The organism is Enterobacter sp. Taxon_8 (assembly GCF_058354585.1).
Map to the genome: position 1 here is coordinate 4464930 of NZ_CM177989.1, position 57671 is coordinate 4522600.

56 protein-coding genes (2 of these 56 cut by a window edge) are annotated in these 57671 nt (G+C 54.1%); 28 read left to right on the forward strand and 28 right to left on the reverse strand.

What is annotated here, in order from left to right; all coding sequences use genetic code 11:
• The 3 genes from hslU to rraA form a co-directional block, all read left to right on the forward strand.
• Positions 1–86, forward strand: partial view of an ATP-dependent protease ATPase subunit HslU gene (gene hslU / locus AC4IBF_RS21245; protein ID WP_143345666.1) — the 3' portion only. The gene continues 1249 nt to the left of window position 1, outside the view; the window shows 86 of its 1335 coding nt (coding positions 1250–1335); the start codon falls outside the window, past its left edge; the stop codon is at positions 84–86.
• Positions 87–154: 68 nt separating this feature from the next.
• A complete protein-coding gene (gene menA / locus AC4IBF_RS21250) occupies positions 155–1075 on the forward strand; it encodes a 1,4-dihydroxy-2-naphthoate polyprenyltransferase (protein ID WP_033146936.1) in 921 nt (306 codons plus the stop codon).
• 92 nt (positions 1076–1167) lie between these two features.
• Complete coding sequence (gene rraA, locus AC4IBF_RS21255; protein ID WP_023309687.1) at positions 1168–1653, forward strand: ribonuclease E activity regulator RraA; 486 nt, start codon at positions 1168–1170, stop codon at positions 1651–1653.
• 583 nt (positions 1654–2236) lie between these two features.
• Here the strand turns inward: rraA and zapB are convergent.
• Positions 2237–2476: a septal ring assembly protein ZapB gene (zapB, locus tag AC4IBF_RS21260; RefSeq protein ID WP_010436935.1), complete on the reverse strand. Its 240-nt coding sequence runs from the start codon at positions 2474–2476 to the stop codon at positions 2237–2239.
• A 410-nt stretch (positions 2477–2886) separates the two neighbouring features.
• Between zapB and AC4IBF_RS21265 the strand changes: the two genes are divergently transcribed.
• From AC4IBF_RS21265 to fpr, 4 genes are all read left to right on the forward strand, one after another.
• Positions 2887–3732: an MIP/aquaporin family protein gene (locus AC4IBF_RS21265; RefSeq protein WP_014885705.1), complete on the forward strand. Its 846-nt coding sequence runs from the start codon at positions 2887–2889 to the stop codon at positions 3730–3732.
• A 21-nt stretch (positions 3733–3753) separates the two neighbouring features.
• Complete coding sequence (gene glpK / locus AC4IBF_RS21270; protein ID WP_023309688.1) at positions 3754–5262, forward strand: glycerol kinase GlpK; 1509 nt, start codon at positions 3754–3756, stop codon at positions 5260–5262.
• 114 nt (positions 5263–5376) lie between these two features.
• Positions 5377–6387 carry a class II fructose-bisphosphatase gene (gene glpX, locus AC4IBF_RS21275; protein WP_325814523.1) on the forward strand — a complete coding sequence of 337 codons (1011 nt, stop codon included), beginning with the start codon at positions 5377–5379 and terminating at the stop codon, positions 6385–6387.
• A gap of 96 nt (positions 6388–6483) precedes the next feature.
• Complete coding sequence (fpr, locus tag AC4IBF_RS21280; RefSeq protein ID WP_136196037.1) at positions 6484–7230, forward strand: ferredoxin--NADP(+) reductase; 747 nt, start codon at positions 6484–6486, stop codon at positions 7228–7230.
• On the opposite strand, the gene AC4IBF_RS21285 is transcribed toward fpr, so the two are convergent.
• Positions 7231–7650: a DUF805 domain-containing protein gene (locus tag AC4IBF_RS21285; RefSeq protein WP_023293600.1), complete on the reverse strand. Its 420-nt coding sequence runs from the start codon at positions 7648–7650 to the stop codon at positions 7231–7233.
• Positions 7651–7762: 112 nt separating this feature from the next.
• Between AC4IBF_RS21285 and AC4IBF_RS21290 the strand changes: the two genes are divergently transcribed.
• Positions 7763–8359 (forward strand): DUF1454 family protein, encoded by a 597-nt coding sequence (locus AC4IBF_RS21290; RefSeq protein WP_133295353.1) that lies wholly within the window; start codon positions 7763–7765, stop codon positions 8357–8359.
• 111 nt (positions 8360–8470) lie between these two features.
• On the forward strand, positions 8471–9238 hold the full coding sequence (gene tpiA, locus AC4IBF_RS21295) for a triose-phosphate isomerase (RefSeq protein ID WP_014172206.1): 768 nt from the start codon (positions 8471–8473) through the stop codon (positions 9236–9238).
• A gap of 81 nt (positions 9239–9319) precedes the next feature.
• Here tpiA and AC4IBF_RS21300 read toward each other — a convergent pair whose 3' ends face one another.
• From AC4IBF_RS21300 to cpxP, 7 genes are all read right to left on the reverse strand, one after another.
• Positions 9320–10624, reverse strand: a complete 1305-nt coding sequence (locus AC4IBF_RS21300) for an SLC13 family permease (protein ID WP_491463081.1) — start codon at positions 10622–10624, stop codon at positions 9320–9322.
• A 73-nt stretch (positions 10625–10697) separates the two neighbouring features.
• A complete protein-coding gene (locus tag AC4IBF_RS21305; protein ID WP_491463082.1) occupies positions 10698–11441 on the reverse strand; it encodes a CDP-diacylglycerol diphosphatase in 744 nt (247 codons plus the stop codon).
• Positions 11442–11548: 107 nt separating this feature from the next.
• Entirely contained in the window at positions 11549–12538 is a 990-nt protein-coding gene (locus tag AC4IBF_RS21310) for a sulfate ABC transporter substrate-binding protein (RefSeq protein WP_029741703.1), read from the reverse strand.
• 135 nt (positions 12539–12673) lie between these two features.
• Positions 12674–13636 carry a 6-phosphofructokinase gene (gene pfkA, locus AC4IBF_RS21315; protein WP_023309696.1) on the reverse strand — a complete coding sequence of 321 codons (963 nt, stop codon included), beginning with the start codon at positions 13634–13636 and terminating at the stop codon, positions 12674–12676.
• 174 nt (positions 13637–13810) lie between these two features.
• Positions 13811–14704 carry a CDF family cation-efflux transporter FieF gene (gene fieF, locus AC4IBF_RS21320; protein WP_023309697.1) on the reverse strand — a complete coding sequence of 298 codons (894 nt, stop codon included), beginning with the start codon at positions 14702–14704 and terminating at the stop codon, positions 13811–13813.
• 255 nt (positions 14705–14959) lie between these two features.
• Positions 14960–15256 carry a TM2 domain-containing protein gene (locus AC4IBF_RS21325; RefSeq protein WP_115876978.1) on the reverse strand — a complete coding sequence of 99 codons (297 nt, stop codon included), beginning with the start codon at positions 15254–15256 and terminating at the stop codon, positions 14960–14962.
• Between the two features lie 197 nt (positions 15257–15453).
• Positions 15454–15960, reverse strand: a complete 507-nt coding sequence (cpxP, locus tag AC4IBF_RS21330) for a cell-envelope stress modulator CpxP (RefSeq protein WP_111963954.1) — start codon at positions 15958–15960, stop codon at positions 15454–15456.
• 151 nt (positions 15961–16111) lie between these two features.
• On the opposite strand from cpxP, the gene cpxR reads away from it, so the two are divergent.
• Both cpxR and cpxA read left to right on the forward strand, forming a co-directional pair.
• Positions 16112–16810: an envelope stress response regulator transcription factor CpxR gene (cpxR, locus tag AC4IBF_RS21335; RefSeq protein ID WP_006179159.1), complete on the forward strand. Its 699-nt coding sequence runs from the start codon at positions 16112–16114 to the stop codon at positions 16808–16810.
• Positions 16807–18180, forward strand: coding sequence for an envelope stress sensor histidine kinase CpxA (gene cpxA, locus AC4IBF_RS21340; RefSeq protein ID WP_288461870.1), 1374 nt, complete (start codon positions 16807–16809; stop codon positions 18178–18180). Before cpxR ends, cpxA begins: the two co-directional genes overlap by 4 nt.
• Positions 18181–18232: 52 nt before the next feature.
• Here the strand turns inward: cpxA and yiiM are convergent, their stop codons facing one another.
• From yiiM to AC4IBF_RS21370, 6 genes are all read right to left on the reverse strand, one after another.
• Positions 18233–18907 (reverse strand): 6-hydroxyaminopurine reductase, encoded by a 675-nt coding sequence (yiiM, locus tag AC4IBF_RS21345; RefSeq protein WP_288461881.1) that lies wholly within the window; start codon positions 18905–18907, stop codon positions 18233–18235.
• A gap of 195 nt (positions 18908–19102) precedes the next feature.
• A complete protein-coding gene (gene sodA / locus AC4IBF_RS21350; protein WP_003861999.1) occupies positions 19103–19723 on the reverse strand; it encodes a superoxide dismutase [Mn] in 621 nt (206 codons plus the stop codon).
• A gap of 162 nt (positions 19724–19885) precedes the next feature.
• A complete protein-coding gene (locus AC4IBF_RS21355) occupies positions 19886–21151 on the reverse strand; it encodes an MFS transporter (RefSeq protein WP_136196042.1) in 1266 nt (421 codons plus the stop codon).
• 44 nt (positions 21152–21195) lie between these two features.
• Complete coding sequence (locus tag AC4IBF_RS21360) at positions 21196–23319, reverse strand: alpha-galactosidase (protein ID WP_136196043.1); 2124 nt, start codon at positions 23317–23319, stop codon at positions 21196–21198.
• A 104-nt stretch (positions 23320–23423) separates the two neighbouring features.
• A complete protein-coding gene (locus AC4IBF_RS21365; RefSeq protein ID WP_127732649.1) occupies positions 23424–24419 on the reverse strand; it encodes a LacI family DNA-binding transcriptional regulator in 996 nt (331 codons plus the stop codon).
• Positions 24420–24436: 17 nt separating this feature from the next.
• Positions 24437–24985, reverse strand: coding sequence for a helix-turn-helix domain-containing protein (locus tag AC4IBF_RS21370; protein ID WP_023309744.1), 549 nt, complete (start codon positions 24983–24985; stop codon positions 24437–24439).
• 102 nt (positions 24986–25087) lie between these two features.
• Between AC4IBF_RS21370 and AC4IBF_RS21375 the strand changes: the two genes are divergently transcribed.
• Positions 25088–25747 (forward strand): AzlC family ABC transporter permease, encoded by a 660-nt coding sequence (locus AC4IBF_RS21375; protein WP_136196044.1) that lies wholly within the window; start codon positions 25088–25090, stop codon positions 25745–25747.
• The gene (locus AC4IBF_RS21380) at positions 25747–26070 is read left to right on the forward strand and encodes an AzlD domain-containing protein (protein ID WP_111963949.1); all 324 of its coding nucleotides are present in this window, start codon (positions 25747–25749) and stop codon (positions 26068–26070) included. Before AC4IBF_RS21375 ends, AC4IBF_RS21380 begins: the two co-directional genes overlap by 1 nt.
• 39 nt (positions 26071–26109) lie before the next feature.
• Here the strand turns inward: AC4IBF_RS21380 and AC4IBF_RS21385 are convergent, their stop codons facing one another.
• Both AC4IBF_RS21385 and fdhD read right to left on the reverse strand, forming a co-directional pair.
• Positions 26110–26322: a YdgH/BhsA/McbA family protein gene (locus AC4IBF_RS21385; RefSeq protein ID WP_023309747.1), complete on the reverse strand. Its 213-nt coding sequence runs from the start codon at positions 26320–26322 to the stop codon at positions 26110–26112.
• A gap of 114 nt (positions 26323–26436) precedes the next feature.
• Positions 26437–27273 carry a formate dehydrogenase accessory sulfurtransferase FdhD gene (gene fdhD / locus AC4IBF_RS21390; RefSeq protein ID WP_136196045.1) on the reverse strand — a complete coding sequence of 279 codons (837 nt, stop codon included), beginning with the start codon at positions 27271–27273 and terminating at the stop codon, positions 26437–26439.
• Between the two features lie 372 nt (positions 27274–27645).
• On the opposite strand from fdhD, the gene fdnG reads away from it, so the two are divergent.
• The 5 genes from fdnG (at position 27646) to AC4IBF_RS21415 (ending at position 34309) form a co-directional block, all read left to right on the forward strand.
• Positions 27646–30696 (forward strand): formate dehydrogenase-N subunit alpha, encoded by a 3051-nt coding sequence (gene fdnG / locus AC4IBF_RS21395; RefSeq protein ID WP_090420837.1) that lies wholly within the window; start codon positions 27646–27648, stop codon positions 30694–30696.
• Between the two features lie 12 nt (positions 30697–30708).
• Positions 30709–31611: a formate dehydrogenase subunit beta gene (fdxH, locus tag AC4IBF_RS21400; protein ID WP_008501831.1), complete on the forward strand. Its 903-nt coding sequence runs from the start codon at positions 30709–30711 to the stop codon at positions 31609–31611.
• The gene (gene fdoI / locus AC4IBF_RS21405; protein WP_008501832.1) at positions 31608–32243 is read left to right on the forward strand and encodes a formate dehydrogenase cytochrome b556 subunit; all 636 of its coding nucleotides are present in this window, start codon (positions 31608–31610) and stop codon (positions 32241–32243) included. The genes fdxH and fdoI overlap by 4 nt, the downstream gene beginning before the upstream one ends.
• The gene (fdhE, locus tag AC4IBF_RS21410; RefSeq protein ID WP_023309751.1) at positions 32240–33169 is read left to right on the forward strand and encodes a formate dehydrogenase accessory protein FdhE; all 930 of its coding nucleotides are present in this window, start codon (positions 32240–32242) and stop codon (positions 33167–33169) included. Before fdoI ends, fdhE begins: the two co-directional genes overlap by 4 nt.
• 219 nt (positions 33170–33388) lie before the next feature.
• Positions 33389–34309 carry an alpha/beta hydrolase gene (locus tag AC4IBF_RS21415; RefSeq protein WP_136196046.1) on the forward strand — a complete coding sequence of 307 codons (921 nt, stop codon included), beginning with the start codon at positions 33389–33391 and terminating at the stop codon, positions 34307–34309.
• An 8-nt stretch (positions 34310–34317) separates the two neighbouring features.
• On the opposite strand, the gene fabY is transcribed toward AC4IBF_RS21415, so the two are convergent.
• Genes fabY through yihX form a run of 4 tightly spaced genes read right to left on the reverse strand, consistent with a single transcriptional unit; the run spans position 34318 to position 37212 of the window.
• Complete coding sequence (fabY, locus tag AC4IBF_RS21420) at positions 34318–35259, reverse strand: fatty acid biosynthesis protein FabY (protein WP_158285469.1); 942 nt, start codon at positions 35257–35259, stop codon at positions 34318–34320.
• A gap of 44 nt (positions 35260–35303) precedes the next feature.
• Positions 35304–35741: a D-aminoacyl-tRNA deacylase gene (gene dtd, locus AC4IBF_RS21425; RefSeq protein ID WP_109846452.1), complete on the reverse strand. Its 438-nt coding sequence runs from the start codon at positions 35739–35741 to the stop codon at positions 35304–35306.
• The gene (locus AC4IBF_RS21430; protein ID WP_115876970.1) at positions 35738–36619 is read right to left on the reverse strand and encodes a virulence factor BrkB family protein; all 882 of its coding nucleotides are present in this window, start codon (positions 36617–36619) and stop codon (positions 35738–35740) included. Before AC4IBF_RS21430 ends, dtd begins: the two co-directional genes overlap by 4 nt.
• Entirely contained in the window at positions 36613–37212 is a 600-nt protein-coding gene (yihX, locus tag AC4IBF_RS21435) for a glucose-1-phosphatase (RefSeq protein WP_491463083.1), read from the reverse strand. Before yihX ends, AC4IBF_RS21430 begins: the two co-directional genes overlap by 7 nt.
• Before the next feature lie 405 nt (positions 37213–37617).
• On the opposite strand from yihX, the gene AC4IBF_RS21440 reads away from it, so the two are divergent.
• The 4 genes from AC4IBF_RS21440 (at position 37618) to AC4IBF_RS21455 (ending at position 42134) form a co-directional block, all read left to right on the forward strand.
• On the forward strand, positions 37618–38394 hold the full coding sequence (locus AC4IBF_RS21440; RefSeq protein ID WP_058841944.1) for a hypothetical protein: 777 nt from the start codon (positions 37618–37620) through the stop codon (positions 38392–38394).
• A 2-nt stretch (positions 38395–38396) separates the two neighbouring features.
• The gene (locus AC4IBF_RS21445) at positions 38397–38681 is read left to right on the forward strand and encodes a hypothetical protein (RefSeq protein ID WP_143345681.1); all 285 of its coding nucleotides are present in this window, start codon (positions 38397–38399) and stop codon (positions 38679–38681) included.
• 68 nt (positions 38682–38749) lie between these two features.
• On the forward strand, positions 38750–40024 hold the full coding sequence (locus AC4IBF_RS21450; RefSeq protein ID WP_143345682.1) for an HlyD family secretion protein: 1275 nt from the start codon (positions 38750–38752) through the stop codon (positions 40022–40024).
• A complete protein-coding gene (locus AC4IBF_RS21455) occupies positions 40017–42134 on the forward strand; it encodes a peptidase domain-containing ABC transporter (protein WP_133295369.1) in 2118 nt (705 codons plus the stop codon). The genes AC4IBF_RS21450 and AC4IBF_RS21455 overlap by 8 nt, the downstream gene beginning before the upstream one ends.
• A 156-nt stretch (positions 42135–42290) precedes the next feature.
• On the opposite strand, the gene typA is transcribed toward AC4IBF_RS21455, so the two are convergent.
• Positions 42291–44114, reverse strand: coding sequence for a ribosome-dependent GTPase TypA (gene typA, locus AC4IBF_RS21460; RefSeq protein ID WP_008501854.1), 1824 nt, complete (start codon positions 44112–44114; stop codon positions 42291–42293).
• 376 nt (positions 44115–44490) lie between these two features.
• Here typA and glnA point away from each other — a divergent pair, with 376 nt between their 5' ends.
• From glnA to AC4IBF_RS21480, 4 genes are all read left to right on the forward strand, one after another.
• Positions 44491–45900 (forward strand): glutamate--ammonia ligase, encoded by a 1410-nt coding sequence (gene glnA, locus AC4IBF_RS21465; protein ID WP_008501856.1) that lies wholly within the window; start codon positions 44491–44493, stop codon positions 45898–45900.
• Positions 45901–46070: 170 nt separating this feature from the next.
• A complete protein-coding gene (gene glnL, locus AC4IBF_RS21470) occupies positions 46071–47120 on the forward strand; it encodes a nitrogen regulation protein NR(II) (protein ID WP_008501857.1) in 1050 nt (349 codons plus the stop codon).
• An 11-nt stretch (positions 47121–47131) separates the two neighbouring features.
• Complete coding sequence (gene glnG / locus AC4IBF_RS21475) at positions 47132–48544, forward strand: nitrogen regulation protein NR(I) (protein WP_008501858.1); 1413 nt, start codon at positions 47132–47134, stop codon at positions 48542–48544.
• Between the two features lie 111 nt (positions 48545–48655).
• Positions 48656–48766, forward strand: coding sequence for a YshB family small membrane protein (locus AC4IBF_RS21480; protein ID WP_136196048.1), 111 nt, complete (start codon positions 48656–48658; stop codon positions 48764–48766).
• Between the two features lie 100 nt (positions 48767–48866).
• Here AC4IBF_RS21480 and hemN read toward each other — a convergent pair whose 3' ends face one another.
• Together hemN and yihI are read right to left on the reverse strand one after the other, a co-directional pair.
• Positions 48867–50240 carry an oxygen-independent coproporphyrinogen III oxidase gene (hemN, locus tag AC4IBF_RS21485; RefSeq protein ID WP_252093684.1) on the reverse strand — a complete coding sequence of 458 codons (1374 nt, stop codon included), beginning with the start codon at positions 50238–50240 and terminating at the stop codon, positions 48867–48869.
• A 188-nt stretch (positions 50241–50428) separates the two neighbouring features.
• Positions 50429–50938, reverse strand: a complete 510-nt coding sequence (yihI, locus tag AC4IBF_RS21490) for a Der GTPase-activating protein YihI (RefSeq protein ID WP_461842280.1) — start codon at positions 50936–50938, stop codon at positions 50429–50431.
• Between the two features lie 577 nt (positions 50939–51515).
• Between yihI and yihA the strand changes: the two genes are divergently transcribed.
• Complete coding sequence (gene yihA, locus AC4IBF_RS21495; RefSeq protein WP_136196050.1) at positions 51516–52145, forward strand: ribosome biogenesis GTP-binding protein YihA/YsxC; 630 nt, start codon at positions 51516–51518, stop codon at positions 52143–52145.
• 97 nt (positions 52146–52242) lie between these two features.
• On the opposite strand, the gene spfP is transcribed toward yihA, so the two are convergent.
• The gene (gene spfP / locus AC4IBF_RS21500) at positions 52243–52290 is read right to left on the reverse strand and encodes a small protein SpfP (RefSeq protein WP_071892919.1); all 48 of its coding nucleotides are present in this window, start codon (positions 52288–52290) and stop codon (positions 52243–52245) included.
• A 166-nt stretch (positions 52291–52456) separates the two neighbouring features.
• Positions 52457–55249 (reverse strand): DNA polymerase I, encoded by a 2793-nt coding sequence (gene polA, locus AC4IBF_RS21505; protein ID WP_491463084.1) that lies wholly within the window; start codon positions 55247–55249, stop codon positions 52457–52459.
• A 440-nt stretch (positions 55250–55689) separates the two neighbouring features.
• Here polA and yihG point away from each other — a divergent pair, with 440 nt between their 5' ends.
• The gene (gene yihG / locus AC4IBF_RS21510; RefSeq protein ID WP_133295371.1) at positions 55690–56598 is read left to right on the forward strand and encodes a 1-acylglycerol-3-phosphate O-acyltransferase, YihG family; all 909 of its coding nucleotides are present in this window, start codon (positions 55690–55692) and stop codon (positions 56596–56598) included.
• Between the two features lie 23 nt (positions 56599–56621).
• Here yihG and dsbA read toward each other — a convergent pair whose 3' ends face one another.
• On the reverse strand, positions 56622–57245 hold the full coding sequence (gene dsbA / locus AC4IBF_RS21515) for a thiol:disulfide interchange protein DsbA (RefSeq protein ID WP_045285687.1): 624 nt from the start codon (positions 57243–57245) through the stop codon (positions 56622–56624).
• Between the two features lie 26 nt (positions 57246–57271).
• Positions 57272–57671: the 3' end of a serine/threonine protein kinase gene (locus AC4IBF_RS21520; protein WP_325814530.1), read on the reverse strand. Its footprint extends 587 nt past the window's final position; 400 of the gene's 987 nt are visible here — the last part of the coding sequence; the start codon falls outside the window, past its right edge; its stop codon occupies positions 57272–57274.

Genomic DNA, 57671 nt, shown 5'->3' on the forward strand with positions numbered 1-57671 from the left:
AAACCGTTACCATTGACTCAGAATATGTGAGTAAACATCTGGATGCGTTAGTGGCAGATGAAGATCTGAGCCGTTTTATCCTATAATCGCGGTTACTGGATTCTCATCACGTTTAATGGGGGCTAATGCCCCCATTTTTATTGGCTAAATACTTATGACTGACATCAGCCGTACGCAGGCGTGGCTCGAAAGTCTGCGCCCAAAAACACTTCCTCTGGCCTTTGCCGCGATTATCGTCGGCACCGCCCTTGCCTGGTGGCAGGGTTATTTTGATCCGCTGGTCGCCGCGCTGGCACTGATTACCGCCGGCCTGCTGCAAATTCTCTCCAATCTCGCCAACGACTACGGCGACGCGGTAAAAGGCAGCGACAAGCCGGACCGCATAGGGCCACTGCGCGGAATGCAGAAAGGGGTGATTACCCAGGCGCAGATGAAACGCGCGCTGATTATCACCGTGGTGCTGATCTGCGTATCCGGCCTGGCGCTGGTGACGGTGGCGTCTAAGACCACCAGCGATTTTATTGGCTTCCTGGTGCTGGGTTTACTGGCTATTATCGCGGCCATCACCTACACCGTCGGCACGCGTCCTTACGGTTATATTGGACTCGGGGATATCTCCGTACTGGTGTTCTTCGGCTGGCTGAGCGTGATGGGAAGCTGGTACCTGCAGGCGCATACGGTGATCCCTGCCCTGTTCCTGCCTGCGACCGCTTGCGGTCTGCTGGCGACAGCTGTGCTCAACATCAACAACCTGCGCGACATCGACAGCGATCGCGAGAACGGCAAAAATACCCTGGCGGTTCGTCTGGGGCCGGTTAATGCCCGCCGCTATCACGCCTGTCTGCTCATTGGCGCGCTGGTTTGCCTGGCGCTGTTTAACCTGATTTCCTTGCAAAGCCTGTGGGGCTGGCTGTTTGTGCTTGCCGCGCCGCTGCTGATTAAGCAGGCCCGCTTTGTGATGCGTGAACTCAGCCCGTCCGCCATGCCGCCGATGCTGGAGCGCACGGTAAAAGGTGCGCTGCTGACTAACCTGTTGTTCGTCATCGGGATTGTGTTAAGCCAGACGCTGCGTTAGCTGACAAATATCAATTAACAATTGATGATTTTGCCAACAACGCATTTCGCACGATATACTGAACACATTCGCAGCAACTGAGCGTTAAACCTATGAAATACGATACCTCCGAGCTTTGTGACATCTACCAGGAAGATGTCAACGTCGTTGAACCGCTGTTCTCCAACTTTGGTGGGCGGTCATCATTTGGCGGTCAAATCGTCACGGTGAAATGTTTCGAGGACAACGGGTTGCTGTACGATCTGCTCGAACAGAACGGCCGCGGCCGCGTTCTTGTGGTCGACGGCGGCGGTTCCGTGCGCCGGGCATTAATTGATGCTGAACTGGCCGGCATTGCCGTCCAGAACGAGTGGGAAGGCCTTGTGGTGTACGGTTCCGTGCGCCAGGTGGACGATCTGGAAGACCTGGATATCGGGATTCAGGCCATCGCGGCCATACCGGTAGGGGCGGCGGGTGACGGCATCGGCGAAAGCGACGTGCGCGTCAATTTCGGGGGCGTGACCTTCTTCTCCGGGGATCATCTCTACGCCGATAATACCGGCATTATCCTTTCCGAAGATCCGCTGGATATCGAGTAATTAAACCGTCAGCGTGAACCATAAAAAAACCGCCAACAGCAATGTGGCGGTTTTTTTGTCCCTCGGGATTCGCGGTCCGTTGGGGAGTTTTGCAACCTTTAACCAGGATTTTTATCTTACCCTGGTTCAAATCTCAGGTAACCCCATCGACCCTTTATAAATTCCTAATTTCCTTTGAAAACCTTAACTACGCTACTGTTGCTCATTATGATGCATCGTCCCTTTCCGCCATCTCGCACATGGGCATCGGTCCAGGGAAAGGTGTATTAACAACCGTAAAGCAACCTTTAACCGGGCTTGTGTCCGCCGACTTATCACCGGTGGTGAACGGTGGAGCGGTTAGCTGCAGGGACCGCATAATGAAACGCTATTTATGTATCGCGTTCATTGTCGCCAGCGTACTCGTTGTAAAGAGTGATGAACCGAATGTGTTCGTTACTTTTGCTATGACAGCGCAGGACAAGTAGCGTTAAGGCCGCCTCTGGCGGCCTTTTTTATGGTTGGATGTCAGTTAGCGAGAACCATAAAAAAGCCGGGTAGCGGCTTCGCCTTACCCGGCCTGTGCAGTTCATCCCAGTGGGAATCAGACTTCTTCCATACGTCCCAGCAGCGCCTGCAGGCGATCCTGCCAGCCGTTCTGCTGTTCGCGCAGCTGGTTGTTTTCGCGCTCCAGTTCTTCGCGGCCGTGCTGCGCGTTCTGAACTTCCTGCGCCAGGCTGTTGTTCTTCTCTTTCAGCTCTTCAATTTCCATCTGCAGCAGGGTGATGGTGTCAATCGCCTGCTGTACTTTCGATTCCAGTTTCTCAAACACTTCTAAAGACATGATGCTACCTCTCCTGAATTGCAAGGCGACGCTTTAACATAAACGCGCACGACATATACCGTCGATTGTATGGAGCGCGGCGCTCTGTGTCCAGCGACACACCGCGCAGATCGCGGTTTGCAACACTTTTAGGTCTGGTCCTGGTGTGTTCGCGTCATATACCCCTAAATTGTTAGCTGATTCGTTAATGAAATGATTCAGCTCACATTCCGGCACTGATCCTGTACTGCTGCAAAGATGTGCTTTATGGCGCGAAAACGCTCATTTTATTGACGCAGACCACACATTTCGATTTCGATATTTCTCGTTTTTGCTCGTTAACGATAAATTAACACTATGTCTACAGGGCATCGTGGCTGTCACGGGCGGTCATGCTAACAATAAACATCAATTTCTTCAGGATTCCGATTATGAGTCAGACATCAACCTTAAAAGGCCAGTGCATTGCCGAGTTCCTTGGTACCGGGTTGTTGATATTCTTCGGAGTGGGCTGTGTCGCTGCACTGAAAGTGGCGGGTGCCAGTTTTGGTCAGTGGGAAATCAGTATCATCTGGGGTCTGGGCGTGGCGATGGCCATCTACCTGACAGCAGGGGTTTCTGGTGCACATCTTAACCCGGCGGTGACAATCGCACTGTGGCTGTTCGCGTGCTTCGACGGACGCAAAGTTGTACCTTTCATTCTTTCTCAGTTTGCCGGCGCGTTTTGCGCAGCGGCGTTAGTTTACGGGCTTTATTACAATCTTTTCATAGACTTCGAACAGACGCATCATATGGTACGCGGCAGCGTCGAAAGTCTGGATCTGGCAGGCATCTTCTCAACCTACCCTAACCCGCACATCAATTTTGTGCAGGCGTTCGCAGTTGAAATGGTGATTACCGCTATTCTGATGGGCGTTATCCTGGCGCTGACCGACGACGGAAACGGCATTCCGCGCGGCCCGCTGGCCCCCCTGCTGATTGGCCTGCTGATTGCGGTAATTGGCGCATCCATGGGCCCGCTGACCGGCTTCGCGATGAACCCGGCACGTGATATCGGACCAAAAGCGTTCGCCTTTATCGCAGGCTGGGGCGACGTCGCCTTCACAGGCGGCAAAGACATTCCTTACTTCCTGGTGCCGCTGTTTGCGCCGGTTGTCGGGGCTGCGCTGGGTGCGTTTAGCTACCGCAAATTAATTGGTCGCCACTTACCGTGCGACACCTGTGTGGAAGAGGAGAAGGAAACGACTTCTACCGCACAACAAAAAGCTTCGCTGTAATCTGACTACGGGACACATACCATGACCGAAAAAAAATATATCGTTGCGCTCGACCAGGGCACTACCAGCTCCCGCGCTGTCGTAATGGATCATGACGCGAACATCGTCAGCGTGTCACAGCGCGAATTTGAGCAAATTTATCCTCGCCCAGGCTGGGTAGAACACGACCCGATGGAGATTTGGGCGTCACAAAGCTCCACGCTGGTCGAAGTGCTGGCGAAAGCCGATATCAGTTCCGACGAGATTGCCGCGATTGGTATCACCAACCAGCGTGAAACAACGATCGTCTGGGAACGCGAAACCGGTAAGCCGATTTACAACGCCATCGTCTGGCAGTGCCGCCGTACCTCTGAAATCTGCGAACAGCTGAAGCGCGACGGTATGGAAGAGTACGTGCGCAGCGCCACCGGCCTGGTGGTTGACCCGTACTTCTCCGGCACCAAAGTGAAATGGATCCTCGACCACGTGGAAGGTTCACGCGAGCGTGCTAAACGCGGCGAGCTGCTGTTCGGTACCGTTGACACCTGGCTTATCTGGAAGATGACCCAGGGACGCGTCCACGTCACCGATTACACCAACGCCTCGCGTACCATGCTGTTCAACATCAACACCCTGGAGTGGGATGACAAGATGCTGGACGCGCTGGATATCCCACGCGCGATGCTGCCTGAAGTGCGCAAGTCTTCTGAGGTTTACGGCCAGACCAACATCGGCGGTAAAGGTGGCACCCGTATTCCTATCGCCGGTATCGCCGGTGACCAGCAGGCGGCGCTGTTCGGCCAGCTGTGCGTCAAGGAAGGGATGGCGAAGAATACCTACGGCACCGGCTGCTTTATGCTGATGAACACCGGTGAGAAAGCGGTGAAATCAGAAAACGGTCTGCTGACCACCATCGCCTGCGGCCCGCGCGGCGAAGTTAACTATGCCCTGGAAGGTGCTGTGTTCATGGCCGGTGCGTCTATCCAGTGGCTGCGTGACGAGATGAAGCTGATCAGCGATGCATTCGACTCCGAGTACTTCGCGACCAAAGTGAAAGACACAAACGGCGTGTACGTGGTGCCTGCGTTCACCGGTCTGGGCGCACCCTACTGGGATCCGTATGCACGCGGCGCGATTTTCGGACTGACGCGTGGCGTGAACTCTAACCACATTATTCGCGCCACTCTGGAATCCATCGCATACCAGACCCGCGACGTGCTGGAAGCGATGCAGGCGGACTCCGGCATTCGTCTGCACGCCCTGCGCGTGGACGGCGGTGCGGTAGCGAATAACTTCCTGATGCAGTTCCAGTCCGACATTCTGGGCACCCGCGTTGAGCGCCCTGAAGTGCGTGAAGTGACGGCGCTGGGTGCGGCGTACCTTGCCGGTCTGGCGGTAGGCTTCTGGCAGAACCTGGACGAGCTGCAGGAAAAAGCGGTTATCGAACGCGAGTTCCGCCCGGGCATCGAAACCACCGAGCGTAACTTCCGCTACAGCGGCTGGAAGAAAGCGGTGAAACGCGCCCTGGCGTGGGAAGAACACGAGGAGTAAGACAAACTTTCTCCTCACCCTAACCCTCTCCCCAAAGGGGAGAGGGGACTTAAAACACCCCTCCCCACTCTGTGATAAACTTCGTGCAATTCCTTTTGATTGCACGAGTACCTCATGAAACGTGAACTTGCTATCGAGTTTTCCCGCGTCACCGAAGCGGCAGCCCTTGCAGGCTATAAGTGGCTGGGTCGTGGCGATAAAAATACCGCAGACGGTGCAGCCGTCCATGCCATGCGCATTGTACTTAATCAGGTCAACATCGACGGCACCATCGTGATCGGCGAAGGCGAGATCGACGAAGCGCCAATGCTCTATATTGGTGAAAAAGTCGGTACCGGCAAAGGCGATACCGTGGATATTGCCGTCGACCCGATCGAAGGTACCCGCATGACCGCAATGGGTCAGGCCAACGCCCTGGCGGTGCTGGCCGTGGGCGATAAAGGCTGCTTCCTTAACGCGCCGGATATGTACATGGAAAAGCTGATTGTCGGTCCTGGCGCGAAAGGCGCAATCGACCTTAGCCTGCCGCTGGAAGAGAACCTGCACAACGTCGCCAAAGCCCTGGGCAAACCCCTTAGCGAACTCACCGTGACGATTCTGGCGAAACCGCGCCACGACGCCACCATCGCGCAGATGCAAAAGCTCGGCGTGCGCGTGTTTGCCATTCCGGACGGTGACGTTGCCGCCTCGATCCTTACCTGCATGCCGGACAGCGAAGTAGACGTGCTGTACGGCATCGGCGGCGCACCGGAAGGTGTGGTCTCTGCGGCAGTGATCCGCGCGCTCGATGGCGATATGCAGGCCCGTCTGCTGCCCCGCCACGAGGTGAAAGGCGACAGCGAAGAGAACCGCCGTATCGGAGAAAACGAGCTGGCGCGCTGCGAAGCGATGGGCATCGAGGCCAATAAAGTGCTCGCGCTGGACGAGATGGCCCGTAGCGATAACGTGGTCTTCTCGGCGACCGGCATCACCAAAGGCGATCTGCTGGACGGCATCACCCGCAAGGGCAATATGGCGACCACCGAAACGCTGCTGATCCGCGGTAAATCACGCACCATTCGTCGCATCCAGTCTATCCACTATCTCGACCGCAAAGACCCGGACGTACAGACGCACATTCTGTAAAACCGTTTGATCGATAGAGCTTTCCGGCCCAAATGGGCTGGAAATCTCCCCGTTAAGTACGGAAGATAGAACAGAGAAACAGCACAGGAGAAGATCATGGCGGACTGGGTAACAGGTAAAGTCACAAAGGTACAGTTCTGGACCGATGCGCTATTTAGTCTCACCGTACATGCTCCCGTTCACCCGTTTAAAGCCGGGCAATTTGCAAAGCTGGGACTGGATGTCGACGGCGAGCGCGTGCAGCGCGCCTACTCTTACGTTAACGCGCCTGATAACCCGGATCTCGAATTCTATCTGGTCACCGTTCCTGACGGTAAGCTCAGCCCGCGCCTTGCCGCCCTTAAGCCCGGCGACGACGTGCAAATTGTGAGTGAAGCGGCAGGCTTCTTTGTACTCGAAGAGATCCCGAATTGTGACACGCTCTGGATGCTGGCAACCGGTACGGCCATCGGCCCTTATCTCTCTATTTTGCAGTACGGCAAAGATCTGGAGCGCTTTAAAAACATCGTGCTGGTGCACGCTGCGCGCTACGCCGCGGACCTGAGCTACCTGCCACAGATGCAGGCGCTGGAGCAGCGGTACGGCGGAAAGTTAAAGATTCAGACGGTGGTCAGCCGCGAAACCGTAGCAGGAACGCTTACCGGTCGCGTGCCGGCGTTAATTGAGAGTGGAGCCCTGGAAGAGGCGGTGGGTTTGCCGCTGAACGCTGAAACCAGCCACGTCATGCTGTGTGGCAACCCGCAGATGGTACGGGACACGCAGCAGCTTCTGAAGGATACCCGGCAGATGACGAAACATCTTCGCCGCCGGCCGGGCCATATGACCGCTGAACACTACTGGTGATCAGCGGTATTTCACCTCAACGGTATCTTTACCGTATTTGTTTTCGCTCTGGGTGCCGATAAACGCACCCAGATCGACAATCATCATCACGAAGATGACCGAAGGCAGCAGCCTGCCCACAACCCACGGCAGGATGGACGGAAGCATCGCCCAGTTCCCCGCCACCAGCATCCACGCCAGAATAATCAGAAATGCCCACGCGCCGGAACGACCGCGATCGTGCAGGCGTTTAACAACAACAGCCGCCGTTGGCCATAGCAGGCAGACCAGCGCGAAGGCCGCCGTTTGCGTGCTCAGCCATGCGTTGTAAGCAACGAAAAACAGAAGCAGCATGGCGACAACCCACGTCACCATCCAGATCCAGAAATCACGGCGTCCAATACGCCCTTTGAATGAAAACAACCACTGCTGTATGGTCATGTAAGGTTCCTTATTATCGTATAGCGCGCATTTTACCCTGGAGTTGTGACCTTTTGACAAGCCGACCAGATATCGTTTTAATCATGAGCACTTACGGCCAGGGACAATGTTGATGAAAAGTTCGGCACATTCTCTTTTCCTGTGTTTAGCGGTGCTCAGCGCGGGTTTTCCCCTGCACGCCGCCGAAACCACTGCCCCGAGCACAGCGCCGTATCTGCTGGCGGGCGCCCCGTCGTTCGATCAGTCCATCAGCCAGTTTCGTGAAGCCTTCAATCAGGCCAACCCCACGCTGCCGCTGGATGAGTTTCGCGCCATTGATGGCTCCCGCGATACCCCCACACTGACCCGTGCGGCAAGCAAGATTAATGAGAATTTGTATGCCTCGACGGCGCTGGAGCGCGGAACGTTAAAAATCAAAAGCATGCAAATCACCTGGCTGCCGATACAGGGGCCAGAGCAGAAAGCCGCGAAGGCGAAAGCGCTGGAGTATATGAGCGCGGTATTGCAGGCCTTTACCCCTGCACTGACGAAAAAGCAAAGCCAGCAAAAGCTGCAAAAACTCCTCACCGCCGGTAAAAACAAGCGTTACTACGCCGATACCGAAGGCGCGATCCGCTATGTTGTGGCGGACAACGGCGAAAAAGGACTGACCTTCGCTGTTGAACCGATTAAGCTGGCACTATCTGACACCCTCGACGGGGCGAATTAATGACAAAAAGCAAAGCCTTTCGAGGGAAAATCTCTATACTGATTCACAGACCATGCTGCCCGACAGGGCGGCCATATTCCTTAATTCGCTTATTTAGCGTGGAGAATTGAAATGCGACATCCTTTAGTGATGGGTAACTGGAAGCTGAACGGCAGCCGCCACATGGTAAACGAACTGGTTGCGAACCTGCGTAAAGAGCTGGCTGGCGTGACCGGCTGCGCGGTTGCGATCGCTCCGCCGGATATGTATCTGGATCTGGCTAAACACGCCGCTGACGGCAGCCACATCATTCTGGGCGCGCAGAACGTTGACGTTAACCTGTCTGGCGCGTTCACCGGTGAAACCTCCGCTGAAATGCTGAAAGATATCGGCGCGAAATATATCATCATCGGCCACTCCGAGCGTCGCACCTATCACAAAGAATCCGATGAGTTCATCGCGAAGAAATTCGCCGTGCTGAAAGAGCAGGGCCTGATTCCGGTTCTGTGCATCGGTGAAACCGAAGCGGAAAACGAAGCGGGCAAAACCGAAGAAGTGTGCGCACGTCAGATCGACGCAGTGCTGAAAACCCAGGGCGCGGCAGCGTTCGAAGGCGCGGTTATCGCTTACGAGCCAGTCTGGGCGATCGGTACCGGCAAATCAGCAACCCCTGCACAGGCTCAGGCTGTTCACAAATTCATTCGTGACCACATTGCGAAAGCTGACGCCAAAGTCGCTGAGCAAGTGATTATCCAGTACGGCGGTTCCGTTAACGCTTCCAACGCTGCTGAGCTGTTCACCCAGCCAGACATCGATGGCGCGCTGGTTGGCGGTGCATCCCTGAAAGCGGACGCTTTCGCGGTGATCGTTAAAGCGGCAGAAGCGGCTAAACAGGCGTAATTGCCTTTGTGGCGGGTGGCGCTTCGCTAACCCGCCCTGCGGTTCTGTAGGCCCGGTAAGCGTCAGCGCCACCGGGCTTTTTTACAGCCGTCCCAGCAGGCTAAACCACAGATAATCCAGCGGCAGCAGCACCAGATACGTTGCAATAGCCAGCGCCAGACAAAGCACCATCCCCGCCCTGGCAGGCACCTTTCCTAACCCCATCGCCACCACAATCGGAGACGCCTGATAGGGCAGCAGCGGCGTGGAATAGCCCAGCACCTGAATCATAATCACCGACAGCAGCGGGAAACCGGTCGCGTCCGAAAAACTCTGCGCCAGAGTGGTATACAGCGCCGGAACGCCGTTGGCGGTCATAATGAAGTTGAGTGCGGTGGTAATACCGGTCAGCGCCAGGAAACTGGTGAACGGTCGGCCTGCCTCCAGCGGCATAATGCGGAGCAACGCCTCGCCCACCGCCGTTCCGATACCGGTTTGCGTCACGACGATCGCCAGCCCCAGAATACCGGCAACGTAGATACAGGTGCGCATATTCACCCCCGCAGAAAACTCTTCCCCGGTAATGAAACCAATGCGCGGCAGCATAACGATGATCGACGCCGCCAGCCCCGTCCACGCGGGCCCCACGCCGTGCCAGCTCTCCGTAACCCACATCCCCAGCACCACCGCCAGCAGCCAGGCAAGACGCTTTTCGTCCCGCCCCATAGGCTCAGACGGCGCCTGTTCTTTCGGCGATTTTGGGCTGCCGGGAAATAGCCAGCAGATGAGGCCAATCAGAATCAGGCCTTTGAGAATGCCCAGCACTGGCGTGTGCAGCAGCAGATAAGGAACATAGTTCAGATGGATGCCGTACGAGCCTTCCGCCGCACCGCTCATGACCAGGTTAGGGACGTTAGCAGGCAGAATCGTCGCCGAAAGCTGGAAAGTCCCAAACCCTACCGCCAGCGCCAGACCAAACCACGCTCGGGAGCCGTCTGCGATACCGGCGCGTTTCGCCATCGCGGCGACAATCGGCATCAGTAGCGCAATACGTCCCATATTCGACGGCATCACAAACGCCAGCGCGTAGCTCAGCAGCACCACGCTCGCCACCATCAACACCCAGGAGTCGGTGAGCCTTGCCGACAGCGCCCTGGCGGCCCTGTCTGCCAGTCCGGTTTTACGGATCGCCACGCCGAGCACGAATCCGCTGAAGACCAGCCAGAAAGCAGACGAGGCAAAACCGCCAAAGATGACCTCCGGCGGGGCGATCTTCGCAGTCATTGCCGCCGTGAAGAACAGCAGCGCGGTGATGAATTCCGGCAATAGCGACGTCGCCCACAGCACGATGGTGACGCCAACGATCAGTGAGGGCAGCAGCAGAGGATACGTTGACCAGAGCGACATACCTGTCTCCTGTAGTATTTTTGAGCAAGTCTACGGTGACAGGCCGCCGGAGTAAACGCGATTTATGGTGGGGTTACTTCAGGATAGCGCATTGATGATCCTGCAGTTCCTCCGCAGACGCGCGGTTAAGCGTGAGCAGGTTACGCTCGGTCGCCAGCAACACAAACGAACCATCAGACTGCTGCGCCATCGCCAGTGCGAAACGCCCCATATGGTCGCGCGCTTCCGGCAGCTCTTCTGCCAGCATCATAAACGGGCTGCGCTGGACCAGTTCATTCTCCGTCACCCGACGAGCAAGATACTCATGTCCTTCCAGTCCCCCGGGAAGAGGCAGCCACTGGGTGCTGATTTCTCCCTGTGCCGCGTTGAGCTTCTCGCGCACGTCCGGGCGCAGACAGGAGATATGAATGTGAAAATGGTTCTGCGTACGCCCTGTCGGAGAGTTAATCGTTAGCGAAATGGCGCTGTCGGGCACCTCGGATCCGCGCTTCAGGGTCATAAAGCTGCGCGACTGCCAGGCCAGCCAGAAAAAGTTCGGCGTGTGCGCTTCGGTCAACAGCGGGCTCTCGGTGCCGTTGATGCGATAGGTCGGCATCAGCAGGTATTGCAGCGGCCCGTTGCGGTCTTTAAATATCACATAGCCTGCATCCGTTTTCACCTGCACACACGGTGCCGGGTTACGATTCTGGATCTGATTCGGCACACACTGGTCGAGAACGATATGTCTTAACGCATTCGGATTACCCGCCTTCATCCAGTACACGCCGCCAGCGGCAAGGGCGATGACAATGAGGATCAATAAGATAATTTTTTTCACAACGCGTTCCCTGTTTTCGATTGAGGCAAAAGAGTAACGCAAAATGATGACCAAATAAAAAACCCGGCGGATTTCTCACGCCGGGTCACCGTGTCACAGGCTACTGGTTAGCGCTGGCTGATTTGGTCGAAGGTACCGCCATTAGAGAAGTGCTCTTTCTGCGCTTTCGTCCAGCCGCCGAACTCGTCATCGATGGTGAAGAGTTTCAGTTTAGGGAATACGCTTTCGTATTTCTTCGCAACAGCCGGATCGCGTGGACGATAGAAGTTTTTCGCCGCAATTTCCTGGCCTTCTGGCGAATAGAGATACTTCAGGTAAGCTTCCGCCACCGCTTTGGTATCTTTCTTCTCAACCACTTTATCGACCACGGAAACGGTCGGCTCAGCCAGAATCGATTCGCTCGGGGTCACGATCTCGAATTTGTCTTTACCCAGTTCGTTGGTCGCCAGCAGCGCTTCGTTTTCCCATGCAATCAGCACGTCGCCAATCCCGCGCTCGACGAAGGTGTTGGTGGCACCACGCGCGCCGGAGTCCAGCACCTCAACGTTTTTATACAGCGCCTTCACGAACTCCTGCGCTTTGGCCTGGTCGCCGTTGTTGTGATGCAGCGCGTAACCCCATGCGCCGAGGTAGTTCCAGCGAGCGCCGCCGGAGCTTTTCGGGTTCGGGGTAATCACAGAAACGCCCGGTTTGATCAGGTCGTTCCAGTCTTTAATTTGTTTCGGGTTGCCTTTACGCACCAGGAAGACGATGGTCGAGGTGTAGGGTGCGGAGTTATCCGGCAGGCGTTTGATCCAGTTTTTGTCAATGCGACCGCGCTCGGCGATCGCGTCGACATCGTAGGCCAGCGCCAGGGTCACCACGTCGGCTTCAATACCGTTTATCACGGACGTCGCCTGCTTGCCGGAGCCGCCATGCGACTGACGAACCACCACGTTGTCGCCGGTTTCCTGTTTCCAGTGTGCCGCAAACGCTTTGTTGTATTGCTCGTACAGTTCACGCGTCGGGTCATATGACACGTTCAGTAACTGGATATCCTTAGCCAGAACGCTGGTCGATGCCAGCAATAATGTTAAACCCACGCCCCATTTATTCATCGCCCAGCTCTCTTGTGTAGTGTTTTGATGAATGCAGCGTGCCAGAAAGCGAATCGAGGATTAAAGAATAAAAAAAGATTGGCTATAACGTAGTGGAATAATGGCCCTCTTCGCGAAAGAAGAGGGCCAAGAGAATCAGTACAGCTTTTTCGCGCAGTCCAGCCAGTCACCTTTGAACGGACGCTTCATGTTTTCAATGGCGTCGATGATGTCGTGGTGAACCAGTTTTTCGTTCTGAATACCGACGCAGCGGCCGCCGTGGCCCTGCAGCAGCAGATCGATCGCGTACGCGCCCATACGGGACGCCAGAATACGGTCGTAAGGACCTGGGGAACCGCCACGCTGGATGTGGCCCAGTACGGTCGCGCGGGTTTCGCGTTTGGTTTCGGCTTCGATGTACTTCGCCAGCTCGTCAACGTCGCAGATGTGCTCGGTGATAGCCACGATCGCGTGTTTTTTACCCTTCGCGATGCCCGCTTTGATTTCAGCCACCAGATCTTCACGACTAAATTCGACTTCTGGCACGACGATAAATTCGCAACCGCCCGCAATGGCAGCCGCCAGCGTCAGGTCGCCACAGTAACGGCCCATCACTTCAACGATAGAGATACGCTGGTGAGAAGACGAGGTGTCACGCAGGCGGTCAATCGCTTCAACAACGGTACCGAGTGCAGTAAAGAAGCCGATAGTGTAGTCAGTGCCTTTGATGTCGTTGTCGATGGTGCCAGGTAGACCGATGCACGGGAAACCCATTTCGGTCAGACGTTTTGCACCCATGTAGGAACCGTCACCACCGATAACCACCAGGGCGTCCAGACCACGTTTCTTCATGTTTTCGATAGCCACTTCACGAACGTGTTCGTCGCGGAATTCCGGGAAGCGCGCAGAACCGAGGAAAGTACCGCCACGGTTGATCATGTCAGACACGCTGTAGCGGTCGAGCTGAACCATACGATCTTCATACAGGCCCAGATAACCGTCATAAACGCCAAAAACTTCCAGGCCTTCCGTCAGCGCTGCACGGACAACACCACGAATTGCCGCGTTCATGCCCGGCGCATCACCGCCGCTTGTCAACACACCGATTTTCTTAATCATGACTACCTCTGAACTTAGGAATGCAAAATTGAAATCTGTTGCCGGAAGAAACTTATCGACCAACGAATACTGCAAATAGTATATCAATCCCTTCCAGCTGAATTGATTCAGGTCAGACCAAACGGCGGTAATTTATACACAAAATGCTGGCCTGGCTCACTTTTTTACAACGAATTACGAAAGCCCAACATGACCGGGTACAACCGAGCAGGGATCCTGGTGAATGATGACGTCTGAACCAGGAAAACGCTGCAAAATCGCCTGCTCGACCTGCTCAGCAATAACGTGAGCCTGTACCAGTGGCAGGTTGTCTTCCATTTCAATATGAATCTGTATAAAGCGGGTCGGCCCTGACTGCCGCGTTCGAAGATCGTGTGCACCGCTGACGCCGGGCCAGGAGGTCACGATAGAAAAAATTTCATTACGTTCTGAGTCCGGGAGGGCGCGGTCAAGCAGTGATTGCACCGCTTCATACCCCATCCGCAGAGCGCTATATAAAATATAGATACCAATCCCTAACGCAAACAACGCATCGGCGCGATGCCAGCCATACCAGGCCAGACCGAGCGCAATAAGAATAGCCCCATTCATCATAACATCAGATTGATAATGAAGCATATCCGCCCGTACAGCCTGACTTTGCGTTTTGCGAACTACCCAGCGCTGGAACGTTACCAGAACGAGTGTGCATATAAGCGCGACTATCGTCACAACGACGCCCACGCCGGGATCGTTCATCGGTGTTGGCGAGACGAGATGCTGAATGCCGGTTAAAAACAGGAACAGCGCAGAGCCGGAAATGAACATACTTTGCGCCAGCGCGGCCAGCGACTCCGCTTTGCCGTGCCCAAACGTGTGCTCTTCGTCCGCTGGCTGCAGCGAGTAACGCACCACCAGCAGGTTGGTCAACGAGGCGGCAATATCCATCAGCGAGTCCACCAGCGCCGCCAGAATACTGACCGAGCCGGTATACCACCACGCAAAGATTTTAATCAGTAACAGGCTGGAGGCCATGACGGTCGCCGCAATGGCGGCCCGGCTGACCAGTCTTCCATAGGATTGATTCATAAACGCTCCTGTCATGTTATGCCGCTAGTATAACGGAAGCATTGGGAGTCAAAGGATGAATAAACGGTTAACAAAAGAAATGACGAGCAAAAGACCTGTCGCAGATGAAGAGAAATAGATTATGCAGGATTACAATCATACTATTGATATAAATGGTTTTTATAACGAGATATTCGCCCGTGACGTTCATCAATAAGAAAGCCCCGTTTAAAAGGGGCTTTCCTGATTTGAAACCTGAAAATGCTAAGTCAGCACTTAACCATATTTTCTGGCAAAGTCGTCTTCAGAGGTGCACAGATAGATAATAAACTCAATGAAGGCAATGACTGACGGTATGAAGGTCCAGCAAAAGATGAGATAAAGGAATCCCTGGCCAATCTTACCTAAGTAAAATTTATGTGCACCCAGGCCTCCTAAGAAGAATGCGAGCAATGCTGCGGTAAGCTTATTTTTACTTCCTGCTGCAACCTGGCTTGCGCCACAATGCGGACAGGCCTTAGCGGTACTGTGCAACTCCTTGCCACATCCTCGGCAAAAAACCATTCCTGACATGATATCCCCTTTTGTTTCTTATCAGTAGCTTGCATATTTTACAAACAATTCAGAAAAATACTATTTTAAAAAAGAATATATCGTCGGATTGAAAATAATGAGCCCTTGATTTAGGGGGGGTAGAAGAAGGAATAAAAAAAACCCCCACATCATGTGGGGGAAGACAGGGATGGTGTCTATGGCAAGGAAAACAGGGTTTACTGGTTACTACGGGTACTGCTATTGCTACTGAAAAACGTCGTTTCTGAGCTTCGCTGCATCCGTGCAACCTCTCGCAGCTGGTCCATTCTCTGCTGATGTTTGGTGTTCAAAACCGCTTGCTGCTCGGGCGTTAGCAGATGGAACATCTGGTTGCGGACCTTCGCCATCTCTACCTGGCGGGCAACCTGTTCTTGTGCCATTTTTTCGGCCTGAGCGCGTACAGCGCTTTCGTCAAAATTTTCTGCGGTGACAAGGCGATGCATTGTCTCCATTTCGCTAACATTAACAGGGGGCTGGTCGTGTCTTGCCCTCTGCATCAGATCTCGCATCTGTTGACGCTGATGTTCGGTTAAACTTATGCCGTCAAACATATGGCTTTGGCTGCTGTTCTGCGTTGCGCCCTCTTGTAAGGGACTGTTATCGCTGATGATAGCTTCAGCAGCCTGGCTAAACGCACTGAACGCCAGCGTTGAGGCCATGACGGCAGCGGTAACTTTGCGCATCACTTGCTCCCAAAAATCTTTCGTGTCGCGATTCAACGAGAGACAGTCTACGATTCAGGCTGCAAACATGCGTCAGGGGGTGTAAAACAACGTAAAGTCATGGATTAGACAGCCTTGATGTCGTAATTTCTGCCTCGGAGGTATTTAAACAATGAATAAAATCCTGTTAGTTGATGATGACCGAGAGCTCACATCCCTTTTAAAGGAGTTGCTCGACATGGAAGGTTTCAACGTCCTGGTTGCCCATGATGGCGAGCAGGCGCTGAGTCTCCTTGACGACAGCATCGATTTACTTTTGCTCGACGTGATGATGCCGAAGAAAAACGGTATTGATACGTTGAAAGAACTTCGCCAGACACACCAGACTCCCGTAATCATGCTGACCGCACGCGGCAGCGAACTTGATCGCGTACTCGGCCTTGAGCTGGGCGCGGATGACTATTTACCAAAGCCGTTTAACGACCGTGAACTGGTTGCCCGTATTCGCGCTATCCTGCGTCGTTCCCACTGGAGCGAACAGCAGCAAAATACCGACAACAGCTCACCTACACTAGAAGTCGACTCCCTGAGCCTCAACCCGGGCCGTCAGGAAGCGAGCTTTGATGGCCAGACGCTGGAACTGACCGGCACGGAGTTCACCCTGCTATATCTGCTGGCGCAGCACCTCGGCCAGGTGGTTTCGCGTGAACATCTAAGCCAGGAGGTGCTGGGCAAACGCCTCACCCCGTTTGACCGCGCCATCGACATGCACATCTCTAACCTGCGCCGTAAGCTGCCGGAGCGTAAAGACGGTCACCCATGGTTTAAAACCCTGCGTGGTCGCGGTTATCTGATGGTTTCCGCTTCATGATAGGAAGCTTAACCGCCCGCATCTTCGCCATCTTCTGGCTGACGCTGGCACTGGTTTTAATGCTCGTACTGATGTTGCCAAAACTTGACTCACGCCAGATGACGGAGCTTCTCGACAGCGAGCAACGTCAGGGCGTGATGATCGAGCAGCACGTGGAAGCCGAGCTGGCAAACGATCCGCCAAACGATTTAATGTGGTGGCGCAGGCTGTTTCGCGCTATCGACAAGTGGGCGCCGCCCGGACAACGCCTGCTGCTGGTGACCAGCGAAGGCCGCGTGATTGGGGCCGATCGCAATGAAATGCAGATTATCCGCAACTTCATTGGCCAGGCGGATAACGCCGATCATCCCCAGAAGAAGAAATATGGGCGCGTAGAGATGGTGGGGCCTTTCTCCGTCAGGGACGGAGAGGATAATTATCAGCTCTACCTGATTCGCCCCGCGAGCAGCTCCCAGTCCGACTTCATCAACCTGCTGTTTGACCGCCCTCTCCTGCTGCTGATTGTTACTATGCTGGTCAGTTCGCCGCTGCTGTTATGGCTGGCGTGGAGCCTGGCAAAACCGGCGCGTAAGCTGAAGAATGCCGCCGATGAGGTGGCACAGGGTAACCTGCGACAACACCCTGAACTGGAAGCCGGACCGCAGGAGTTCCTTGCCGCCGGGACCAGTTTTAACCAGATGGTGAGCGCTCTCGATCGCATGATGACCGCACAGCAGCGCCTGCTGTCGGATATCTCGCACGAGCTGCGCACCCCGCTAACGCGCTTACAGCTTGGCACCGCGCTGCTGCGTCGCCGCAGCGGGGAAAGCAAAGAGCTGGAACGTATCGAAACCGAAGCTCACCGCCTGGACAGCATGATCAACGATCTGCTGGTCATGTCCCGCAATCAGCAGAAAAACGCGCTGGTTAGCGAAACGGTGAAAGCGAATCACCTCTGGCACGAGGTGCTGGACAACGCGGCATTCGAAGCAGAGCAGATGGGCAAATCCTTCACCGTCAACTTCCCACCGGGCCCGTGGCCGCTCTACGGTAACCCCAACGCGCTGGAAAGCGCGCTGGAGAATATTGTGCGTAACGCCCTGCGCTACTCGCATACGAAGATTGAGGTGGCGTTCTCGGTGGATAAAGACGGGATCACCGTCATTGTCGACGACGACGGTCCTGGCGTCAGCCCGGAAGATCGCGAGCAGATTTTCCGTCCGTTCTATCGTACCGATGAGGCGCGCGACCGGGAATCGGGCGGCACGGGACTGGGTCTGGCGATTGTTGAAACCGCCATGCAGCAGCACCGCGGCTGGGTGAGAGCCGACGACAGCCCGCTGGGTGGGCTGCGGTTAACGCTGTGGCTACCATTGTACAAGCGTTCTTAACCCCCTCACCCTAACCCTCTCCCCGAAGGGGAGAGGGCCGGGATCAAGGGCACTACTTACCCCACAATCTCCGGGAATTATCCTCGATCCTGCTGCTTAAACGTCGCTTCTGCATCGTTCTTGTCCAGCTGGTCGATAGCCCCGCAGCCGACAGCAGGCGATGATACTGCTCGTCATCAAACGGCATATGCCAGGCAATGGCGCAGGCGTCATAAACAGACACCTCACTCAGGCGTGATACCAGCTCGAGCGGCGCATCTGCTGCGACCTGCCCGGCCAGCACCACCCGGTACAGCCAGCCGGTTTTACCCGCGCTTTGCATCTGAGCCGACATGTCATGAATGCCGAAATGGTAGTTGAGCTTGAAGCACGGCGAGCGCGGCTGCGTCACCTGAATCAGGGCATCGCCCCAGCGGTAGATATCACCAATAAACACGTTCTTTTCGGTGAGCCCTTCAGTGGAGAGATTTTCACCAAACGCGGGAGCAACGAAGAGATCCGCCTGCTCCGGGAACTCTGCCTTCCAGTGCTGATAGTGCTCGCGCGGGTAGTGGCACAGCGCGCGTTCCGGCCCGCCGTGGATCTTCTTTTCGGCCTGCTCGTCGCCCGCAAGCCCGAGGTCGGTTAACGTCAGCTCACCGTCGACCTGAATTTTGGCGATGGCGCTCGGGCGGCTGCCGTCGTACTCCCTTACCTTGCCTGTAAATACATTCACCGGATAATGCATCGCTGCTCCTTTTATGCCCTAAATAATTCGAGTTGCAGGAAGGCGGCAAGAGAGTGAATCCCCAGGAGCTTACTCAGGTAAGTGACTGGGGTGAGCGAACGCAGCCAACGCACCTGCAACTTGAAGTATGACGGGTATACAGATACAAAAAAAAGCGAGTCATAAGACTCGCTTCTCACAGGCGTCAATGCAACCTTATTTTTTAGCGGCGAAACGCGCTGCTGCTTCGTCCCAGTTCACCACGTCCCAGAAGGCTTTGATGTAATCCGGGCGACGGTTCTGGAATTTCAGGTAGTAAGCGTGTTCCCAGACGTCCAGACCCAGGATTGGGAAGCCGGATGCACCAGAGATCGCTTCACCCATCAGCGGGGAATCCTGGTTAGCAGTAGAAACAACCGCCAGTTTGTCACCTTTCAGTACCAGCCACGCCCAGCCGGAGCCGAAGCGGGTTGCAGCGGCTTTCTCGAACTCCGCTTTGAAGTTGTCAACGGAACCAAAGTCGCGCTCGATAGCCGCTTTCAGGTCGCCCTGCAGGGTGGTACCGGTTTTCAGGCCCTTCCAGAACAGGCTGTGGTTTGCGTGGCCGCCCGCGTTGTTACGCAGCACGGTTTTCTTGTCCGCTGGCAGCTGGTCCAGTTTGGTGATCAGCTCTTCAACAGGCAGGTTAGCGAACTCTGGCAGGCTTTCCAGCGCGGCGTTCGCGTTGTTCACGTAGGTCTGGTGGTGTTTAGTGTGATGGATTTCCATCGTCTGCTTGTCGAAATGCGGTTCCAGTGCGTCGTAGGCATACGGCAGGGATGGCAGTGTATAACTCATAATCCTCTCCATTATTGTCGGGCGGCACAGCTGTTAATGCCGCGTAAGCAGTTGGTTCATTATAGTTAATTAAATGATATTGAAAATGATTATCAATGCCGTAGTTTTTATAAGGTTATTCGTTTTTTGACCAACGCCGGAATAGTGCGTGGGTTCAGAGCGTTAATGGACTTCCAGCGCCTTATTGCCTGCCGCAATCTCCTCCCTGCTGCTGAGCGTAAACGCCGACACCACCGTAATCGCCAGCACGAAACAGCCCAGCATCAGGTATGTCTCCTGGAAACCGATCCGGTCATACATATTTCCGGCAAACGCGGAAAGGAAGATGGCTGCCGACTGTTTGGCAAACTGGAAGCCAATCAGGTAGATAGTCGCCGAAAGACGCGTATCAAACACCCCGGTGATGTACTTGAAGGCCCCCACCAGCAGGAACGGCACCTCCAGCGCATGCAGCATCTTCAGGGCAATAACTTCTACAGCGGTGGTGGCAAACGACGAGCCGATAATGCGCGTCGCCATAATCACCCCGGCGATGAGCAGCGTGTTTTTCGCGCCGATGCGGTTAATGATCCACGGTGAACAAAACATGATGATCGCGTTGCAGATTTCCCCGGCAGTGGTCGCAAAACCAAAGGCGCGAGTGCCCTCCTGCGGCGTGGCGAAGAACGTTTTGAAGAAGGTAGCAAACTGCTGGTCAAAGACGTCATAGACGCAGGCCACGCCAATCACGTACAGAATAAACATCCACATCCTACGCTGACGGAACAGGCTAAAGACCGTTTTCGCGGTGATCTGCGGCTGGTTGGCACCCAGCGCATTCATCACCTGCGCCGTCTGGTTGGGTTTTGGCTTCGCGACCACCAGCAGCAGCATCAACAGCAGCGCCGCCGCCGAACCCATCCAGAAAACATACGACGGATCGATGCCGAACAGGATCCCGCCCGTGGAGGCGCATAGCCCCCAGCCGAGGCAGCCAAACATGCGCGCCTTACCGTACTCAAAGAAACTGTTACGGCTCACGCGTTCAATGTAGGCCTCAATGGCTCCTGAGCCCGCCGAAAAGACAAAGCCGATATAAATGCCGCCGCTCAGCGCGCCCAGCCAGATGTTGGCTTTGAGTAACGGCGCAAAGACGTAGAGGAAGAAAGGGGCAAACAGGAACAGCAGCACGGAGATGATCCACAGCAGGTGTTTTTTTAGCCCCAGTTTATCCGAGATCACCCCAAGCACCGGCTGGAAGGCAATGGCCGAGAGTGAGATGCAGGAAAAGACGATGCCGGTATGGGTTTTGTTCAGGCCGATGATATCCGACAGCCAGATCGGCAGGAACGGAAAGCAGGTGGCCATGATGAAGAAGTAGAGAAAGAAGAACAGCCCGAAAATCCAGAAGTTAGGGTTGTCTTTGTGGGTACAGGGTGTTGTGTTCATTATTTTTATCCTCAACGGAGGGCCGGCAGCCCGGCCCGTCACCTTTACACGCGTTCAACGCCAATCAGAACGGCGGTTTCCGGATCCAGAATCGGCAGCGCAATGCCCGCCTGCATCAGCCACTCGCCGCTCGCCGTTTGCGGTGTTTCCATCCATGCCGGCAGCTTGCGCATGGTATGTCCCCCCTCACCGGTGATGTGAATATCAGGGTGATCGAGCAGCGAAATACGATACTGCGCGCAGGGCTCAAGCCCCGGCATGCGCAGCGGCATCATCAACGTGTAGTCCGGCATGGCGAGCTGGCTGACGATAAACAGCCCCTGCGTTTTATCTTCGCTCACAATACCCTGTGCCAGCGTACTGGCATCCGGCATATCCACGCGCCATTGTGTGCCCTGATGAATAACCTCGCGCCACTGCCTGTACAGCGCGGCGTAACGGCGATAGCCTTCGCGCTCCTTCTCATCGACGGTGAGGGGATCAAGTTCCAGCCCCATATGGCCAAACAGCGCCGTTAGACCGCGAAATTCAATGCTGTGCTGGCGGAAGGTGGCGTGACATTTATGATGACCGATATGCGCCCCCATCACCTCCGGCGGAAAGAAATAGCTCATGCCGCGCTGGATGGTGTTGCGCTCCAGCGCATCGTTGTTGTCCGAGGCCCAGAAGCGGTGGCAGCGCGTCAGCACCTCATAGTCAATGCGCCCCCCGCCGGATGAGCAGGATTCAAATTCGATGTGCGGAAAACGTTCACCCAGCACGTCCAGCAGGCGATAAAACTGGCGGGTTTGCGCGTCAGCGGCGGCCTTCCCGTCGTGACCCGGCTGTACCAGCTCACGGTTCATGTCCCACTTCACGTAGTCGACTTCATGTTCACCCAGAAGCCAGCTCATGCGTTCCACAAGATAATCAAATGCTTCCGGAATACTCAGATTGAGCACCAGCTGGTGCCGCCCGGTATGTTGTTTGTAGCCCGGCAGCGCCAGCACCCAGTCGGGATGTGCGCGGTACAGATCGGAATCCGGGTTGATCATCTCCGGCTCAACCCAGATGCCAAACTCCATGCCGAGCCGTTTGACGTGGTCGATCACCGGCGTCAGGCCGTTCGGGTATTTTTTCTCATCCAGGTACCAGTCGCCCAGCGCGGCATGGTCGTCGTTACGACCTTTGAACCAGCCGTCGTCAATGATGAAGCGCTCCACACCCAACGTCGCCGCCTCGTCGGTCATGCGCATGATGTAGTCCGGATCGTGGTTGAAGTAGATCCCTTCCCAGGTATTGAGGTGCACCGGGCGCGGTTTGTTTTCCGGGAAGCGGATAACGTTGTTGCGCAGGTAGCGATGAAACGGCTGGCTCATGCCGTTCAGGCCATGCGTGGAATAGCTGGCATACAGGCGCGGCGTCCAGAGCGTATCGCCCTCCTCAACCGCCATTTCGCCCGGCAGGTAGAGCGCTTCGGCCTGCAGATAGCGGCGACCATCGGTTTTCGCTTCCGCGCGCAGGCGGTGGTTGCCGCTCCAGCCCAGATGCACGCCCCAGACGTCACCCTGCATTTCGCTAAACGACGGCGTACCGGCAATCAGCGCCGGGAAGTGCTCGTGGGAGGTTTTACCCCGACGGTTTTCAATCACGAAGCTGTCGTGTTCAAGCTTTACGCGGTGCGGCTGAAATTCCCTGATCCAGCGTCCGTGGAAGGCCATCACCTCCTGCGCGCGTTCGGCCACCGGCAGCGTGACGGCGAAACGGTCCACCTGCCAGGGGATCGCTTTCAGGTTCGTTAAACCGTGACGAACCACCAGCACACCGCTGGCATCCAGCGCCAGTTCACTGGTCAGACGCAGGCCCGCATGTTCATCTTCCGCCGTCACCGTCAGGGTTTGTCCTGACTGCTGTACGTCTGTGGTGGTGAACATGGGTGAACCGTCCAGCCCCTGCCGATGCCCCTCAATGCCGGGAGCACCAAACAGACCGTGCCCCAGCTCGGCCATCAGCGTGACCGGGGAGTCGACGTCAAGCCTGCCGTTAGCAACAGGGCGCGCGAGCATAGCAACATCCTGTGGCGAAAAGTGCTGAAGGTGCGGCCCCCAGTAGAGAATTTCGGCGAACGGGTACGTTTTGATCACCACGTCTACCGTGTTGCTTTCAAGTCGTAAAACGGAATCTTGCATCAGACATCTCCTGTCATCGGGATGATCTGAGTGTTGACCCGAAACGTTTCGGATACAAACCAAAACGTTTCGGTTTTGTGATCGGCTTTAGAAAATGGAGAGATTCAGGCCGTCTGGCCGGGAGAGAATTCGGGCTGCCAAAGCACCTGAAGCCGTTCAATATCGTCGCCGTTAATCAGCTGACGCACCATATCGGCAATCTGTTTCCCGACGCCCTGGCGGGTGGACTGGATCACTGCCGCCACGTCGGCATCGACGATACTGTCCTGCGGGAGCCCGTCATAAACAACCAGCGCAACGGCGCTCTCGCCGGTCAGACGGCCCAGCTCTGCCAGCGCCATCGCCGCGCCGTCACCGTGAGTGTTGCAGTCGGTAATGATGGCCGTGGGCGGCTGCGACAGCGAGAGAAGCTCTTTCGTGGTGGCATAACCCACGCGGCGCGAAGGGGGCATGGCGCGCAGCCATTCGCTGGAAAGCCCGGCTTCCCGCAACGCGTCCAGATAGCCCTGACGACGCTGGGTGATGAATGCCTGATTGTTGCTTTCGCCCAGTAGGGCAATGCGCTGATGGCCTTTTCCGATTAGCCAGCGTGTAGCATTGTACGTACCGGCATAGTTGTCGAAGTCGAACCACGCGTACGGCTGCGGTAGCTGGCTGCGACCAAGCGCCAGAAAGGGAAATCCGGCGGCCTGCAGCTGCTCAAGTCGCGGATCGCGATCCAACGTGTGGGCCACAATCAGCGCATCCACGCGGCGGCTTTGCACCATGCGCATATAGCTGTGCTTATCCGCCAGATCGTCGTCGGCGATAAGCAATAAGTCGATCTCATGTCGCGCCAGTTCGTGGCTAATTTCGCCGACCATGTCCATAAATACGCTGTTATTGAGCGGAACAGGATGGACCGGGAACACCAGCCCAACGGCATCAATTTTGCCCATCTTCAGGCGGCGGGCGAAGGTATTAGGCCGATAGCCGCGTCGCTGGGCTTCCGCTTCTACGCGAGCGCGCGTCTCGGCGGAGACGTCGTCATATCCGTTGAGGGCGCGGCTGACGGTGGTGACTGACAGCCCCAGTTCTTTGGCAATGGCTTTAAGCGACATGAGTTTCCGTATCTCTGTTAGTTTTGTTCCGCCACCAGCAGCGCGTAAGTGTCTGGCTCCAGGGCCTTGAAGATGTGCGGCTGGTCGGCGGGATAACAAATGTAATCCCCTGCGCCGAGCTCTTCCGCCGCGTCGAGCAGGCCGACCAGCGCCCGGCCCTGCGTCACAATAATATGTTCAACAGAGCCCGGCGGATGCGGCTGAGAAATACGATCTGCGCCCGGTTGGGTCATCAGAAGATAGACATCGCGGCGCGCGCCGGGAGGGCATGCCGCCAGTAAAATGGCTTCATAATTAGCCTGTCCGGCGACCACTTTCGTACCTTCACCACGGCGGATCACCTGCGTGGTCGGCAACTGCGGCTCAAGCAGACGGGCGAAAGGAATATCCAGCGCCACGCAGAGCGACCACAGCGTTTCCAGGCTAGGGTTACCGTTGCCGGACTCCAGCTGGGAAAGCGTGGATTTAGCGATCCCGGCACGGCGGGCAATTTCCGCCAGCGAAAGTCCGGTGCGCAGACGTTCCCGCACCAGACTTTTAGCGATCAGGCTGATTGGCTGCGTCATATAACGGCCTCTTGTTCTATAAAACGAACGAATCGTTCGCCTTGAAAATCAGTTTCGTTGCGTTCATTATAATGGATACACGTTCGATATGGCTAAAAATGTATGAAGCAACATCTCTCTTGTCTGAAAGGCGACACCATAAAAGCAATCATCCTGGTCTGCCTCGCGGTGGGCGTGGTGGGAATGTCCTACGGCTCGCTGGCGATGGCCTACGGTTTCCCGGTCTGGGTGCCGTTTGTGCTCTCCATCACCGTACTCGCGGGCGCGTCAGAGTTTATGTTTATCGGCATTGTAGCAAGCGGCGGTAACCCGCTGGCGGCTGCAGCCGCGGGTTTGCTGGTCAACGCGCGCCACGTGCCGTTTGGCGTGACGGTGCGAGAACTGGTCGGTAAGCGCGGTCTGAGCCTGTTGGGCTGCCACATCATGAACGACGAAAGCGTGGTGTTTGGCCTGTCGCAAAAAACCGCCGAGCAGCGTAAAGCCGCCTACTGGCTGTGCGGTTTAGGCGTCGCCATCGTCTGGCCGCTTGGCGCGCTGCTGGGTGCCATGGTCGGCAAACTGCTGCCGGACCCGGAAACCATAGGCCTGGATGCGGTATTCCCGGCGATACTGCTGGCATTAGTGGTTCCCGCATTTAAAAACCGCACCACGCTGATACGCGCCTGCAGCGGTGCCGTTCTGTCGCTGGCCGCCGTGCCGTTTGCCCCGGTAGGTCTGCCGGTACTGCTCTCTTTACTCGGTCTTGCCGCGAGGAAAAAATAATGGAAAACATGACGTTCTTTATTCTCGGCATCGCCATTTTGTCTGCGGGAACTTATCTGATGCGCCTCGGCGGGGCAAAACTGGGCAGCAGGCTGGCATTGTCAGAGCGTTCACAGGCGCTGCTGTCAGATGCGGCAACGGTATTGCTGTTTTCCGTGGCGCTGGCGACCACGTTTTATGAAGGTGACCACTTTGCCGGCATGGCGCGCGTGCTGGGCGTGGCGTTTGCAGTGTTTTTGGCCTGGCGGAAGATGCCGTTAATTGTGGTGATCGTAGCGGCGGCAGTGGTAACCGCGCTGCTGCGCGTGGCGGGCATAAACTAAAAAAGCGCCCCTGGGGCGCTCTTTCGACGGTGTGACAGCTTATTTAGTCAGTTCAGCGGTCATGTGTACGCGGTTACCTGAGAACGCCTGGGTAATTTTGTACGATGACGCGCCGGCTTCCTGAGCCTGAGCCGCGATTTTAGCTTCTGCGCCATCAATGGTAGAGGCGGTTGCGGTTACGGTCTGTGCAGCGAAAGAACCGAAAGAAGTAGCCAGAGCGATTACAGCGACAAAAGTTTTGATGCTTTTCATGATATAAACCCTTTCATTAAGTTGTTTTGGTAAGGCACCGTGCCTTGATGAGATAAATACTAGACCTCATCATGATCAACTAAAAGCGGAAGGATTTGCTATTATCATTCAAAATTACTGATCAACTATCAATCGTTGTGGATGGGTATAAATCGTCGCCCTTCCCGGCTTGCAGAAGCCCACCAGCGTCAGGTTGCAGCGCTCCGCCACCTCCACCGCCAGCGTTGTTGCGGCTGAGACCGCAAACAGAATTTCCACACCGCACATGGCGGACTTTTGCACCATCTCGTAGCTGGCCCGGCTGGAAACGAGTGCTGCCCCCTGCTTCCAGACCTCACTTTCACGTGCCCGGCGACCGAGCAGCTTGTCCAACGCCACGTGGCGGCCAACGTCCTCATGTCCCCCGGCAATATCCCCCGACGGCAACACCCATGCCGCCGCGTGCGTGCAGCCGCTCAGCTGGCCGATGGGCTGTACATCATTCAGGTGCTCAAGCGCAGGGTCGAGGTGCGCCAGATTAAAGGTCTGAGTAAACGGCAGTGGTGAAACAGGTTTGCCAATATCGTTGAGCTGCTCAACGCCGCACACGCCGCAGCCGGTACGCCCGGCCAGCGCGCGACGGCGCTCTTTCAGCCCCATAAAGCGGCGGCTGGAGAGTTCGATCTGCACTTCAAGACCGTTGCAGGCCTGCACCACGTCCATACCGTAGATCTCCTGCGGATGCTCGATGATGCCTTCCGAGAGGGAAAAACCGATGGCGAACAGCTCAAGATCTTTCGGAGACGCCATCATCACCACATGCGAGATGCCGTTGTAAACGAGCGCAACGGGTACTTCTTCCGCCAGAAAATCGGGTATGGCATCGGTTATGTGGGGCGGTCGGTGTACCGACAGTTCCACAATGCCGGCAGGCAGGGGTGACGAGTGGAGAACACGGTTTTGTTTAGACACAGCGGTATTCCTGAACAACCACGGAGGTGAGCGTGCTATTGCAGCATAAACCACAGGCTGTACGCATAGTATGGATCAACTTTTCGACATCCATTCTCCTACTCATTTAGCAGGGGTGCAACCTGCCACCGGCTACACCGCATTAACATGCCGAGCCGTTAATGTGATAAATGTCACACTTTATAATCAACATGGTGATAATACGTTCACTTTGTATTAACGCCATTAGAACAGCGGTACCGACAATGTGGTATTCTGATGATATCCCTCGTGGAATTGAGGGATTAACGCAAATTTTTCTCCTTTGCGGTCAATTCTCAACCGCGAAGTCAAAACTACATATGTAAGCAATGTCGAAACAAGGAGTGACCCATGCAGGTCAGCAGAAGGCAGTTCTTTAAGATCTGCGCTGGCGGTATGGCAGGCACCACGGCAGCGGCACTGGGCTTTGCGCCCGGCGTAGCGCTGGCGGAAACGCGGCAGTATAAACTGCTGCGCACCCGTGAAACCCGTAATACCTGTACGTACTGCTCTGTCGGTTGCGGGCTGTTAATGTATAGCCTCGGCGACGGTGCTAAAAACGCCAAAGCGTCTATTTTCCATATCGAAGGCGACCCGGATCATCCGGTTAACCGCGGCGCATTGTGCCCCAAAGGGGCCGGTCTGGTGGACTTTATCCACTCCGAAAGCCGTCTCAAATTCCCTGAATATCGTGCGCCTGGATCCGACAAATGGCAGCAAATCAGCTGGGAAGAGGCGTTTGACCGCATCGCAAAACACATTAAAGAAGACCGCGATGCCAACTTTGTTGAGAAGAATGCCGACGGCGTCACGGTCAACCGCTGGCTCTCCACCGGGATGCTGTGTGCCTCCGCTTCAAGCAACGAAACCGGTTATTTAACCCAGAAATTTACGCGCGCACTCGGTATGCTCGCGGTCGACAACCAGGCGCGTGTCTGACACGGACCAACGGTAGCAAGTCTTGCTCCAACATTTGGTCGCGGTGCGATGACCAACCACTGGGTCGACATCAAGAACGCCAACCTCATTGTGGTGATGGGCGGTAACGCCGCTGAAGCGCACCCTGTCGGGTTCCGCTGGGCGATGGAAGCCAAAATCCACAACGGTGCGAAACTGATTGTGATCGATCCCCGCTTTACGCGTACTGCGTCAGTGGCGGATTTCTACACCCCTATTCGTTCAGGTACTGACATCACTTTCCTGTCAGGCGTATTGCTGTACCTGATGACCAACGAAAAATATAACCGCGAATACACCGAAGCCTATACCAACGCCAGCCTGATCGTGCGTGAGGATTACCACTTCGAAGATGGCCTGTTCAGCGGTTACGACGCCGAAAAACGCAAATACGACAAAACCAGCTGGAACTACGAGCTGGATGAAAAAGGCTTTGCGAAGCGCGACACCACCCTGCAGCACCCGCGCTGCGTGTGGAACCTGCTGAAAGAGCACGTTTCCCGCTACACGCCTGAGGTTGTCGAAAACATCTGCGGTACGCCGAAGGCGGACTTCCTGAAGGTGTGCGAGCTTATCGCCGAAACCAGCGCGAAGGACAAAACCGCGTCGTTCCTGTACGCCCTCGGCTGGACGCAACACTCCATCGGTGCGCAGAACATCCGTACCATGGCGATGGTTCAGCTCCTGCTCGGCAACATGGGTATGGCTGGCGGCGGCGTGAACGCCCTGCGCGGTCACTCCAACATTCAGGGTCTGACTGACCTCGGCCTGCTGTCTCAAAGCCTGCCGGGTTACATGAACCTGCCAAGCGAGAAACAGACCGACCTGCAAACCTACCTGACGGCCAGCACGCCTAAACCGCTGCTTGAAGGCCAGGTGAACTACTGGGGCAACTATCCGAAGTTCTTCGTCTCGATGATGAAAGCGTTCTTCGGTGATAAAGCGACGGCTGAAAACAGCTGGGGCTTTGACTGGCTGCCGAAGTGGGACAAAGGTTATGACGTTCTGCAGTATTTCGAGATGATGCACCAGGGCAAAGTGAACGGCTATTTGTGCCAGGGCTTTAACCCGGTGGCCTCGTTCCCTAACAAGAACAAGGTTGTTGAGTCGCTGTCGAAACTGAAGTTCCTGGTGACGATTGACCCGCTCAATACCGAGACCTCGACCTTCTGGCAGAATCACGGCGAATCGAACGACGTCGATCCGTCGAAGATTCAGACCGAAGTGTTCCGTCTGCCGTCAACCTGCTTCGCGGAAGAGAACGGGTCGATCGTTAACTCCGGACGCTGGCTGCAGTGGCACTGGAAAGGTGCGGACGCCCCGGGCATCGCCATGAACGACGGCGAGATTCTGGCCGGCATCTTCTTACGCCTGCGTAAGATGTATGCGGAAGAAGGCGGCGCGAACCCGGAACCCGTGCTGAACATGACCTGGAACTACTCGACGCCGGAAAATCCTGCGCCAGAAGAAGTGGCGATGGAGAGCAACGGTAAGGCGCTGGCGGACGTTATTGACCCGGCCACCGGCACCGTACTGGCGAAGAAAGGCGATCAGCTCAGCACCTTCGCGCACCTGCGCGATGACGGTACCACCTCCAGCGGCTGCTGGATCTTTGCCGGTAGCTGGACGCCGAAAGGCAACCAGATGGCAAACCGCGATAACGCCGACCCGTCGGGCCTTGGCAATACGCTGGGCTGGGCATGGGCGTGGCCGCTCAACCGCCGTATCCTCTATAACCGCGCATCCGCTGACCCGCAGGGTAACCCGTGGGATCCGAAGCGTCAGCTTCTGAAGTGGGACGGCGCGAAATGGGGCGGCGTGGATATTCCGGACTACAGCACTGCCGCACCGGGCAGCGACGTTGGGCCGTTTATCATGCAGCCTGAAGGGATGGGGCGTCTGTTTGCTATCGATAAGATGGCGGAAGGTCCGTTCCCGGAACACTACGAGCCGTTTGAGACGCCGCTGGGCACCAACCCGCTGCACCCGAACGTGGTCTCAAACCCGGCAGCCCGTATCTTCAAAGGCGACTTTGAAGCGCTGGGTAAAAAGGACAAGTTCCCGTACGTGGGCACCACTTACCGTCTGACCGAGCACTTCCACTACTGGACCAAGCACGCGCTGCTTAACGCGATCGCGCAGCCGGAACAGTTTGTGGAGATCGGTGAGAAGCTGGCGAACAAGCTCGGCATTGCCCATGGCGATACCGTGAAGGTCTCCTCTAACCGTGGCTACATTAAAGCCAAGGCGGTGGTGACTAAGCGTATTCGCACGCTGAACGTTCACGGTCAGCAGGTGGATACCATCGGTATTCCGATTCACTGGGGCTATGAGGGCGTGGCGAAGAAAGGGTTCATTGCGAACACCCTGACGCCGTTCGTCGGTGATGCGAACACGCAGACGCCGGAGTTTAAGGCCTTCCTCGTGAACGTGGAAAAGGTGTAACGGAGACGACTTATGGCTTATCAATCTCAAGACATTATCCGTCGTTCCGCGACTAATGGTTTCACGCCCGCGCCTCAGGCGCGGGACCACCAGCAGGAAGTGGCGAAGCTTATCGACGTGACCACCTGTATCGGCTGTAAAGCCTGTCAGGTGGCCTGCTCTGAGTGGAACGATCTGCGTGACGAAGTGGGTCACAACGTCGGGGTGTACGACAACCCGGCGGACCTGACCGCCAAGTCCTGGACGGTGATGCGTTTCTCGGAAGTTGAGCAGAACGACAAACTGGAATGGCTTATTCGCAAAGACGGCTGTATGCACTGTGCGGATCCGGGCTGCCTGAAGGCATGTCCGTCAGAAGGGGCTATCATTCAGTATGCCAACGGCATCGTCGACTTCCAGTCCGAACAGTGCATCGGCTGCGGCTACTGCATCGCGGGCTGTCCGTTCGACGTACCGCGCCTGAACCCGGAAGACAATCGCGTCTACAAATGCACCCTGTGCGTTGACCGCGTAACCGTCGGCCAGGAGCCTGCGTGCGTGAAGACCTGCCCAACCGGCGCTATCCACTTTGGCTCCAAAGAGGATATGAAAACGCTGGCGGCAGAGCGCGTGGGCGAGCTGAAAACCCGTGGTTACGACAACGCGGGCCTGTACGATCCGGCCGGGGTTGGCGGTACGCACGTGATGTACGTGCTGCACCACGCCGACAAGCCGAATCTGTATCACGGTCTGCCGGAGAACCCGGAAATCAGCGCCACCGTGAAGTTCTGGAAAGGCATCTGGAAACCGCTGGCAGCGGTCGGTTTTGCTGCCACCTTCGCAGCGAGCATCTTCCACTACGTCGGCGTCGGTCCGAACCGCGCGGAAGAGGAAGACGACAACCTGCATGAAGAGAAAGACGAGGTGCGCAAATGAGAAAACGTGACACCATCGTGCGCTACACCGCGCCGGAACGCATCAACCACTGGGTCACCGCCTTCTGCTTCATGCTGGCGGCGATAAGCGGGCTGGGGTTCTTCTTCCCGTCCTTCAACTGGCTGATGCAGATCATGGGGACACCACAGCTGGCGCGCATCCTACACCCGTTTGTAGGCGTCATCATGTTCGCGTCGTTCATCATCATGTTTTTCCGCTACTGGCACCATAACCTAATCAATCGGGATGATATCTTTTGGGCGAAGAATATTCGTAAGATCGTCGTCAACGAGGAAGTGGGTGACACCGGGCGTTATAACTTCGGCCAGAAATGCGTATTCTGGGCGGCGATTATCTTCCTGGTCCTGTTGCTGGTGAGCGGCGTGATCATCTGGCGTCCGTACTTTGCGCCTGCTTTCTCAATCCCGGTGATCCGATTCGCGCTGATGCTGCATTCATTTGCCGCAGTGGCGTTAATTGTGGTTATCATGGTGCATATCTACGCCGCCCTTTGGGTGAAAGGCACCATTACCGCGATGGTGGAAGGCTGGGTAACCAGTACGTGGGCGAAGAAACATCACCCGCGCTGGTACCGTGAAGTCCGCCAGAAACAGGAAAAGTCATCTGAATGAGTATTCGCATAATCCCGCAAGATGAGCTGGGGTCGAGCGAGAAACGCACGGCGGATTATATTCCGCCGTTGTTATTCCCCAGACTCAAGAACCTCTACAACCGCCGCGCAGAGCGTCTGCGCGAGCTGGCAGAGAACAACCCGCTGGGCGATTTTCTGCGTTTTGCCGCGTTGGTCGCCCACGCGCAGGAAGTGGTGCTGTACGACCACCCGCTGCAAATGGATCTGACCGCGCGTATCAAAGAAGCCAACGCGCAGGGCAAGCCGCCGCTGGACATTCACGTCCTGCCGCGCGACAAGCACTGGCAAAAGCTGCTGCATTCGCTGATTGCCGAGCTGAAGCCGGAGATGAGCGGTACCGCGCTGGCGGTCATTGAGAATCTGGAAAAAGCCTCTGACCTGGAGCTGGAAGAGATGGCGAGCGCGCTGTTTGCCTCCGACTTCGCTCTGGTGAGCAGCGATAAAGCGCCGTTTATCTGGGCTGCGCTGTCGCTTTACTGGGCGCAAATGGCGAGCCTGATCCCCGGCAAAGCTCGCGCCGAATACGGCGAGGCGCGCCAGTTCTGCCCGGTCTGCGGCTCAATGCCGGTTTCCAGCATGGTGCAAATCGGCACCACTCAGGGGCTGCGCTACCTGCACTGCAACCTGTGTGAAACCGAGTGGCACGTGGTTCGCATCAAGTGCAGCAACTGCGAGCAGACCCGCGATCTGAATTACTGGTCGCTGGAAAATGAAGAAGCAGCAGTGAAAGCCGAAAGCTGCGGCGACTGTGGCACTTACCTGAAGATTCTGTATCAGGAAAAAGACCCGAAAGTCGAAGCGGTGGCCGACGATCTTGCCTCGCTGATTCTGGACGCGAAGATGGAGCAGGAGGGATTCGCCCGCAGCTCGATCAACCCGTTCCTGTTCCCGGGTGAAGGGGAATAACTCCCTGTTACAGTGCCGGGCGGCGCGTGCTTGCCCGGCCTGCAGTTCGACAGCATTACCCGCCGTCTTTCATGTCAGATGCTCTCCATTCTCGTTGAGAGACGCGTTATCGCCTTTGCGAGCCGCTTTCCAGATTGTTGCCCTCAACAATATTCTTGTTTTCTTTTGAATCAAACCAGGCTATAAAACTGTTTATCCATACAGTAAAAGGGAATTTTCATGGCGCTGGAACAGGGTATTGCACAGCTGGTTCAGGGATTTATCGCTGCAGGGCGACCCTCGTCACGTCGCCAGAGCGTTGAGGTGCGACGAGCAGGCTATATTGCCAGCACGGGGCTTGCCGGGGAGACCGAAACGCGCGTACAGGTGGAGACGCTCGTTCTTGACGGTCTTACCATTCGGGTGTTTTCACCTCTCAATGCACCTGAAATATTGCCTGCTGCCATTTACTATCATGGCGGATGTTTCATCAGCGGCGGCTTTGATACGCATGACAACCAACTCCGTCAGTTAGCCTGCTACGGCAATTGCCGGGTGATCGCGATTCAGTACAGGCTGGCCCCGGAGCATATTTTCCCCGCAGCACATGACGATGCGGAAAAAGGTGCAGATCTGGTCTGGCAATATGCGGACAAACTGGGCGTGGATAAAAACCGGATCACACTTTGCGGAGACAGCGCAGGAGGCCATCTTGCGCTGGTAACGTCATTGCGGCTCAACGCGAAAGGACGATGGAAACCCGCACAGCTCATTCTTATCTATCCCATGCTCGACGCCACCGCCAGTTTTGAAAGCTATGCCCTCAATGGCACGGATTACATTATCACCCGCGATACCCTGCTCAGCGGGTATGAAATGTACCTCGCCGACATCGACCGCCAACATCCCGAAGCGAGCCCGCTGTGGCGCGATGATTTTTACGGACTTCCGCCAGTGCACATCATTACCGCAGAGTACGATCCGCTGTGCGATGAGGGAGAAATGTTATATCAGCATTTGACTGAGCAGGGTGTGAAGTGTACCGCTCAGCGCTGGCTGGGCGTCATCCATGGCTTCTTTCAGCTTGGCGGCGTTAGCCAGTCTGCGCGAGACGTTATGCGGGATATCGCCGGGCGGATTCAGCACGCCCGGATAACGTGAACAGAAGATTACTCCTCCTCGTTTCCGCCCTCTTCATACGCGCCAAAAGGCTTCGCCGGAAGAACAATGTAGGTGCCTTCAAATACCGCGCCCGGTGTTTTATCGCCAAATAGTTCAACCTGCATTTGTACGCGAGCCTTGCGGCCGCGTGCCAGGCGATCCAGATCGCCGCCCAGCGATCCCAGATCGGCCACCGCGCTCGGTTTACCGCTGATCGGTGCGCTATAGCGGATATGAGCATCAGCAAGAATGATGGTGCCACCCAGATGGCGCTCGCGCAGCATCAGCCAGATAAGTCCCCAGCCGGTAAGCGTGGCCAGTGAGAACAGACTTCCGGCAAAGAGGGTGTGGTGGGGGTTCTGATTGCCAGTTTCCGGCATGGTGGTAATAAATTTTTGTCCGGTGTACTGCTGAATGCGCACGCCCATTTTTTCGCTGAGCGGAATGTGCTGATACCAGGCCTGCTGCAGCTGTCCGCACCAGTCGGCGCGATGCAGAATATCGTCCAGCGTGGCGATGGGTTTGATCATCAAAAAATGACGAATCGGGGTGGTTTGCGGGGTCGTGATCTCCCCCTGATTCACAAAACCGAGTTTAGCGAAGAATTCCACGGCATCTTCGCGGGCGCTACAGGTGACGCGCTTAACGCCTTCCTGACGGGCGACGGATTCCAGGGTCATCGCCATTAGCGTCCCCAGACCTTTGTCCTGCACGGAGGGATGAACCGCCATAAAGCGAATAGACGCTTCGTTATCGGCGTTGATATACAAACGCCCGACGGCCACAAGGTTGCCCTCTTCGTCCATCACCATCTGATGGTGGGCCATCGCGTCCCAGGCGTCGCGCTCAGAGCCTTTTGGCTGATGTAATGGCTTGCGTAGCATTTCCCAGCGGAACTGGTAATAAGCGTTTAACTCTTCTTCCGTTTGCGGTACTCGAAGGTGATACATAGCTGTACTCTCTCTTGTTACCCGCGGCCATGCCGTAAGTATGCTCATACCTGGAGCCAGAATGTGACAGGGCCATCGTTCACCAGCGATACCTGCATATCTGCAGCGAATCGTCCGGTTTGCGTATTCATTTCCTGCTGGCGACAACGCTCTACAAAGTACTCGTAAAGTGCTTCAGCACGAGCCGGCGCGGCACCTTTCGAGAAACTCGGGCGCATGCCGCGCTCGGTATCCGCTGCCAGCGTAAACTGGGAAACCACCAGCACGCTGCCGCCCGCCTGCTGGACGTTCAGGTTCATCTTGCCTTCCGCATCGCTGAAAATACGGTAGCCCAGCACACGCTCACACAAGCGGTTGGCTTTTTGCTCGTCGTCATCCTTTTCGACACCTAACAACACCAAAAGTCCTGGGCCAATTTCACCCGTCACCTCTCCCTCCACGGTGACGCTGGCACGGGTTACGCGCTGTATCAATGCAATCATGGTTGGTCTGCTTCTTGTTGTTTTTCAGCTTCTGCTGCTTTTTTAAGTTCGCGGTATACACCGAGAGTGACAGTTATTTCAGCACCAAGCAAGACGATACACCAGGTCCAGTAGACCCAGACGAACAAAATGGGGATCACCGCCAGCACGCCGTAAATCAGCTGATAGGACGGAAACATGGTGATGTAGAGGGCAAACCCTTTCTTACCGAGCTCAAAGAGCAATGCCGCCACCAGCGCCCCCACGACCGCATCGCGGTTGGGCACGCGCGTGGTCGGCACCACGCTATAGAGCAGCCAGAACGAGAGCCACGACAGGATCAACGGAAAGATGCGAAGCACATTATCAATAGCGCCGTTTAAATCACTCGCCCAGCGCAGGGAGAGCAGATAAGAACTGATTGCCAGGCTCGCTCCGGCCAGCAGCGGCCCCAGCGTGAGGATCATCCAGTACACGGCAAAGGAATAGACCTTTGGCCGCGCTTTTTTACTCCGCCAGATCGTGTTTAGCGCGTTATCGATGGCGTACATCAACAGCAGCGCGGTGACGATAAGACCGCACGCCCCCACTGCCGTCATCTTGCTGGAATTGGCAACAAACTGCTCAATGTAGTTCTGGATAACATCCCCGGTTGCCGGAATGAAATTCGCGAAGACAAAATGACGAAGCTGCACGCTGACGTCCGCAAACATCGGAAAGGCGGAAAACAGGGCAAAGATAACCGCCACCAGCGGCACTAACGAGAGCAATGACACGTAGGCGAGGTTACCCGCCAGCGTGGTCATATTGTCCTCATCAATCCGGTGCCAGAGCAGTTTCAGCCAGGCCCGCAGCGGGCGAGTATGGTGCGTGGCTTTTTGATGAACGGTTTTTAGCATAGCTGCTTCGCAAAGTAGTCAGGTATCGTCTCTTTTCCGGTCACCAGAATTGACGTAATACCCAACTGGTTAGCTCCCTCTATATTATCGGCGTTGTCGTCGAAAAAGACCGCATCGGCCGCGGTGAATCCTTCTGACTGCAGAACAGCCTGATAAATTCGCGCTTCAGGCTTACGCATGCCCATCTCCTGCGAGAGATAGATTTTATCAGCCGCCGCCTTAACTTCAGGGTATTCTTCAGGCCAGAACGTGGTATGCAGGCGGTTGGTATTTGATAGCACAACGACACGATGCCCCTGCTCGCGCAGTTTGTGCATGATGTCGATCACTTCAGGCCGGATGGCGACAAATACCGCCTGCCAACCGTGGGAAAACTGTTCATAGCTTAACGAAAGCCCCATCTCCTGACAGAAACGTTCAGCGAACTCTTCATCGCTGATTTCGCCGCGTTCATGCTGGTGGAAAGTCTCGCCCATCGCGAAATTCTGCTTTAAGGTCGCCAGCGGCACGCGGCTAAAATCGCTCCATGCGCCCAACACGCGATTAAAATCGATATCGACGATGACGTTTCCTAAATCAAAGATATAAAGCATGTTTATCTCCTGCTCGCCGTGGAGAGGTAACTGTAGCGGGAAAGATAAAGTTTGGCTATGCACGAGATTCAGCTTAGAGGGAGCAGTATGAAGAACAAAAATTTAGCCAGGAAGATGATATTGGCTTACTGGCGATAGGCAGGGATGAGTTTTATTTAAGTTCGATTTTGCGAAGATATACGTTTTAGTTCATTCTGCAAAAAATTATAGAAAAACGCTTCCGTAATATTTTTTCTCATCACCATATTCCCCCATTTTTGCCATGGCAATCCCATTTCGCGCGGCTTTGCTCGAAATCGCAACAAGTTCACTTTACTTAAATTTACATTTAGATACAAATACTCTATTTATCTTCTTTTTTATAATGATAAGTTTACATTACTTTACACATGGAGCTGCACTTTCGTGAAGATTAAAAAGGGATACGTTCTCAGTGCCGTTTTAATAGCTTTACTCTGCGCTTTCGCTATTTATTCATACAATGCCTACCGATTTAAAAAAGCCAGCAGAGATATTTTATATCAACTCTCTAGCCAACTGATTGTGAAGCAAGGGCTTGAACCAAAACTTTCAACCCACCTCGTTTTTGATACGTTATATATCGACGGAAACATATCCAAAGATGATGACAAAATCATTGTGGGGCTTATCAGAAAAAACCTTATCCCTGTCAGAACGATATCCATAAACAGTGGTGGCGGCGATGTCGAAACTGCAATAAAAATAGCACAAGTTATTCATGATAAAGAAATTAACATTGAGGTCAGGCGATTATGCCTTTCTTCCTGTGCTAACTATCTTTTCCCAGCGGCAAAAAACAAAATCATCAACTATGGTTCCATTATTGGTTTCCATGGGTCGCCTAATTCTGATGACAATAAGTTAACAACTACGGTTAACGGAGAAATCAATACAGACACAACGATAACAGATCGCATTTTCTCAGAAATAAGAAAAACGGATAAAGCATTCTACAAAGATATAAATGTGTCATGGATGATGCCACTTTGCGGGCAAAAAGAAAATATTGGTGATCCAGACACAGGTCTGTCGACGTACAGCGAAAAGGATTTTACGCGTTTTGGCGTAAAAAACATTTCATTCACGGATGGTGAAATGGTATGGAAAAAGTCTATGGATATTATGGGTATACCTTTTGCTCACTATTGCAAGGAAAATTAATAATGCGTGAACTCAATGAAAGTGAATTATGTAACGTCAGCGGTGCAGGAATGTGGGGTTCTATCGGTAGTGCGATTGGTGGGATGTTCGGTGGTGGTAGCGCTGGTTGTAATGGCAGCTATTCTCACACCAGCACCACTAACAAAGATGGTTCTCACTCTGAAAGCACATCCTTTAGCGGTGGTTGCTCGGTTAACGTTGGTGGTAAAAGCGGTGGTTCATCAAAAGGTAATGGTGGTTCGAAAAGTGGCGGTGGCCGCCAGGGTAATGATCACGGTAGACATTAATTCCTGAACCATTATAACTCATAGCCGCTGATATTTGGCGGCTATTTCCACCCCGCAAGAGGCCAGAAATGTTTCGCAAGGAAGCTATTGAATATCAGAGTACACGGTGGGAAGGGAAAGCTGTTCTTCTGCCGGGCATCCCTTTTGCTCTTATCATATTGCTCAGCATTTTTTTTATTGCTTCCATTTCTATTTTTATTACCAAAGGTTCCTACACCCGTCGCGTCATCGTTCACGGTGAAATAACCACTTTCCCTGGCGCAGTGAATATCTCTGCATCAATGCAGGGTACAGTCGTGCAGAGTTTTGTTAATGAAGGCGATCGCGTAAAAAAAGGTGATGCTCTCTTTCTCATTCATTCGGGTGTATCGACGCAATCAGGCCTGGTTGATGAGAATAAAAAAAAGGAGATCGCGCTACAGATAAAGAGTATCAGCGTAATGATGGCAAATTTGAACTCTTCGAAAAACCGTACGCTCAACGCGCTGACGACTCAAAAAGATCATTATCAGTCCAGTTTTAATACCTCATCTGGGCTACTGGTGCAGGCTGAGCGGGAACTGCATCAGATTGAGAAGAACGTTAACGATTACCGTGGTTATCAGGAAAAAGGTCTGGTCACCAAAGACCAGATGAGTAGCCAAAACGCACTACTCTACCAACAGCAGAGCAATGTTTCTGACCTGGTCGCCAGAAAATCACAGGACCAGGTTCAGATTGATGCGCTCAATCAGCAAATCCAGTCCCAGAGCGCTGATTATGACCAACAGATTTACCAGCTTGAGCAACAAATATACGAACTGCAAAAAGAAAAGTTAAATACAGAAGCGGAAGGTAATTATGTCATCGTGGCAACAGCCGATGGCTTAATCGACTCCATCAATACGGCGCAAGGTAAGATGATCGGCGCAGGCGATGTACTGGCGCGAGTTCAGCAGAATATCCATTCACCATGCTATCTCGAAACCTGGGTTCCGGATGAAGTTCTTCCTTATCTGGCGATTGGCCAGCGCGTTAATGTTAGTTACGACGCCTTTCCTTATGAAAAATTTGGTCAGTTCAGGGCATCAATATCAGCAATATCCAGGCTTCCGGCATCGAAGCCAGAACTCCTGTCAAAGCAGACCATCGCACATGAATTCTATGACGATAAAAAGTCCTGGTACAAAATCATGATCAAACCTGACCTACAGTCTGTGCAAGTTCATGGAAAACAACTCTCACTGAGCCAGGGAGCCAAAGCGCAGATTTCTCTTTTCCTTGAAAAGAGACATATCTATGAGTGGTTATTATCGCCATTTTACGAAATGAAAATGAGCGTAACGGACGCAGGTAATGAATAATCTTTATACACTTGAGACGCTGCTGCGCAAGTTGGATCTGAAAATATTTAAACGCATCCCAGTTGTCTTTCAAACCGAAGCGTCCGAATGTGGCCTGGCCTGTCTTTCAATGATATGCAGTTTTTATGGCAAGCAGGTGGATCTACTGCAACTCCGGCAACAATTCAATTTGTCATCACGTGGGGTCAACCTCAATGCGATAAAAGCAATTGCCAGTGAACTGGAGATGTCGTCACGCGCATTGTCCGTGGACCTTCAGGAATTACATGACGTGCGTAAGCCCTGCATATTGCATTGGGATTTTAACCATTTTGTCGTACTGATTAAGGTCGATAAGAACAGCGCGGTGATCCACGACCCTGCGTTTGGACGACGGGTGATTAGCATGCCCGAATTATCCCAACATTTTACTGGTGTTGTGCTTGAGGTATGGCCGGGAACCACTTTCTCAGTTCAAAAGAAGCAAAACAGGTTAAAAGCGACCACGTTATTAAAGAATATCAATGGACTGATAACTTCACTGACGAAGGTATTTTTCTTATCGCTGGTGATTGAGTTGATCAGCCTGCTAATGCCAGTGGGGACACAATTAGTCACGGATAATGTGATTGCATCCGGAGATTACGGTTTACTTAATATCATCTGTCTTGGGTTGTTTATTCTGATTCTGTTACGTTTGACGGTCAGTGTCATACGCTCCTGGACCACGCTGATACTGGGAACACTCATCGACGTCCAGTGGAGTTTTAGCCTCTTTTCTCACCTTATTAAGCTACCGACCACCTATTTTGAAAGACGCAAACTGGGGGACATTCAGTCTCGCTTCCACTCGCTTGATGTTATACGGGCCACTTTTACCACAGGTTTGACTGGTAGCATTATTGATACGCTAATGCTCATGGGTTTGCTGGTAATGATGTTTTTATACAACCTGCAGCTCAGCATGATAGTGGTCTCTTTTACCGCAATATACACCTTCATTAGGTTTGCTACCTATCGATACTATCGCCAGCTATCCGAAGAAGAGTTAATCAAGGAAGCACGCCTTAATTCTTATTTTATGGAAACCCTGTACGGTATCGCGACGATTAAAGTTCAGGGGATGACTGACCTGAGAATCAATAACTGGTTTAATCTTTTTTCAGATAAGGTCAATACAGGCATTCGTTTGACGCGAATGGATCTCTTCTTTGGTGGCGTCGTCTCTTTTATCGCCGCCTGCGACCAAATTGTTATCCTGTGGGTTAGCGGCAGGCTGATGATGGATAGTCATTTAACCATCGGTATGTTTATTGCATTTAACACCTTCAGGAGTCAGTTCTATGACCGAATAAATGCCCTGATCAACTTTATCATTCAGCTGAAGATCATCAATTTACACAATGAACGCGTTGCCGATATTGCGCTGCACGAAGCATCTTCTATAACGGCCACCAGCCCGCTGCGTTTACCACACGGAGCCTTAACGCTCGAAACTCAGGATCTGACTTACCGTTATGATAACCATGCGGACCCTATCTTCAGCAAACTGAATCTGACCATTCATGCCGGGGAGAGTATTGCTATTACGGGCGTATCGGGTTCAGGTAAAAGCACCTTGATGAAAGTGTTGTGCGGTTTATTCGAACCGTCGAACGGCTGCGTCCGAATTAATGGCATTGATATTAAGCAACTTGGTTTCGAGCATTATGCTGAACGCATTGCCTGTATCATGCAGGAAGATAAGCTGTTTTCAGGCTCAATCAAAGAGAATATCGCCGGTTTTCGGCCTGACATTGACGAGCAGTGGATGGTGCAATGCGCTATCGCAAGCCATATTCATAATGACATTTTAAAGCTACCAATGGGTTACGAGACACTGATTGGTGAACTTGGGGAAGGGTTGTCGGGCGGTCAAAAACAGCGGATTTATATTGCCCGGGCATTATACCGTAAACCGGGTATTTTATTCATGGACGAGGCGACCAGCCACCTTGATAAAACCAGTGAAAGTCAGGTCAATCAGTCTATACAGGCGATGAACATTACGAGGATTATTATCGCGCATCGCGAAACCACGATTTCATCGGCAGATCGGGTGTTCGTGATAAATGGAGCAGAGTTACCCTAATCCGTGAATTTCGCAGGAAAAAGATAGCGTTGGGACATAACGTCCCCGGGTAATGAAGAATTCTGGCGATCATCGAATAAAAAAGCCGCTGAGGGATCAGCGGCTTTTTACCTGCCGGGTGGCGCGTGCGCTTACCCGGCCTATAGATTGACCGTATTACTCTTCTTTCGCACCGCGCATAGCACGTTTACGATCGTTCTCGGTCAGGTGACGTTTACGGATACGGATAGACAGCGGAGTCACTTCTACCAGTTCGTCGTCATCGATGAATTCCAGAGCCTGCTCCAGGGTCATCTTGATCGGTGGAACCAGAACCGTTGCTTCGTCAGTACCGGACGCACGCATGTTGGTCAGTTTCTTACCGGTCAGGCAGTTTACGGTCAGGTCGTTAGAACGGCTGTGAATACCGATGATCTGGCCTTCGTAAACTTCAGCACCGTGACCCAGGAACAGCTTACCGCGATCCTGCAGACCGAACAGCGCAAACGCAACCGCTTTACCCTGACCGTTGGAGATCAGTACGCCGTTGTTACGCTGGCCCACTTCGCCCGGACGCACGTCGTCGTAGTGGCTGAAGGTGGAGTACAGCAGACCGGTACCGGAGGTCATGGTCATGAACTCAGAACGGAAGCCGATCAGGCCACGGCTTGGGATCACGTAGTCGAGACGTACGCGGCCTTTGCCATCTGGATTCATGTTTTTCAGGTCGCCTTTACGCTCACCCAGCGCCTGCATCACAGAACCCTGGTGCTGCTCTTCAACGTCCAGCGTCACGTTTTCGAACGGCTCTTGTTTACGGCCGTCGATTTCGCGGAAGATAACTTTCGGACGGGAAACCGCCATTTCGAAACCTTCACGACGCATGTTTTCGATCAGAACAGACAGGTGCAGCTCACCACGACCAGAAACGCGGAATGCATCAGCATCTTCGGTTTCTTCAACGCGCAGCGCAACGTTGTGCACCAGCTCTTTGTTCAGGCGGTCAAGGATCTGACGAGAGGTAACGAACTTACCTTCTTTACCACAGAACGGAGAGGTGTTGACGTTGAAGAACATGGTAACGGTTGGTTCATCAACAGACAGGGCTGGCAGCGCTTCCACGTTCTGCGGGTCGCAGATGGTGTCAGAGATGTTCAGCTCGCCCAGACCGGTGATAGCGATGATGTCGCCCGCTTCAGCCAGATCGCTGTCGATACGCTCCAGACCCAGGTGAGTCAGCACTTTGCCAACTTTACCGTTACGGGTTTTGCCTTCGCTATCGATGATAGTAACCTGCTGGTTTGGCTTCACTTTACCGCGTTTGATACGACCGATACCGATGACGCCAACGTAGTTGTTGTAGTCCAGCTGGGAGATCTGCATCTGCAGTGGACCATCCAGATCAACATCCGGTGCCGGTACGTGATCAACAATCGCCTGATACAGCGGGGTCATGTCTTCCGCCATATCTTCGTGGTCCAGACCCGCGATACCATTCAGCGCCGAAGCGTAAATGATAGGGAAGTCCAGCTGTTCGTCGGTCGCGTCGAGGTTAACGAACAGGTCGAATACCTGATCAACAACCCAGTCAGGACGTGCGCCAGGACGGTCAACCTTGTTGATAACAACAATTGGTTTCAGGCCATGGGCAAATGCTTTTTTGGTCACGAAGCGCGTTTGCGGCATTGGGCCGTCAAATGCGTCAACCACCAGCAGCACGGAATCCACCATGGACATCACGCGCTCAACTTCACCACCGAAGTCGGCGTGCCCTGGGGTATCAACGATGTTGATACGGTAGTCATTCCATTTAATCGCGGTGTTTTTCGCGAGGATGGTAATCCCACGCTCTTTCTCCAAATCGTTGGAGTCCATCACACGCTCTTGAGTTTCGGCACGCGCATCAAACGTACCGGATTGCTGCAGCAGCTTATCAACCAGGGTAGTTTTACCATGGTCAACGTGCGCGATGATGGCGATGTTACGCAAATTTTCGATCACAACTTTGCCTCAGGCATTAGAAATAGCGCGTTATTGTACACGGATTAATCGCACTACAAAACAGGATCACAAACATCCTCCGCAAACAAGTATTGCAGAGATGCTTTGTGATCGCTTTCACGGAGCGAAAAAGGGCACTTTAACGTAAATTGCACCAATATGGTGCTCAATGTTCACATTGAAGCACTATACTGGTGCAACAAATCCATCGTGGTGCAGCCCTTTTGCACTATGGTGCGCATGATAACGCCTTTTTGGGGTGATTTAAAAGTTGGCACAGATTTCGCTTTATAAAAATTACATGGCAACAGCCAGTACAAACAGAAACTGAAGACCTCGTTACCACGACGACAATGACCAATCTGGAGAGTTAAGTATGTCCGCTGAACACGTTTTGACGATGCTGAACGAACATGAAGTGAAGTTTGTTGATCTCCGCTTCACCGACACCAAAGGTAAAGAACAGCACGTCACAATCCCTGCTCATCAGGTGAACGCCGAATTCTTTGAAGAAGGCAAAATGTTTGACGGCTCCTCCATTGGTGGCTGGAAAGGCATTAACGAATCCGACATGGTTCTGATGCCAGATGCAACCACTGCGGTCATTGATCCGTTCTTCGAAGAACCAACCCTGATCATCCGTTGCGACATCCTCGAGCCAGGCACGCTGCAGGGCTACGACCGCGACCCACGTTCTATCGCGAAACGCGCTGAAGAGTACCTGCGTTCTACCGGCATCGCAGACACCGTTCTGTTCGGGCCAGAGCCAGAATTCTTCCTGTTCGATGACATCCGTTTCGGTGCTTCTATTTCTGGCTCCCACGTTGCTATCGACGACATCGAAGGTGCATGGAACTCCTCCACCAAATATGAAGGTGGTAACAAAGGTCACCGTCCTGGCGTTAAAGGTGGTTACTTCCCGGTTCCTCCGGTCGATTCTGCACAGGACATTCGTTCCACCATGTGTCTGGTGATGGAAGAGATGGGCCTGGTTGTTGAAGCTCACCACCACGAAGTGGCGACTGCGGGTCAGAACGAAGTGGCAACCCGCTTCAACACCATGACCAAAAAAGCGGACGAAATTCAGATCTACAAATACGTTGTGCACAACGTTGCGCACCGTTTCGGTAAAACCGCGACCTTCATGCCAAAACCAATGTTTGGCGACAACGGTTCCGGTATGCACTGCCACATGTCTCTGTCCAAAAACGGTACCAACCTGTTCTCTGGCGACAAATATGCTGGCCTGTCCGAGCAGGCGCTGTACTACATCGGCGGCGTAATCAAACACGCTAAAGCGATCAACGCCCTGGCGAACCCAACCACCAACTCCTACAAGCGTCTGGTCCCGGGCTACGAAGCGCCAGTGATGCTGGCCTACTCTGCACGTAACCGTTCTGCTTCTATCCGTATCCCGGTAGTAGCGTCTCCTAAAGCGCGTCGTATCGAAGTACGCTTCCCGGATCCAGCGGCTAACCCATACCTGTGCTTCGCAGCACTGCTGATGGCCGGTCTGGACGGTATCAAGAACAAGATCCACCCGGGCGAAGCGATGGACAAAAACCTGTACGACCTGCCGCCAGAAGAAGCGAAAGAGATCCCACAGGTTGCTGGCTCTCTGGAAGAAGCCCTGCAGGCGCTGGACGCAGACCGTGAGTTCCTGACTGCAGGTGGCGTATTCACTGACGACGCTATCGATGCTTACATCGCACTGCGCACTGAAGAGAACGACCGCGTGCGCATGACTCCGCATCCGGTTGAGTTCGAACTGTACTACAGCGTTTAATTAAGTTGTTTTACCCGGCGTGACAAGCGCCGGGAGTAGTTGCCGTGGAAACTTTTAGCCCATCTCAGGATGGGCTTTTTTCTCCACCAACAATCTGATCTCACGCGCTTTTTACGCCGAAAACGCTATACTGCACTAAATTAGTGCAAACGACTCCAGGAGACTGCTGAATGGCAACTGGCACGCTGCCCGATGCTGGGCAGATCCTCAATTCTTTGATTAACAGCATCTTGCTGGTCGATGACGAGCTGGCCGTTCATTACGCCAACCCGGCGGCACAGCAGCTGCTTGCCCAAAGCGCACGTAAACTATTCGGTACCCCGCTTCCGGAACTCCTGAGCTACTTTTCGCTGAATATTGGCCTGATGCAGGAAAGCTTACAGGCAGGCCAGGGTTTCACCGATAACGAAGTGACGCTGGTGATCGACGGGCGCTCGCACATTCTGTCGCTAACCGCGCAACGTCTTCCCGAAGGCCTGATCCTGCTGGAAATGGCGCCGATGGATAATCAGCGTCGACTGAGCCAGGAGCAGCTTCAGCATGCGCAGCAGATTGCAGCCCGTGACCTCGTGCGCGGTCTGGCGCATGAAATTAAAAACCCGCTGGGTGGGTTACGCGGCGCGGCGCAGCTTCTGACCAAGGCGCTGCCTGACCCTGCGCTGGCGGAATATACCAACGTCATCATTGAGCAGGCGGACCGTCTGCGGAATCTGGTAGACCGTCTTCTCGGTCCGCAGCAGCCGGGAATGCACGTTACTGAAAGCATCCATAAAGTGGCTGAGCGGGTGGTGAAGCTCGTCTCAATGGAGCTGCCGGAGAACGTCACGCTGGTACGTGATTACGACCCAAGCCTGCCGGAACTGGCCCATGACCCGGATCAGATTGAGCAGGTCCTGTTGAATATTGTGCGTAATGCTCTGCAAGCGCTGGGACCTGAAGGCGGCGAGATTATTTTACGCACCCGCACCGCCTTCCAGCTCACGTTACACGGCGTGCGCTACCGGCTGGCCGCCCGAATCGACGTTGAGGATAACGGGCCCGGCATTCCATCGCATCTGCAGGACACCCTGTTCTACCCGATGGTCAGCGGCCGTGAAGGCGGAACCGGCCTGGGCTTATCCATTGCCCGCAGTTTGATCGACCAACACTCTGGAAAAATTGAATTTACCAGTTGGCCGGGACATACCGAGTTTTCGGTTTTCCTGCCGATTAAAAAATAAAGGTGACGTTTATGCAACGAGGGATAGTCTGGGTAGTCGATGACGATAGCTCCATCCGTTGGGTGCTTGAACGCGCGCTCACAGGGGCGGGATTAAGCTGCACGACGTTTGAGAGCGGCAGCGAAGTGCTCGACGCACTCACCACTAAAACGCCCGATGTTCTGCTGTCGGATATCCGTATGCCGGGCATGGACGGGCTGGCGCTGTTAAAGCAGATCAAACAACGCCACCCTATGCTACCGGTCATCATAATGACCGCGCACTCCGATCTGGATGCCGCAGTGAGCGCCTATCAGCAAGGGGCGTTCGATTACCTGCCCAAACCGTTTGATATCGACGAAGCGGTGGCGCTGGTTGAGCGCGCGATTAGCCATTATCAGGAGCAGCAACAGCCGCGCCACGCGCCCGATTTTGGGCCAACCACCGACATCATCGGCGAAGCGCCGGCGATGCAGGACGTGTTTCGCATTATTGGCCGTCTGTCCCGCTCGTCCATCAGCGTCTTGATTAACGGCGAATCGGGCACCGGTAAAGAGCTTGTGGCGCATGCACTGCATCGCCATAGCCCGCGGGCAAAAGCCCCGTTCATCGCCCTGAATATGGCGGCGATCCCGAAGGATTTAATTGAGTCCGAACTGTTCGGCCATGAAAAAGGGGCATTTACCGGCGCAAATACCATTCGCCAGGGGCGCTTCGAACAGGCTGACGGCGGCACGCTGTTCCTGGATGAAATCGGTGATATGCCGCTGGACGTTCAGACCCGCCTGCTGCGCGTGCTGGCCGACGGGCAGTTTTATCGCGTGGGCGGCTATGCGCCGGTGAAAGTGGACGTGCGTATTATCGCCGCGACCCACCAGAACCTGGAGCAACGCGTGCAGGAAGGCAAATTCCGTGAGGATTTATTCCACCGTCTTAACGTCATCCGCGTTCATCTGCCGCCGCTGCGTGAACGTCGGGAAGATATTCCCCGCCTGGCGCGTCATTTTCTGCAGGTGGCTGCCCGCGAGCTGGGCGTGGAAGCCAAGCAGCTTCACCCGGAAACCGATGCCGCTCTGACGCGTCTGGCGTGGCCGGGCAACGTGCGTCAGCTGGAAAACACCTGCCGCTGGCTAACCGTGATGGCTGCCGGTCAGGAAGTGCTGATTCAGGATTTACCGGCCGAACTGTTTGAGGCGACCGCGCCGGAAAGCAGTAGCGGACACGCGCTGCCGGACAGCTGGGCGACGCTGCTGGCGCAGTGGGCCGACCGCGCGCTGCGTTCCGGTCATCAAAACCTGCTTTCTGAGGCTCAGCCTGAGATGGAGCGTACGCTGTTGACCACCGCGCTTCGTCATACGCAGGGTCACAAGCAGGAAGCCGCTCGCCTGTTGGGATGGGGTCGCAATACCCTGACGCGCAAGCTGAAAGAGCTGGGAATGGAATGATCTCACGCCGCTGTGTAAAGGTTATTAATTGAACGCAAATCGTCGTTATTTTGCGCTTTACTGTTCCGATGAGTTTTGTATGATCGTGCCCGGAAATTGGGGGTGAACATCATGCTGGAAACATTCGTGAATATGCTCTCTAGCGGAGCCGCTGAAAGCCACACGCCACAAACAGCCGTTGCGGCTATGTTGTGCGCGGCGCTGGTTGGGCTGTTTAGCTAGCGAGTTGGCGATGAAAAGCCGGGTGACGCTTCGCTTACCCGGCCTACATTTCGCACTTTTGTAGGCCGGGTAAGGCGAAGCCGCCACCCGGCATCACAGTTTAAATAACTCGCGAGAACTGCTGCATTCGCGCTTTCTGACGCAGATACGCGTCAAAGCACATGCAGATATTACGGATCAACAGACGCCCTTTCGGGGTGACCTCTATCGCTCTCTCCGACACATCCACCAGCCCGTCTTTCGCCAGCGGCGCCAGCAGCTTCAGATCTTCCGCGAAATAATCGCTGAAGTTCAGTTCCCACTGCGCTTCCACATCGCTGAAATCGAGACGGAAGTTGCAGATAAGCGCCTTAATCACATCGCGACGGATACAGTCATCACGCGTTAACGCAATGCCGCGCCACAGCGCGTTGCCAGTCTCATCAACCTGCTGGTAATACAGCTTCAGCTCTTTCTGGTTCTGCGCGTAGCAGTCGCCAATCATGCTAATGGCGGAGACACCCATTCCCAGTAAATCGGTATCGCCCTGGGTCGTGTATCCCTGGAAGTTACGGTGCAGGACCCCTTCGCGCTGAGCAACGGCCAGCTCGTCATCCGGACGGGCAAAGTGATCCATGCCGATAAACTGATAGCCGGTTTCGGTCAGCGAGGTGATGGTTTCCTGCAGGATATCCAGCTTCTGCTGGGCAGAAGGAAGATCGGCATCTTTGATTTTGCGCTGGGCGGCAAACAGCGTTGGCAGATGCGCATAGTTAAAGACGCTCAGGCGGTCCGGGTTAAGTTCAGCCACGCGCTTCAGCGTGAAGGCGAAGCTTTCCGGCGTTTGCTTTGGCAGGCCGTAAATCAGGTCAATATTGGTCGAGGTGAAACCAATCTCACGCGCGTGATTGAGTAAGGCAAAGATAAATTCTTCGTCCTGCTCGCGGTTCACCAGACGCTGAACCTCTTTATTGAAATCCTGTACGCCCATACTCAGTCGGTTGAATCCTTCTGCGCGTAAATGATCCAGGACATCCAGCTGAATTTCACGCGGATCGACTTCGATCGAGATCTCAGCGTCAGCATTAAAACTGAAATTGCCGCGCAGAAGCGCCATCAGGCGGCTTATTTGCGCTTTGTTCAGATAGGTTGGCGTACCGCCGCCCCAGTGAAGCTGGCTCACGTGACGGCCTTTAAACAGTGGCGCGCGATGCACAATTTCCTGTTCGAGCGCATCAAGATACTGGTCGGCTTTATGCTGCTGGCGGGTCACGATTTTATTGCAGCCGCAGAAGTAGCAAAGCTTGTGGCAGAACGGAATATGGACGTAGAGCGACAGCGGACGCTCAGGATAGCGCGCGACAGCCTGCTGGAAATCACGCTCTCCGAAGGCATCGGAGAACTCCAGCGCGGTGGGGTAAGACGTATAACGCGGCCCGGAATAGTTATATTTCTGGATTAGGGCCAAATCCCAGTCGATAGTTGATGCTGACATGCTCACTCCTTCCGTTGGTGTCGCGTTCGTATACGGCGGCCCGTTCTGACCCCATTGCGGGCCATCATTCGGGTGCGCAGCCACTTCTGTCGCCGCGACAACCGCCGTAGTTTAACGAATAACCACACCAGATAACATATAACCGGAAGGGTTATAAGCAGGACTATCGTGCCTGCCGGGTGCAAATGTTAGTTTCCACCCTTCAGAAGACGCATCATATCTTCCTGCTTCTCGTCTTCTTCTTCATCTTCGTCGTATGACAGGCCCAGCTTCTGCATCAGTTCATCAATACGATCCAGTTTGGCATCCACCCATGACTGCTCTTCAGCGGTCAGGGTTTCACCCTCTTCAAGACGTTCCAGCAGCGCGTCCAGGCGCTCATCGTTCTCCAGCAAATCCAGCTCAGCCTGCGGTGAAAGCATAGGTTTCTCGCTCTTTGGTTTGTGCTGCTTAGTGACCGGGGTGTCTGTCACGCCCAGTGGAATGGGAGTTTTACTGCCGATACGAGGATCTTTCTGCTGCTTGCCTTTTGCAGAAGCGCCCGCTGCACCACCACCGTTGGCACGGCTACCCGCAGCATGACCGCGATGTTTTTTGTCGCGTTTGCGGTCGCGCGCTTCCTGGTTCAGTTCTTCGCGCGTTTTGCGGCGTGCTTTTGCAGGGCGTTTCGCGCCCGCAGCGGAGGTTGGTTTTTTCATGATGTTTTATCTTTAAGTCGTTTTCTTCAGTATAGAATTGCGGCGAAATCTAGCAGAAAGCAAGCAAAGAAAAAAGGCGACAGAGCAATCTGTCGCCTTTTTTCCTGACTCACAACCCTTAGCGGGTCAGACATTCCATGTTTGCCAACAACAAACCCTGTTTATCCCTTGGCTAATACCGTCCGTGATACGGTTCCATTTCCTTTTAAAACGCCTCCAGGCGCTGGTCGTCCTGACAATCCTGCGTCTTCGCCTCCTGGCGCTCCTGACCCTAATCCTTAAGTCGATTTCCTGTTGGCTTCCTCGCCCTGACGCACACTTTACCTTGTTCCGTTAAACTAACAAGCAACGAAACGGCATAAAAAGAGATTTTCAGACAATTACCCGAAAATAAGCTTATGATTTAAAACAGTTTGCATTTTTTAACGCCTGCGAATTCTCTGAAATCTCCCATAGCATCACTGGCCGATCTCTCACACCGATGGGGGCATTCGCCTACACGGCATAGTAATCAGAAAAGCCTTTTGCCTGCATTCGGGTATAATCCCCTTCAGATTACGATTTTGGAGACGACCACGTGACTACCTGGAACTACCAACAGACGCATTTTGTCACCAGTGCGCCCGATATTCGCCACCTGCCTTCTGATACTGGTATTGAAGTGGCCTTTGCTGGCCGCTCCAATGCGGGGAAATCCAGCGCCCTGAATACGCTGACCAATCAGAAGAGCCTGGCGCGTACCTCAAAAACACCTGGCCGTACCCAGCTGATCAACCTGTTTGAAGTCGCAGAGGGCAAACGCCTGGTCGACTTACCGGGCTACGGTTACGCGCAGGTACCGGAAGAGATGAAAATCAAGTGGCAGCGTGCGCTGGGTGAATACCTGGAAAAACGTCTGTGCCTGAAAGGTCTGGTGGTGCTGATGGATATTCGTCACCCGCTAAAAGATCTCGATCAGCAGATGATCGACTGGGCTGTAGCAAGCGATATCGCCGTACTGGTGCTGCTGACGAAAGCCGATAAGCTGGCGAGCGGCGCGCGTAAAGCGCAGGTGAATATGGTTCGCGAAGCGGTGCTGGCGTTCAACGGTGATGTGCAGGTTGAGCCGTTCTCCTCGCTGAAAAAGCAGGGCGTGGACAAGTTGCGTCAGAAACTCGATACCTGGTTTAGCGAGATGGAACCCGCGAAGGAAGCGGAAGAAGAGTAATACCGGGCGCGGCAATGGCCGCGCTTTTTTTGCCTGAACATTTCTTTGCCGCAATAAAAAACGCCCCAGTCATTACTGACTGGGGCGGCTAAAATATTCAGCCAAATCCGATTACGTGAAGTAAAAGGTCTGAAAGATAGAACATCTTACCTCTGTACCCTACGCCGATAACTCTACCCCTTTTTGTGCTGCAGAAAAAGCACTTTTTGTAGTTTTTTTTCATTCTTTACATAGGGAATTCTAATGATCGTCACAAAACGCGCGTTCTAATGTTGCAAACTTACATAAATAGCGCGTTATGCGAAGAATCGTTAGTGAGCCTGATCCCAGTTTTCACCACTTCCCACTTCCACCAGCAACGGCACATCAAGCGTCATGCTGCTTTCCATCAGTTCGTGGATCTTCTTCGACACGGCGTCGAGGTCGTCCTTGTGCACTTCAAATACCAGTTCATCGTGTACCTGCATGATCATTTTCACGCGAGGTTTCTCTTCTTGCAGCCAGGCATCAACAGCGATCATTGCACGCTTAATAATGTCCGCCGCGGTACCCTGCATCGGGGCGTTGATCGCCGCACGCTCTGCGCCAGCGCGGCGCGCCGCGTTGCTGGATTTGATGTCCGGTAGGTAGAGACGGCGGCCATCCAGGGTTTCGACGTACCCTTTTTCCTTCGCCTGCGCGCGTGTGCGTTCCATATATTCCAGCACGCCCGGATAACGCTCGAAGTAGAGATCCATATACTTCTGCGACTCTTTACGCGGAATGTTGAGCTGGCGTGAAAGGCCGAACGCGCTCATGCCGTAGATCAGACCGAAGTTGATCGCCTTAGCGCTGCGGCGCTGTTCGTTGGTCACGCTGTCCAGCGGCAAGCCGAAGACTTCCGCCGCGGTTGCCCGGTGGATATCCTTCCCTTCGGCAAACGCGGTAAGCAGGCCTTTGTCACGGGACAGATGCGCCATAATGCGCAGTTCGATTTGCGAGTAGTCAGCAGAGACAATCAGATAATCCTCTGGTGCGATGAAAGCCTGGCGAATACGACGGCCCTCTTCGTTACGTACCGGGATGTTCTGCAGGTTGGGATCGGTTGACGAGAGACGACCGGTCGCCGCAACAGCCTGATGATACGACGTGTGCACGCGACCCGTTTTCGGGTTGATCATAAGCGGAAGCTTGTCGGTGTAGGTCGACTTCAGCTTCGCGAGACCACGGTACTGCAGAATCACTTTTGGCAGCGGGTAATCCAGCGCCAGCTCTTCCAGCACCTCTTCAGAGGTTGACGGTGCGCCGCCAGGGGTTTTCTTCAGCGGCTTGATACCCTGCTTTTCAAACAGAATGGTTTGCAACTGCTTCGGTGAAGAGAGGTTAAACGGCTCGCCTGCAAGCTCATGCGCTTTTTGCTCAAGCTCGGTCAGGCGCTGCGCCAGCTCCCCGGAGTGGTTATGCAGCACCGTTGGGTCGATTTTCACGCCGTTGCGTTCAATGCGGGATAGCACGGGCACCAGCGGCATCTCGATATGCTGGAACACGTTCAGCGGACCTTCGTGCTTCTGCAGTTTTGGCCACATCTTCAGATGCAGCTGCAGCGTGACGTCAGCATCTTCCGCCGCGTAGCGACCCGCCTCTTCAAGAGCAATCTGGTTAAAGGTGAGCTGATTTTTCCCTTTTCCGGCAATCTCTTCAAAGGTGATGGTTTTGTGCTTGAGCCAGCGGTCAGATAAGGAATCCATATCATGGCGGCCCGCGACGCTGTCCAGAATGTAGGATTCGAGCATGGTGTCGAAGGCGATCCCACGCAGTTCAATGCCGTAGTTTTGCAGAATGCCGCGGTCGTACTTGAGGTTTTGCCCAACCTTGAGCGCCTTTTCGTCTTCCAGGATCGGCTTCAGCAGCTCAAGCACGCGTTCACGGGAGAGCTGCTCCGGCGCATCCAGGTAATCGTGCGCCACAGGAACGTAGGCTGCAATACCCGGCTCTGTCGCAAATGACAGGCCAACCATATTGGCTGAGATGTTATCGAGACTGTCAGTTTCGGTATCAAAGGCAAAGACCGGCGCCTTTTTCAGTTTCTCGATCCAGGCGATCAGCTGTGACTCTTCAAGAATGGTTTCGTAGTTGTCGAATGAAAGCGCCACGGCTTCTTCTTCAGCCTGATCTTCTGCTTCAACAACAATCGTCTCCTTCGGCTTTGCAGCAGGTTTGGCCCCTTTTGCCTGTAGCCATTTACCGGCTTCCACGTCAGTGATCCAGCGCTTGAATTCGTATTTCTTAAACAGGCTCAGCAGATCGCCAGCAGAAGGCTGTTGCACCTCAAGCTGCTCACAGCCCAGCTCCAGTTCGACATCGGTTTTGATTGTAGCCAGCTTATAGGAGAGATAAGCCACCTCTTTGTTCTCTGCCAGTTTTCCGGCCATGGTTTTTGCGCCACGGAAGGAGAGCCCGGCGATTTTGTCTGATTCCGCGTAGAGCGTATCCAGCCCGCCCAGCCCCTGAAGCAGCGCCTGCGCGGTTTTCTCACCAACGCCAGGGACACCCGGGATGTTATCCGAGGAGTCGCCCATCAACGCAAGGAAGTCGATAATCAGCTCAGGCGGCACGCCATACTTAGTGACAACCTCTTCAGGCCCCAGAATGGTGTTGGTCATGGTATTAATCAGGGTGATACCTGGCGTCACCAGCTGCGCCATATCTTTATCACCGGTGCTGATCAGTACAGGACGACCCATCTTTTCTGCTTCACGCGCCAGCGTACCGATGACGTCATCGGCTTCAACGCCAGAGACGGCCAGCAGCGGCAGCCCCATCGCTCTTACCATGGTGTGCAGCGGTTCAATCTGCGCACGCAGATCGTCAGGCATTGGCGGACGGTGAGATTTGTAATGCTCAAACAGCTCATCGCGGAACGTTTTGCCTTTCGCATCAAAGACCACAGCCGCATGGGTTGGCTGGTACTGAAGGATCAGGCTGCGCAGCATGTTCAGCACGCCGTACATTGCGCCGGTGGGTTCCCCTGCGCTATTGGTCAGAGGAGGAAACGCATGGTATGCCCGATACAGGTAAGAAGAGCCATCGACGAGAATAAGAGGGTTTTCTGGGATCTGAACCATAATGTCCGTGCCTTTAATCAATTTATGGGTAAAGGATGCCACAGAAGGATGAAAACATCAGTTATTAGCGCCTGATACAGGAAAAGATTTTGCGATCGTGAGGATCGCTCGCAAAATTCAAACTGTGGATAAGTTTGTGCATATTTTCACTTCATATGAATAACAGACACAAAATACACATATGAGTTATTTTTTAGATCTTAATTATCATGCTGTTATGGCATTAGATCTTATCTATATGGCCAACTGATGGCAATTTAGTCTATGTGGATATAAGCCTTGATAAGCGCGGAATCACAGTGAAATCGTCTACGACAGGGTAAAAGCGGCCAAATCATCACATGAAAGCGCCATTAATTTGTCCGTTTTCTGGTAAAATCAGCGCCCAGCGTCGAATAGCCGGCCGCTAACTTACAGCTAACTACCTGAAAAAGCTCATCATGTCGAGATTGCTCGCTGCAATAACATTACTGTTAAGCATCATTTTAACTATTCTGGTAACTGTCGCATGTTCTGTGCCGATCATCGTAGCCGGGATCATTAAACTGCTGCTGCCTGTCCCCATGGTGTGGCGAGCCGTGTCCGCATTTTGTAATTTCATGATGTACTGCTGGTGCGAAGGGCTGGCGATCCTGCTGTGCCTGAACCCACATCTGAAGTGGGATATCAAAGGACTGGAGAGTCTTAACAAGAAGAACTGGTACCTGCTGATCTGCAATCACCACAGCTGGGCGGACATCGTGGTGTTATGCGTGCTTTTTCGCAAACACATCCCGATGAACAAATACTTTCTGAAACAGCAGCTCGCCTGGGTACCTTTTATTGGGCTGGCCTGCTGGGCGCTAGATATGCCCTTTATGAAACGCTATTCGCGCAGCTATTTGATTCGTCATCCCGAGCGTCGCGGCAAAGATGTGGAGACCACGCGCCGTTCCTGCGAAAAGTTTCGCGCGCATCCAACGACTATCGTGAACTTTGTTGAAGGTTCCCGGTTTACGGAAGAGAAGCGCCAGCAAACTCGCTCTCCTTATCAGCATCTGTTGCCGCCAAAGGCTGCGGGGATTGCGATGGCGCTTAACGTGCTGGGAGCACAGTTCGATAAACTTCTTAACGTCACGCTCTGCTATCCGGAAAACGACAGGACGCCATTCTTCGATATGCTCAGCGGCAAACTGACGCGCATTGTCGTGCATGTCGACCTGGTTCCGATTGACGCTGAACTGCACGGTGATTACGTAAACGATAAGAACTTCAAACGTCGTTTCCAACAGTGGCTTAATACGCTTTGGAAAGAGAAAGACGAACAGATAGGCAAGATTAAATCTTCATACAAAAACGCCGGTCAGTGACCGGCGTTTTTACATCAGTGAAATTACTTCTTCTCAACCAGGTATTTCACGGTATCAGCATACTGCTGTACGAAGATATCCATGCTGCTGGTGTCCATGCCCTGCATGTTCAGCTGATATTTGCCGTTAACAAACATCGCCGGAACGCCCTGAAGCTGGAGGTCAGCAGCCGCTTTTTCCTGCTGGGCAACCAGTGATTTCACCACGAAGCTGTTCCACGCGGCATCATACTCTTCACCTTTCACGCCGGCATCAACGAACACTTTACGGATATCCGCAGTGGTCTGAACGGTCTGTGTTTTCTGTACGGCTTCAAACATTGGCGAAGTGATCTTATCTTCCACGCCCAGTGCCATCGCCACCGCCCATGCCTGAGTCAGGTCTTTACCCAATGGGCCCAGGAACTCGACGTGGTACTTGGTCATTTTTGTGCCTTCCGGCAGCTTTTTCTTCACGTTGTCAGAAACATGCAGCACCTGCTCGAACTGATAGCAGTGTGGGCAATAGAACGAGAAGAACTCCAGAACCTGTGGCTCGCCAGCGACCGGCTTGTCCAGCGTGATGTACTGTTTGCCGTCGGTAAACTGCGCAGCAGAAGCGCTAAATGCCAGAATCATACCTGCCAGCGCCAGCCAAATTTTTTTCATGATTAACTCTCTCCTGGGTGTGTCCATTAATACATCGGCGTTAATTGCAGAGGGGGCTCCTGAAGAACCTTAACCTGCTCAGTAAATGTAGATATCTGGCTACGCCAGTAATCCTCTCCGGTAAGCCACGGGAAATTGCGAGGAAATGCCGGATCGTCCCAACGCCTGATTAACCATGCGAGATAATAAACAAAACGCATCGCACGTAAAGGCTCAATCAGGGCAATTTCGTCTGAATTAAACGGGCTAAATTCTTCATAAGCTTCAATAATGGTTTCAAGCTGCATGCGCTGCTCGGCTTTATCGCCATTGAGCAGCATCCACAGGTCCTGAACCGCTGCCCCCATGCGCGCATCGTCGAGATCGACAAAGAGCGGGCCGTCACGCCAGAGAATATTCCCGGCGTGACAATCGCCATGCAGGCGC

Coding starts and splice junctions, on each gene's coding strand:
- menA (WP_033146936.1), top strand. CDS start 155: ATGACTGACATCAGCCGTACGCAGGCGTGGCTCGAAAGTCTGCGCCCA.
- rraA (WP_023309687.1), top strand. CDS start 1,168: ATGAAATACGATACCTCCGAGCTTTGTGACATCTACCAGGAAGATGTC.
- zapB (WP_010436935.1), bottom strand. CDS start 2,476: ATGTCTTTAGAAGTGTTTGAGAAACTGGAATCGAAAGTACAGCAGGCG.
- AC4IBF_RS21265 (WP_014885705.1), top strand. CDS start 2,887: ATGAGTCAGACATCAACCTTAAAAGGCCAGTGCATTGCCGAGTTCCTT.
- glpK (WP_023309688.1), top strand. CDS start 3,754: ATGACCGAAAAAAAATATATCGTTGCGCTCGACCAGGGCACTACCAGC.
- glpX (WP_325814523.1), top strand. CDS start 5,377: ATGAAACGTGAACTTGCTATCGAGTTTTCCCGCGTCACCGAAGCGGCA.
- fpr (WP_136196037.1), top strand. CDS start 6,484: ATGGCGGACTGGGTAACAGGTAAAGTCACAAAGGTACAGTTCTGGACC.
- AC4IBF_RS21285 (WP_023293600.1), bottom strand. CDS start 7,650: ATGACCATACAGCAGTGGTTGTTTTCATTCAAAGGGCGTATTGGACGC.
- AC4IBF_RS21290 (WP_133295353.1), top strand. CDS start 7,763: ATGAAAAGTTCGGCACATTCTCTTTTCCTGTGTTTAGCGGTGCTCAGC.
- tpiA (WP_014172206.1), top strand. CDS start 8,471: ATGCGACATCCTTTAGTGATGGGTAACTGGAAGCTGAACGGCAGCCGC.
- AC4IBF_RS21300 (WP_491463081.1), bottom strand. CDS start 10,624: ATGTCGCTCTGGTCAACGTATCCTCTGCTGCTGCCCTCACTGATCGTT.
- AC4IBF_RS21310 (WP_029741703.1), bottom strand. CDS start 12,538: ATGAATAAATGGGGCGTGGGTTTAACATTATTGCTGGCATCGACCAGC.
- pfkA (WP_023309696.1), bottom strand. CDS start 13,636: ATGATTAAGAAAATCGGTGTGTTGACAAGCGGCGGTGATGCGCCGGGC.
- fieF (WP_023309697.1), bottom strand. CDS start 14,704: ATGAATCAATCCTATGGAAGACTGGTCAGCCGGGCCGCCATTGCGGCG.
- AC4IBF_RS21325 (WP_115876978.1), bottom strand. CDS start 15,256: ATGTCAGGAATGGTTTTTTGCCGAGGATGTGGCAAGGAGTTGCACAGT.
- cpxP (WP_111963954.1), bottom strand. CDS start 15,960: ATGCGCAAAGTTACCGCTGCCGTCATGGCCTCAACGCTGGCGTTCAGT.
- cpxR (WP_006179159.1), top strand. CDS start 16,112: ATGAATAAAATCCTGTTAGTTGATGATGACCGAGAGCTCACATCCCTT.
- cpxA (WP_288461870.1), top strand. CDS start 16,807: ATGATAGGAAGCTTAACCGCCCGCATCTTCGCCATCTTCTGGCTGACG.
- yiiM (WP_288461881.1), bottom strand. CDS start 18,907: ATGCATTATCCGGTGAATGTATTTACAGGCAAGGTAAGGGAGTACGAC.
- sodA (WP_003861999.1), bottom strand. CDS start 19,723: ATGAGTTATACACTGCCATCCCTGCCGTATGCCTACGACGCACTGGAA.
- AC4IBF_RS21355 (WP_136196042.1), bottom strand. CDS start 21,151: ATGAACACAACACCCTGTACCCACAAAGACAACCCTAACTTCTGGATT.
- AC4IBF_RS21360 (WP_136196043.1), bottom strand. CDS start 23,319: ATGCAAGATTCCGTTTTACGACTTGAAAGCAACACGGTAGACGTGGTG.
- AC4IBF_RS21365 (WP_127732649.1), bottom strand. CDS start 24,419: ATGTCGCTTAAAGCCATTGCCAAAGAACTGGGGCTGTCAGTCACCACC.
- AC4IBF_RS21370 (WP_023309744.1), bottom strand. CDS start 24,985: ATGACGCAGCCAATCAGCCTGATCGCTAAAAGTCTGGTGCGGGAACGT.
- AC4IBF_RS21375 (WP_136196044.1), top strand. CDS start 25,088: ATGAAGCAACATCTCTCTTGTCTGAAAGGCGACACCATAAAAGCAATC.
- AC4IBF_RS21380 (WP_111963949.1), top strand. CDS start 25,747: ATGGAAAACATGACGTTCTTTATTCTCGGCATCGCCATTTTGTCTGCG.
- AC4IBF_RS21385 (WP_023309747.1), bottom strand. CDS start 26,322: ATGAAAAGCATCAAAACTTTTGTCGCTGTAATCGCTCTGGCTACTTCT.
- fdxH (WP_008501831.1), top strand. CDS start 30,709: ATGGCTTATCAATCTCAAGACATTATCCGTCGTTCCGCGACTAATGGT.
- fdoI (WP_008501832.1), top strand. CDS start 31,608: ATGAGAAAACGTGACACCATCGTGCGCTACACCGCGCCGGAACGCATC.
- fdhE (WP_023309751.1), top strand. CDS start 32,240: ATGAGTATTCGCATAATCCCGCAAGATGAGCTGGGGTCGAGCGAGAAA.
- AC4IBF_RS21415 (WP_136196046.1), top strand. CDS start 33,389: ATGGCGCTGGAACAGGGTATTGCACAGCTGGTTCAGGGATTTATCGCT.
- fabY (WP_158285469.1), bottom strand. CDS start 35,259: ATGTATCACCTTCGAGTACCGCAAACGGAAGAAGAGTTAAACGCTTAT.
- dtd (WP_109846452.1), bottom strand. CDS start 35,741: ATGATTGCATTGATACAGCGCGTAACCCGTGCCAGCGTCACCGTGGAG.
- AC4IBF_RS21430 (WP_115876970.1), bottom strand. CDS start 36,619: ATGCTAAAAACCGTTCATCAAAAAGCCACGCACCATACTCGCCCGCTG.
- yihX (WP_491463083.1), bottom strand. CDS start 37,212: ATGCTTTATATCTTTGATTTAGGAAACGTCATCGTCGATATCGATTTT.
- AC4IBF_RS21445 (WP_143345681.1), top strand. CDS start 38,397: ATGCGTGAACTCAATGAAAGTGAATTATGTAACGTCAGCGGTGCAGGA.
- AC4IBF_RS21450 (WP_143345682.1), top strand. CDS start 38,750: ATGTTTCGCAAGGAAGCTATTGAATATCAGAGTACACGGTGGGAAGGG.
- AC4IBF_RS21455 (WP_133295369.1), top strand. CDS start 40,017: ATGAATAATCTTTATACACTTGAGACGCTGCTGCGCAAGTTGGATCTG.
- glnA (WP_008501856.1), top strand. CDS start 44,491: ATGTCCGCTGAACACGTTTTGACGATGCTGAACGAACATGAAGTGAAG.
- glnL (WP_008501857.1), top strand. CDS start 46,071: ATGGCAACTGGCACGCTGCCCGATGCTGGGCAGATCCTCAATTCTTTG.
- glnG (WP_008501858.1), top strand. CDS start 47,132: ATGCAACGAGGGATAGTCTGGGTAGTCGATGACGATAGCTCCATCCGT.
- AC4IBF_RS21480 (WP_136196048.1), top strand. CDS start 48,656: ATGCTGGAAACATTCGTGAATATGCTCTCTAGCGGAGCCGCTGAAAGC.
- hemN (WP_252093684.1), bottom strand. CDS start 50,240: ATGTCAGCATCAACTATCGACTGGGATTTGGCCCTAATCCAGAAATAT.
- yihI (WP_461842280.1), bottom strand. CDS start 50,938: ATGAAAAAACCAACCTCCGCTGCGGGCGCGAAACGCCCTGCAAAAGCA.
- polA (WP_491463084.1), bottom strand. CDS start 55,249: ATGGTTCAGATCCCAGAAAACCCTCTTATTCTCGTCGATGGCTCTTCT.
- yihG (WP_133295371.1), top strand. CDS start 55,690: ATGTCGAGATTGCTCGCTGCAATAACATTACTGTTAAGCATCATTTTA.
- dsbA (WP_045285687.1), bottom strand. CDS start 57,245: ATGAAAAAAATTTGGCTGGCGCTGGCAGGTATGATTCTGGCATTTAGC.